The sequence below is a fragment of the Pectobacterium aroidearum genome, assembly GCF_041228105.1.
Lineage (GTDB): Bacteria > Pseudomonadota > Gammaproteobacteria > Enterobacterales > Enterobacteriaceae > Pectobacterium > Pectobacterium aroidearum.
In genome coordinates this window covers 1,499,160-1,556,830 of the sequence record NZ_CP166097.1, presented here as the reverse complement: position 1 = coordinate 1,556,830, position 57,671 = coordinate 1,499,160, and the positions used below count along the sequence as shown (strand labels likewise).

Below are 57,671 nucleotides of genomic sequence, written 5' to 3'. Positions count from 1 at the left end.
TGTTCGATATCCCCAAGCAGCAGTTTTTTTCCGAACAGCAGATCGTTGCCAGACAGCGGTTCGATAAGGATTTGGAAGATGCGCCACGGGGATAAGCTAAAACGCCCTATCCCCAGCGAGCACACAGCAATCAACAGCGTGAACACAACCACCGTCAGCAGCGTGATCCGATAGGTGCGATAACTCATTGCGCCGCGGCGGCTTCCGCACGGTAGTCCATACGATAGAAGCGTTGATAATACTCATCGGCGGCTTTTTGCATATCGACATCGGCAAAACGCTCAGGGTACAGCTTTTTCGCCATCCACAGTTCGCCAATCGCCAACGCTTCAGGCATCGGATAGCCCCAGGCTTTGGCGTATTCCGGCATCAGATATACACGATGCTGTTTCACCGCATCAATCGCCTGCCAGGCCGGATCGTTAACGATCTGCTTCACAACATCCGGGTAGCGATCCTGCACAAAAATCACCTGCGGGTTCCAGGCCAGTACGTTTTCAATCGACACCTGTTTGAAGCCTTTGATCGATGCCGCCGCGACATTCAATGCCCCTGCATGCGACATCATCAGGCCGGTATATTTCCCTGAACCGTAGGTTGTCAAATCGGGGTTAGCCATATAGACACGGATACGCTTCTCTTCTGGAATGGACGCCAAACGCGTACTCACGTTTTGCCGCTGCGTAAATGTATAGTCGATCAGTTCTTCCGCCTGTTTCTGGCGATCGACCACGTCACCAATCAACCGAATCCCTGCTTTTAGCCCTTCGTTATACGCCGTGTTTTCATCGCTCATCGTGGGATTGATTTTGTCAGCTTCTCCCGGCTGATCCTGACGCAGCGAGATCGCCACGACCGGAATGCCCGTCCGCTCAATCTGCGCAATCATTTCCGGTGGCGCATAGTTAGCGACAAAAACCACCTGCGGCGACAGCTTCAGCAGGCTTTCAATATTAACCTGAGTGAGATCGCCCGGCATCGGCAAATCCGCCAGACGCGGAGCCAGCCGCAAATAATGTGCACCTAGCTGTTTTTTCCAACTGGAAAGCACACCGACCACGCTCTCTTGTGCATCCAATTGCACCAGCAGGTTTAAGGTTTGATGCTGCAACACCACCACGCGATTAACATGGTCGGGAATCGTCACATTGCGTCCGAGTTGATCGGTCACCTGACGCGCCGCCCCTGCGTTGGAAAACACCAAAAACAGCCCGACAAACCACAGCGTGTAGCCAAATTTCTTTATCATGTTGGTATCCTGATTTTCGCTATATATCAAATGATACAGCGACGGCGAAAAAGAAAATACTGATCTCGCTCATAATAATATTTAGATACCAATTTTGAGGTAGATAAGCCGGGAGCATTATTTCTTAAATAACAAGCGCGCTATTTACGTGAACACAGCCAGAAATCCTTGGCTAAAGAGATTATTTATTCTGCTAACGTTTGGTCAGATAAACTGAATTATTACGTTAAAAAAATGATATTTATTCTCACTATTAATCGCGTAGAGTGATCCCATCATTGAATGTGCATACCTAAATAATTCGAGTTGCAGGACAAAACGTTAGCGTTTTGAACAACGCAAAGCGTTGGCCCGCAGGGTGAGGCCCACGACGTGCCGAGTGTTTGAACGTAGCCAACGCACATGCAACTTGAAGTATGACGGGTATAGAACCTTGCTGTGCAGAGCGAGCCTGAATATAAGGATAAATACCCTATGAAGAAGATCGGCTTTTTATCATTCGGCCACTGGGCACCATCGCAGCAGTCTGGCACGCGTTCCGCGGCTGACGCCTTGCTGCAATCTATCGATCTTGCCGTCGCAGCTGAAGAACTGGGCGCTGACGGCGCCTATTTCAGAGTGCACCACTTTGCCCGCCAGCTGGGTTCGCCTTTCCCATTACTGGCCGCCATTGGAGCAAAAACCAAAAACATTGAAATTGGCACCGGCGTCATCGACATGCGTTACGAAAACCCGCTGTACATGGCTGAAAACGCCAGTGCCGCCGATCTGATCTCTGGCGGACGTTTGCAGCTCGGCATCAGTCGCGGCTCGCCTGAACAGGTAATCGATGGCTGGCGCTATTTTGGCTATCAGCCTACGGAAGGGGAATCTGACGCAGAGATGGCACGACATCATACCGAAGTGCTGTTGGATGTGTTGCGTGGCGAAGGGTTTGCAAAACCGAACCCACAGCCCATGTTCCCGAATCCACCAGGCCTGTTGCGTTTGGAGCCCTATTCTGAGGGATTACGTGAACGTATCTGGTGGGGAGCTGGCTCGAATGCCACGGCGGTATGGGCAGCGAAACTGGGCATGAATCTGCAAAGCTCCACGTTAAAAGATGATGAAACCGGTGAACCTTTTCATATCCAGCAGGCACAGCAAATTCGTGCCTATCGGGCAGCCTGGGCTGAAGCTGGGCATACGCGTACGCCACGCGTGTCCGTCAGCCGCAGTATTTTTACACTGATAGATCATCGCGATCGCGCCTATTTTGGCGGGAGCAGTAACGATAGCGACAAGGTGGGTTTCCTGGATGAAAAAACGCGCGCGATTTTCGGGCGTAGCTATGCCGCCGAGCCGGAAGCCCTTATCCAGCAGTTAAAACAGGACGAAGCTATTGCCGAAGCGGATACGCTATTGCTAACGGTGCCGAATCAACTGGGCGTCGATTACAATGCGCATGTTATCGAATCAATTCTGAAGCATGTCGCACCCGCGATGGGGTGGAGAGAGTAAGCCTGTAGCCTAAGGCATTCAAGCCTGTCCAACAGGCGTCAAACCAAAGATAGCCGTATCAAGAATCGGGGGAATTGAGGGCCATTTTCACTCTTATTCCCCCGTTTTTTTCCGCCTGTGAAGCGACCCAACGCTTTTTAATGCTATTTTGAAAATATAGTTTCTGGACCTCTTGAATTCCCCCCCTCACTCGGCGTAGATTTAGCGCCGATCCCGTCATAACTGGTGTGATTCTGGTGATGACAACGGGAAAGATTACCCTTCGGTGACATCGCCGGCAGCGTAATAATTTCCTTCCATAATAAAACGCACAATCGGGATCGTTGCTGGCGTGGTTTCTGCTGGAGAATAAATCGGTGAAGTATTTTTTTATGGGTATCTCATTCTGTTTAGTCGTTTGGGTGAGTACCTTTATGCTGATGGTAGAATAACCTGTCATTTGCCCGACAACGATTTATACATTGAAGGGCACACACAGAGATAAAAAAGGCTGATGGTATTTATACCCTCAGCCTATTTTTATGCCTGCCAATAGCCATTCAATTAATAATTCGGCATTCGCTTTGTTATTTTTTACAGATAGAGTCCGTTTATTATCACACCGAACACGCCGCCAATCGCCAGCCAGGGGCCAAAGGCCAACGGTTTAGCCGTATCTTCTTTACGCACCCCGCGCCAGATGAGAGTAACGACCAGCCCGCTCAGCGCCGCCACCAAGACCAGATTCGGCAATGCCTGCCAGCCCAGCCAGGCACCCAGCGCGGCGAGTAACTTAAAATCACCATACCCTAGCGCTTCTTTGCCTGTGGCATATTTAAATACCCAATAAAGTAGCCACAGGGACAAATAGCCCGCCATCGCGCCTACTACGGCATCGCGTAATGGGACAAAGGTCTCCGACAGATTAAACAGCAGTCCCATCCACAAGAGCGAAAGCGTAAGCACATCTGGCAGCAGTAACGTTTTTATATCAATGACGGTCAAAACCACCAGAAAGGACAGCAGAATCAGCGCCCCGCATAACGCCATGCCGGGCAGCCACAGTAACCCTGCGATCAGAAAAGCCAGCATCGTGATGACTTCCACCAGCGGATACTGCACAGACACTGGCTGATGACAGCAGCGGGAGCGGCCGCGCAGCCACAGCCAGCTGAATAACGGGATGTTATCTTTCACCGCAATCGCCTGCTGACAGTGCGGGCAAGACGAAGGCGGCCAACATAGGTTGTAACTCGTCACATGCTCGACATCGGTCACACCCGTTTGCAGCTCTATGTCCTGCCGCCAGCGGCGTTCTAACATAATCGGCAGGCGGTAAATCACGACGTTCAGAAAACTGCCAACAATCAAGCCCAATACGCCCAGCGCACCATACCACCATGCCGGAAATACCAGTGCGAATTCCCTTAAATCGTCCACGTTAGTCCCTGATTGTTGATAAAGAAAAGAGATAAGTTAGCGGCTCCTTGTTGCAAACCACTACACAGCAATGACAACGGTCATCCCTAGTAAAACGGCCATCGTTGTTACAACAGACGCCCCTGAAAATTCAGCGTCCTGGCACCTTGTTCGTCTGCTTTGCCAGTGGTCGCCAGTAACTTTTTCATGGTAGCGGGTAAGTCGTTTCCGCTGCTAAGTTGCCCCGTAAAACGATATTCACCTTTTGGGGTGACGCTGCCTTTGCCGGACAATTGCAGATGCGAAGAAGTCTGCCGCAGGTTTGCCTCAAGTGCCCCTTGCTGGCAGCGTAATGTAGCCTGAGGTGTTGCGAGCATTAGCCCACCCAGCGGGGTGTTCACCCGAGCGCCCGGCCAACTGATGTTGGCATCGAGCGACTGGCAGCCAGAACGGTCAACCGTCGCTTCTTGCAGGTTCAGTTGCACGTTTCCTTCTGCCCCGATTGGCACGATAAAACGCATGCGGCTGAATAAATAGCCCGCGGGTACCGAAAGCTGCCATTGATAAAACTGCGGCTGCTGCCAACCACGAATGATCCCACGGCCTTCAATGCCCTCCGGATTGTGGAAGGCAATTTCTAGTGCAGGCATAAAACCCGAGAAGGTGATATTCCACCGCACATCATCCAACATTAACGTGCGCCAGCTAAACCGTTGCAGGTTCCCCTGCCATAGCGTTCCGGCGGCTTCTGCAACCACCATTCCGGTCGGCAGCGGCACCGCCGTGAGCAAGCGGGCAGGCGCATAGCACGCCAGGAACACCCCATAGGCCAGAACCATAGCGACGCCTGCGCCAATGCCGGATTTAAGCTTCATCCGCCCGTTCCAGCATCAGTCTGGTCACATCCACCATTCCCGGGCTTTGCTCAACGGCATTCACATCCAGCGACATCACTTTCACGCCGTTTTTCTGTTCCAGTTCGCTAAGCCAGCGCAGCAAACTGGTAAAGTCGCTCTGAGCCAGCGTCACCGACGCCTGATTGCCCTGCGGCTGCAAGCGTACGACCGTCAGCCCGTAACGTTTGGTACTTTGCGAAATCAAAATCGGCAGGCTGACGTCTCGCTGACTATTGTCTCCCTGTGCCTGATTGCCCTGCGGAATCAATGGAGCTTGCTTCTGCATCCAGTTGACGGTCTGTTGCTCGCGGGAAATCGTACGTTCCCACTGCTCTTCCCGCAGCAGCCAGGGCTGAAAAATGGCGTAATACACCAGACAGAGCAGGAGCACCGCCGCACACACGACCATCAGTTGGCGCTCGCGCTGGCTCATCGCTTGCCAGCGTTGCCGTAATTCATTCATTGCTGGCTCCTTAACGTTAAGCGGCCTTCAACCCTATCGTTTTCCTGCCGCATCTCTCCCGCTTGTACCTGATAATAAGCGGCAGCCTGCTGCTGAAACTGCTCTAATTCCTGATACGACGTGGCCTGCAACGCCAGCCGGAATTCGCCAGCGGAACCGTCGTAAGACAGCGACTGAATTTTGATCGCACTATTTTGCGTCATCAATTGCTGTAAGGGGTTCAATTGCTCCAGTAGTCCTTTCCCCGCGCCCCCGGCAGCCGTACGTTGCAGGTGCTGCTGCATCTGCGCACGTGGGTTAACGACATTCGTCTCGGAAGGAAAAATCTGCCGATAGACGCGCACGCTTTCCTGTCGCCAATGCTCAGCTTGCTGATAAAGCTGATAGTGCGCCCAGCTAGCATCGGCCACGACCAGCAAAAGATAACAGGCAAAAGCGATTCCCACGCCGCGCCACGGCAGCAGCGTGTTTTGCCAGGCTTTCTCTGGCGCGTAATCGCCTTGCCGCAGATCGACCGAGGCAGGTAGCTGCGCCGTTGCAGCCAGCGTGAAGAGATCCGTTGCGGGCTGAGCTTTCCACTCGCCCTCCTCCTGCCATTCGTACTGCGACAGCTCACCGCCAACCGATGCAGCACTGTAGCTGTATATCGCAGGCAGCGGCATAGACGCTTTCAGCAGGTCGCCGCACCAGGAGGACTCTGCCGCCATAGCATGGCCCGTCGGCTGACGAAATAGCCACATGTCATCATGTTGCAACGCGCTCCAGCCATCCTGATGTTTCGGCAATACCCGGGCATCAGGTAATAAGGTATTGACGCTGAGCCCCAATGCATCACACTGCGCCAGCCAACGCTGCATCCGTTTTTTTTCCACCACGGCAACCGTGCCATCATCGCCATGAATTTCCAGCACAGCAAAATGCAGCTTTTCGATTTCTGTCGCCAGCTGATCTTCCAGCATAAACGGCACAACTTGCGTTAGCTGACGCCGGGCCTGCCGGGGGAGCGTCAGAGCATAAAACGTCACGTCCGTTGCCGGAACCAGAACTCGGGTAAATGCCACAGACGGATACGCCGCCAGCGCCTGACGAACCTGCTCGACGTTACCACGCCCTTGGCTCAGTAAGTTTTCCCCATTGGGTGAACGAACCTGCCATTCAATCTCGCCCTGTTCCTCTACCGGAAGACGCACAATGAGGCACGGATGACGAACAACCGGACCTCGATTTAATGGGGTTTTCGCGGCTTTTTGCTTCCATTTTCCCGCTAATTTCATGGATTCACCGTCCTATATCCTCCATATTGCCGCTGCACGACCTGTACCTTTTGTCCACTCAGATGAAGCAGGCTGCGCTGATGAAAATCACTGTCGCCGACACGCACCTGAAGTTTGACAAAGAACCATTCACTTTTTACTGACAGCACTCGCTGCGCGGTATTTTTACTATTCGGAGGCAATAACCCGGTTTGTTGCAGAACCTCAAGGCTTGCCCATCCCGTACGAGGTCGCTGCTGCACCAGCGCCTTCGCCTGCGACATCGTCATTTCATTCAAGAATATGGCGGATAACAGAGGGGCATCAAACTCGGTTAACGTGTTGATATTAATTGACATCGTATCCACCGGCAGCGCGCAAACATAAGGTAACAAACGACGATAAAGATCGCTGTCTACTCCATAGACTGCCCGCAATTCGCTGATTTCACTCATTCTCTGATTGGCCGTACGATAAGGCACTGGCAGTGTGGCGTAGACATCATCCTCTGCACCGTTCGCCGACGGATAGTTATCCGCATCAATCCAGTCACGCACCGCCGCAGTGATCTTTTCTGCACGATCCGCATCTTCGCCTAGATTTTTCAATAGCAAACGGAAAACCTGCGCCGGATAAGGCGTCTTCACCAGCGTGCTGTCGTTATCCACGCCTTGATTGATCGCATTCAGATTAAAGCAGGTACGCGCATCGCTAATCTGGCCGATGATTTCCCCGCCGTCCACCGGGAAACGATGCCCCGGTTGTGACCAGTTCTGTCCGGCAAACGTACGTCCCGGCATATTCCGCGCATCGCGCAGCAATATCTGCCCGCTTAGCGTTTCTGCCCCCAAGGCGTACCACTTCGCCTGCTGACGGCTCAAATGGCTTTCGGTGCGCAAAAACGCTTTACCTGTGCGTTCCGTAATCACCGCGGCAATCGTCACCATTAATGCCAGAATCAGGAGCACCACCAGCAGCGCCGCACCGCGCTGACGCGGCCTCATTTAGCCGGCCCGGTGGTAATCAAAAACATACGCGACATTTCGCCATAATCCCTTAAGGTCAACACCACTTCGATCCCTTGTGGCAATTGCGTCGTGTTATCCCAGCGATCGCGCCAGGTTTTATTGCTGAAAAAGCGCAGGCGAAAACCATCGACCTGCGTGAGAAGCGGTTTTACACCGGGATCGAGCCCCTCAATCGGGTCAGGCACCGCGTGGGTTAACCGTTCCAGAGTGTGTTCCCGTAGCCGATAGGCTACAGGCTGAAGTTCAGAGCGCGGTAATATGCCAAACGGGTTCTGCCAGCCATTACGCATAAAGCTGACGCCCCAGTCATCGCTTTTTAACTGATCGCGGCCAGCATAAAATATAGAGGTACTTCCTCTGCTGCCACGTGCGATCATCTGGGAGAAATCGCTGTCCATTTGTGAAAAGGCACGCTGTATTTCAGCCAGACGTTCGGCCTTGCGCTGCGAAATTTCATCGTTACGCATCACGCCGTTCAGCACCTGAAACGCACTGAGGCTCAGCGCGGCAAAGATAGCAATCGCCAGAATCATCTCCAGCAGAGTAAACCCCTGTTGGCGTTTCTGCCGTGCGATCTCTCGCTCCCTTCTTGTTTGACTACACGTCCCTGTTTTATTAAACATTATTGCTTCACCACATAGGTACGCAGCGAAGCATCGGCGGCAAAGGCGTCTTTATTACGCCGCACCTCTACATCCAGCGCTTTGGTCTGAGGGTCACCCGTCTCTACCCCCTGCCAGCGCCAATACCAGCGCATTCCCGCGAACTGTGTTTCGCCCCTCACCCACGATGCTTCCGGCCAGCGCTGTTCCAGCCGCAGTTGAACCTGCTGGTTTTCTGCTACCCAGCCTGCAAACGTCTTCTCTTCCAGTCTGCTAAGGCTGCTTGCCTGTCTGGCTGTCGTTTGCAAAACGGCAATCCCCGCCAGCGCAAAAACGCTCAGCGCGACCAGCACCTCCACCAACGTCATCCCTTTCTGTCGTTTCATCGTTTCTTACCTTGACTCATCGACGTCACAAATTTTCCGTTGCTATCGACCTGAAGCCAATTCGAGAGCGCTTTGTCTTTAGACTTAACGAGCAGACGGAAAGGCGTGATTTCACCGCCGGGCAAAATCAGGATATCGGGATCGTCGCCACTCTGCGTTTTATCCACTTTTTTCCCATCGGCCTGCAAGAGCTCAAGCAGTAATGCCTCAGGCAGCGTCGCCGAGGCGCTCACCCGATGCGGTTGCCACGGCTGCCACTTGTAGCCCTGCCAGCGATCGCCGCTCGGGATCGGTGTCCCTTCCGATGCAGCGGGTCGCTGAAGTTGATAAAACTGCCAGCGGTCGGGATAGATGCGAACACCCAGCATGTATTCGTTAACCTGACTGCTTTCAGCGGCAAACTCTAACTGCGCCTGAAAGCGAGCCAACTGCCACGCGCTGTCGTTCTGGCGTTCGCGAGGAAACGCCATGACCACCATGCTAGCTGCAATGCCCGCCAGTAACACGACCAGCATCATTTCCAGCAGGGTAAACCCCTGTTGTTTCCTCGTTGACCGCTTCATTGCGCCTTGCCATCCTTTTCCCGCACGCTATCGACAGCAACTATCCACAGATCCATCTGCAACAGTCACTTATAAAGACGGGCATATCGCCCCATGCCTTTATTTTTTATCCAGATTCCAGTTGCCGATATCATCTTCCGTTCCCGGCATGCCATCTGGCCCCAGAGAGAAGATATCCAGCTTACCGTGCTGACCAGGGTTCAACAGTTGATACTCCGAGCCCCACGGATCCTGTGGTAAGCGGCGGATATAGCCATCGGCTGGGTAGTTACGCGGTTCCGGCTGAACGGTTGGTTTCGTCACCAGCGCTTTCAGTCCCTGCTCCGTGGACGGGTAACGGTTGTTATCCAGTTTGTACATGTCGAGTGCGCTTTCGAGAGACACAATATCGCTGACGGCTTTTTGCCGATCCGCTTTTTCCTTATTCCCCATCAGATTGGGTACCACCAGACTCGCCAGTACGCCGAGAATGACGATCACCACCATAATTTCCAACAGGGTAAAACCACGTTGGCCATAACCATGCTGACCATAACTATTTTGTCCACAACTACGCTGAGACTGTTGCATCCTTACTTTTCCTCGTTCAATTGTTGGTTCGCTTACGAACTCATTAACGTATTCAGTTGCAGAATCGGCTGTAAAATCGCCAGTACGATAAACAGCACCACCGCCGCCATGCTGACCACCAGCAGAGGTTCAAATAACCCCAGCGCCAGCGTCATCTGCGAACTGAATTCCCGATCCTGATTATCCGCCGCCCGTTCCAGCATGCTGTCCAATTCGCCACTGCGTTCACCGCTGGCGATCATATGACGCATCATTGGGGGAAAGAGCGCCGTCTGTTCCAGCGCTTTATGCAGACTGACGCCTTCTCGTACCGCATCCGTCGCCAGAGAGAGCCGATGGCGGGCATAGTCATTACTCATCACATCGCCGCTAATGCGCATCGCCTGCAACAGCGGCACGGCACTGGCGTTGAGAATACTGAGCGTCCGCGCGTAACGTGCCGTATTCAGACCGCGAGCAATACGGCCAAGCAGTGGCAAATACAGCAAACGCCGATGGAAATTGATACGCCGTTTTTCCTGTCGCAGCATCACGCGTAGCGCCATGAACGCGGCCAACAGCGCCAGCACCACCCACGGCCCGAATGTGCGCACGGCATCGCTTATTCCCATCAACACGCGGGTTGAAAGCGGCAGCGCCTGCTTCATATGAATAAATTGCTCGACGACTTTTGGTACCACAACGGATAGCAAAATGCTGACCACGGCAATCGCGACAACGGTAAGCACGCACGGATAGATCATCGCCTGCTGGATGCGGCTGCGCATCTGCTGGCGCTGCTCGGTATAGTCCGCCAGTCGGTTAAGCACTTCATCAAGGTGTCCGGAGGTCTCGCCTGCGGCCACCATCGCGCAATACAGTCGCTCAAAGCTGCTGGGAAAACATTTCATCGCATCGGCCAGCGAATGCCCTTCCATAACCTTGCTGCGCACTGCCGCCATCAACTGGCTCAGATGCGGCTTTTCGCTCTGTTTCGCCACCGCATCCAGCGCTTCTTCCAGCGGCAATGACGCCGCCACCAGCGTCGCCAACTGGCGAGTCAACAGCGCCAAATCTGAGGTACTGATACGAATTTTGCGGCGTAGGGAAAACCCCGTAGAACCGGATTTCTGCTGGTCACCGCGACCTTCATCAACCGACAGCGGCACCAGTCCGCGCTCCCGCAATAGCTGACGCGCCTGTCTGGCAGAGTCCGCTTCCTGAGTGCCACGGCATTTTTTCCCTTGCGCATCCAGCGCCTGATAGTGGTACTGTGCCATATCATTCCTCTTTGGTTACGCGGATCACTTCTTCCCAGGTCGTGAACCCCGCCAGTACCTTTTCCAGCCCGTCCTGACGAATTGTCGTTCGACTTGTGCCCAGAATCTGCGCAATCGCCATTTCACCGTCGCTGCGGTGGATCGCGGCGCGAACGTCGTCATTGATCAGTACCAGTTCATGAATGCCGATACGTCCCCGATAGCCGGTATAGCTACACTGCGGGCAACCCACCGGGTTATGCAGCAGCGTACCCGGTGCGATCCCCATTTGTTCGGCCTGAACCGGATCAACCGGATGCGGCTGGCTACACTCAGAACACAGCGTTCTGACCAGACGCTGTGCAAGCACGCCCAGCAAAGAGGTTGACAGCAGGAAAGGCTCGACGCCCATATCCTGTAAACGAGACAGCGCGCCCAGCGCGCTATTGGTATGCAGTGTGGATAACACAAGGTGACCGGTCAGCGATGCCTGCACGGCAATCTGCGCCGTTTCACCATCACGAATTTCCCCTACCAGCACAACGTCCGGGTCCTGACGCAGAATGGCACGCAGTCCGCGGGCAAACGTCATATCCACCTTGGTATTGACCTGGGTTTGCCCAATGCCTTCCAGCTCATACTCGATGGGATCTTCCACCGTCATGATGTTACGTTCCGAGGCATTCAGGCGGCTGAGCGCAGCGTACAGCGTGGTACTTTTCCCCGACCCTGTCGGACCGGTGACAAGAATAATGCCATGTGGACGATGGATCAGGCTGTCCAGTTGCTGCCGGTTGCGCTCCGACATGCCCAGCAGTTCAAGATCGAGCTTCACGCTGTTTTTATCCAGCAAACGCAGCACAACGCGTTCACCATAGTTCGATGGCAGCGTGGAGACACGAACGTCAATCGCTCGTCCTCCCACCCGCAGCGCCATGCGCCCATCCTGCGGGATACGTTTTTCCGCAATATCCAGCTTGGCCATGACCTTGATACGCGATACCAGCAGCGACGCCAGCTTACGCTGTGGACGCAGGATTTCACGCAGCACACCGTCGACACGGAAACGGATCAACAAATAGCGCTCATACGTTTCGATATGAATATCCGACGCCTTATCCTTAATCGCTTCAGTCAGCATCGCATTGATCAGGCGGATAATCGGCGCATCATCATCGGCATCAAGCAAATCATCGCTGTCCGGTAGCTCTTCCACCAGCGTATAGAAATCCATCTCATTGCCGATGTCTTCCATCAGACGACGGGCTTCTTCCGAATCACGCTGATAGCTGATAACTAATTGCCGCTCAAATTCGTCTTCAGTAACGCGTTCAATCTTAAGCGAACAGCCTGCAATCCGACGTGCTTCCAGCAAGGCGGCTGGCGGCGTTTGCGCGACACAGATCGTCCGCAGACCGGTATCATTTTCCCGCTGCAACAGCAAAATTTGCTGCGACCGAGCATAGGCAAAAGGCAGTATGGGGCGTAATTCTATAATCTGGGAGGCAACGTCACTCATTTCCCGCCCGCCGGATAAAACGCCACAATGGAGGACTGAACCTGACGAAACGTATAGGCGTTCCCGCCTTCCGGCAAGCGCAGTAAATCGTTATCCAGCAGATTAGCCTTCCCGCCATTCGCCTCTCGCTGCTTCTCTTCTTCAGCATTGAACGAATGATACTTACTGGCAGAAGCACTCTGGTACTGACTGCGATCGCGAATAATGGAAGGACGGATAAACAGCATCAGGTTACGCTTTTTCGTTTCCTGACTGTTGGAACGGAACAAGTATCCCAGAACGGGAATATCGCCCAATAGGGGCACTTTGCTTGCAGACTCATTCGTACTTTTATCCAGCAAGCCGCCCACCACCACGGTTTCGCCGCTGCTGACCAGCACCGCGTTATTAACGGTACGCGTATTGAATGTTGCGCCAAGGTTGGTGCTGCTGCTGGAGGCGGCATCAGCCACGCTGGAGACTTCCTGTTCGATTTCCAGCAGAACGGAGTCGCCTTCGTTGATTTGGGGTTTCACCTTCAGTTTGATACCGACCGTTTTACGTTCCACCGTTTGGAAAACGTTGTCGCCGGATGTCGTCTGCGAACCTGCCAATACAGGTACTTCCTGCCCAACGTTAAACGTCGCTTCCATATTATCCAGCGTCACAATACTGGGCGTTGCCAGAATATCGTTCTTGCTGTTGCTGGACAGCGCCGTCATCAGCATGCCCCAGTTACCCTGATAAAAACCGGCGGCAATCCCGTTGAAACCGCCAAGTGCCGTTGTCGCTGCCGTGCCAAGCGTTCCATCACGTCGAAATTGGTCCGCTCCTGCCATCATTGTCGTAATCGGCAATCCCGTATTGGTGAATTGCGTTACCCCGGCATTTTTATTCGCCCATTGAACGCCCAGATTCATTCCATCGGCATCCTGTACTTCCGCGATAATCGCTTCGACCAGTACCTGCGGACGGCGGATATCCAACTGTGCAATCACCTGTTCCAGATCGCGCATGATGTCAGGTGCCGCATTCACAATCAGTGAGTTAGTTTGTTCGTGGGCCTTAATCGAAATGTCTTTGCGCAGCGCAGGCAGCGCATTTTGCTGGTCGGTTTGAATACTGTCGCCGACGCCAGTGAGCACTTCGACCAGATCGGCCGCTTTCGCGTACTTAAGGTAGATAACTTTGGTGTTGCCCTGTACCGCCTGCTGGCGATCGAGCTGTTTGATCATGTCGATAACGCGCTGGCGTGAGTTTGGTTCTCCGCGCACCAGCACCGAGTTGGTTCGTTCGTCAGCCACCACGTTGGCGGTCAACATGCCGGGCAAGGCGGATTTCTCATCCATCTTGTTCAGCTCATTCACCATTTTCACCACTTCCGTCGAGGAAGCGTAAGACAGCGGTATGCTGGTCACATTCCGATCGCCCGTCTGATCAACCCGTTCAACAATCGTCATCAACCTTTTGATCACCCCCGCGCGGCCGGTCATCAGCAGCACGTTCGACGGTTCGTAATGCACCACGCTCCCGGCGCCAGCGTTATCGTTCAACTGGCGTAGCAGCGGCGCCAAATCGCGGGCAGCGACATTGTTCACCGGCACGACGCGCGTCACCACTTCATCGCCAATGCCTGGCTGATCGTCAGTCGCCAGCGGCATAGACGTCGATTTCGCATCCTTCGAGCGAATGATTTTCAGGACGTTGTTATCCATCGGAATAACGGTAAATCCATAGACATCCAGCACGCTCAGGAAGAACTGATAATACTGTTCTTCGTTCATCATGTCATAGCTGCGTACGGTGATCGTTCCGCTGACCGACGGATCGATAATGACCGTCTTATTCAAATTCTTACTGACGGTGTTGATAAACTCCTGAATATCCGTGCCCTTAAAACTGGCGGAGAATTCGGCGCTCCACGCCAATGATGACGCCATCAGCAAAACGCTCCCGCTGAGTAATAACATGCTCTTACGGCGTACATGACCAAGCCATTGGTTTTTATGTTTTGAAAAAACCTGAGGCTTAAAAAATCCCTGTCCCTTGCTAAACAAATTAGTGGTCTCCATCCAATGCCAGATATATATCCTGCTGTTGACCATCACGCTCAACGGTCAAATTAAATTTGCTCATCCCTGCCAGTTGCGCCATCGCCTGCTGTGCCTGACCTGCATCGCGTAAATCCATGCCGTTTAATGACACTGCGAGATCGTTGTCCTGCAAGCCTGCGCGGTAGAAAAGATCGGGTTTTTTGCCGGGGTTTAACTGATATCCTTTCAGTACTTCTTCTTCCGTGACGGGAGAAATGGTGAGGTAATCCTGCGCCGAGAGGGGATTTTTTTGTATTTCCTCTTTCACCTGACTAAATGCGCCAGAAGACGACGGTGCATCGGCGGTGTTTTCTTCCTGATACAAATGCAGCGCTTCATAGCGCCCCTGATACTGGATCACAACACGATCGGCAGAGATAGTCACAATTTTGGCTTCATAGCCCGGAATGGCATCGCCGACGTTGCGGCTGTATTGCTGACTATCTTTAGCGATGATGGCAATCGAACGCTTAGCATCTTCACTCGCCAGAACCCCTGTCAGACTGATATTTAACGATGTCAGCGGTATATCACCAGATAGCGCGGCATCGTTAGCCGCGGCAGCATCCGCATCAGGAGCATGGCCAAACAGGGTAAAGTCGCCGGGCGTCACGGGTTTTTCTTTCGCCTGGGCAGGCGTCACCGACACGCCAACAATGCGTGAATCTTCAGGAAGGAGAAAGCGCCAGGTCAAGACGGCCAACTGCTGGCAAATCAGCAGTAAAATCAGCCCCAACACGATACGTCGGATCAGCGGCGCGGGCAGTGACCGAAAAGTCGCAACCAACGAATTAAAAGACGGTTCTTTGAAAGCTTGCAATCGTGCCATAGATAATCATCCATAATACTCCCCACGCCGATGGGCGTGGGGAAAATGCCTTATTCCGTTGCGGCTTCCCGGGTGATGGTTTCATCACCGCTGGTCGTCAGCGCGGCATCATTATTTACACGGTCTTCGAGCCTGATATTTTCAATATGACCGAAATTCCAGGCTCCCGGTACATTCTCAAAAATGACATTTTTAAAGTCACTGTTCTTCAGGAACGTAATGTCCGTGGCTTTTACACTTCTGAATTTTACATTCTCAAAATGCAAGCCTTGATGATAGGCATCACGTTCAAAAGAGAACTTATACGCATCAGCCATCTCAGCGATGGTCATCCCATCGACCAGAATGCTGTTTTTCTTCGCTGAGCCATCAATCGTGACGTTGGATACAGTCACATCACGGAATTGTGCAGGTTCAGCCGCAGGCTGGGTATCGTTCACGTCCGCTTTATATTTGATAGTGAAAACGAACGGCTCGTTGACAATATCACGCATCGCGTTATTACGGAATACCACGTCACGCGAGCCGCCACCATAATAGGGTCGACTCTTCATGCGCAAGCCAACATCCGTCTTATTCATGACGTTATCTTCAGCAACAATTTTTTCAATCCAGGCACCGGTATGGCTACCCGTGACCACCGCGCCGTGTCCGCGGCGGAAGTAGTTATTGAAGATCCAGGCCCCGCTCTGCGCTTTTTGCCCCAGCGTCGCCACCTCGGCACCGTACCCTGCCGCAAAGTTTACGCTGTCATCACCTGTATCAAAAAAGTTATTGAATACCATGACGTTTTGGCTGTTGCCGAATTCAATGCCATCCGCATTATTCGCATCATACGTCGTGTGCACCAGCGCATTCATCGCCACATTTTCGGATTCCAGCACCATCACACCGTGGTAAGCCGGGTTCAGAATCGTCAGCCCTTCCAGATACATGTTGCTCACGCCGCGCAGCGTCATCAGGCTGGAGCGTCGGTTTTTGTACGCTTCCTCCAGTGACATGCCTTCAGTAACGGCTTTGGCCGTTTGGTCTTTTGCCAGAATACCGTCACTGCCAACATTGGTCGCTTTGCTCGCACGATAGAGTGGCAATTCGTTCTTTAATTCATCAATTTCAGTAATGTTTGTATCACTGGCTTTAATGCCGCGCATCCAACCGTTGCCATCAATCGTGCCCTGTCCGACGATACGAATATTTTTAAAGGTACCGGCATGGCTATTGCCCCGATCGTCCGCTTCCAACACGTTGATCAGCGAAGGCGGACGCTTAGGCAATTGAGGAGAAGTGTAAGGATAGAGATAGTAGCCGCGGGCAAGTGGATAGTCGTCGCCATTTGCCGACCCCAGCAGCGTAGCGCCTTTTGCAACCTCAAACGTCATGTCGCTATGCAGGAACAGCGCGCCAGTTTTAAACGTTCCCCCTTCAACCACGACTTTACACCCTTTCGGATACGCCGTTGGCGTACAATCGTCAATTGCCTTCTGAATAGCCAGCGTGTCATTGGCTATGCCATCCCCTTTTGCACCGTAGTTGGTTACATTCAATGAGGCTGGCGTCGCCGTCGTTTTCTGCACGATGGTTTCACTATCCACCGATTCTTTGCCGTCGTCATAAAGCGCGCGCACCGTGAAGCGATATTCCGTTTCCGGCGACAGATTTGTCACCTTGAAATTATGGAAGCTAACGCGAACATGCCAGTTATCGGTATCGATCGCGTTGTAGAAGTTATCGATATAAGGCTTGGCGGGCGAATGGGTGTTCAGGTTGTCAATCGTACCGCCCAGCAAGGTTCCATTCATGTAGACACGGTAATCCTTAATACCCGCGGCAGGTTTGGTCGGTTTTTCCCAGGCCAGTACCACACTGTTGTCATCATAGGCCAATGTCGGCACTTTAAGATTCTGTGGCGCGGCAGAACGGTCAACATCCACATTCGGCGTTGAGTCGCTATCGCTGCATCCGGCAATCAGGCCGCTCAGAACGAGTGTTGCGCAGAGCGTAAGGCGAGTACGAGGTAAAAAATCAGTCATAACATTTCCTGTATTTTTATATCGCCCGACATCTTTCTCCCTGCAGCAGAATCATTACCACAGGGAGACACACATCAGGCGGAGGGTTTACAGATGAAAATTTAAATAACGAGTAAGATCAGATGGCTACGGCAGGGCAATCTCCAGTTTTCCCGCACCGGCATTTTCCAGAACATATTTCTCAACGACGGCGAGGGATTTCCCTGCGCTGTACGCATAAGGCGGGCTCCATTCCAATTCATTGGTGCAGGTCTCCAGCGCCCATGCGGGTACTGCTTTCCCTGAGTTTGCGGCAGCGGCCTTCTCGGTCTCTTGCAATGCGCTGCATTTGTCTAATGCGATTTGATTCAAATTGCTTGCCGGATTGCCATTGAACCAGGAGCCGTTGTCTTTAAATTTGCTTCCCTTGTAGGCGCCGATAATCAACTTTTCATCCGCCCCCCCGCCCTGGAAATTAAACACGTTACTTTCGGAAAGAATGGAGGAGTCGAATCCCATCCCAACGGCATACAGAATGGGGTAATTCGTGTCCGTTGCCCCGCGATGGTAATTATTGAGCAAATGCACCTGACCAAAGCGCACTCGCGGCGAACGCTGCACGCTGTTGTCCCATAAATTCCCTTCAAAAGTGATTCGATATTCCCCTTTATCACCGTCACCGGAGCCAATTAATACCGTTTTGTCATGCTGAGCGAAAATGTTGTAGGAAATCGTCAGATAATCGGCAGCGTCTTCTATATCCAGCAGGCCATCATGGCGTTGGATATGTTTGCCAAATAACACCGGTTCCTGATAGTCAGGATGTTCACCATCCGTAAAGGTGCAGTGATCAACCCAAACATTTTTGCTGGCATTAATCGAGACGGCATCATAACGGGCATTCCAGTTCCCTTTATCGCCGTCGCTGGCATCCCATGCAGGGGCAAAGTCGCGCGGCGCCTGAAAGGTAATATTACGGATAATGATGTTGCTGTTATCAGTTTTGCCAAACGTATGACTTAGGGTGTTGAGGGATAAATAACCTTCCACCAGTTTCGCTTCGCTACCTACGCCTAAAATCGTGGTATTCGGCGGTACCTGAAATTGAATCTGCGCCTTCTGGTTGTTGGCATACTGTGAGCGTTGACCATTTTGTTTCTTAAGCAGGCTCAGTTCCGCGCTAGCCGCCGCCGCATCGCTGCCACCCGCATCCGCCGTCGCTTTCAACTGCGCCATATAATCCTGATCGAACGCTTTGACATATAAATCAAAATCAAACGTTGTTTTATTCGGCTTGGTTTTATAATACTCAGCATCCGCATAGCGCCCATTACCTAAATCGTCGCCGCGGATAGTGCCTTGCCAATAGATAATTTTAGGCTCTAACTTTGCCTTCAACTCCGCATCGGCATCGCCTGCGATATAAAGGGGACTGCGTATATTATTTAACGCATCTTTTAATTCCTGGCGGCTGGTCACGACATAAATGCTATTTTCATGTGCACCTTCGCCCCCCGTCGTTGCATAAAACTTACCATCCGTATTCTGATATTGCGCAGCCCAGCCAAACGGTGCCGTTTTCACCTGCAAATCTGGCGGAGCTGCTGCTTCCACTGGTTTCTGACTATTATCACACCCGGAAAGCACGAGCCCAGAAAAGGCAATAGCTACCGCACAGGTGCGTAAACGACCAGTCCCAATAACCGCTCTAAACATTTTATCCCTCAGTATTTTTTAATTATCAAAATAGAAAAATAAATCCGCACAAAACCCTGCGATATTAATCGCATACTTTAAAATTGCTTTTATTCATAAATTAACGGCAGATTTTTACATCCCTGATTGATAAAAAAGCAGCGCAATACCTGTAGTAAAAACCACATAATGAGACTGCTGATTTAACACTCGGAAATGTTAATTAAATGATTATGACCTCCACATTATTGACTATTCAAACCCTGAAAAGAAACGCCATACCTACAAGGGTAAAACACGGTTTCATTAAAGCAAATTCACACGTTTTTTTTGCGACCCGCTTCAAGATTCCATATGTGATTATTATGATTGCAATAGTTTTTAATCAAAATGGAGGAACTGTCACATAACCGAGAGATTCAGTTTTCTGGCTCTTCCTATTTTTTGCAAAATAAGGCAGACAGCACCATCCTACTCACCCTACTTTCGTTTATGATGTGAGGCTACACGGCCTAAGTAGATAATTAAGGATTAGCGCGTGGATAACGCACCGGACGCACAGACACACTCACAGCCAGCGCTGCTTGCCAAATACCCCATGCCCGGGTATTTGATGGTTATTTATGCTCTGCTTTTTATCGCACTTGGCTGGTTCAGCCATCAGCGCTGGGGGAGTTCTACTTCTCCTGCCGTCGCTTTGGCTGCTCAAGCCGCTACCTTGCCTGCGGCAGAGGGACAAGCACCAGCCGCACCCGCGGCGACACCACCTCAGCAAGAAGAAGCTCATGTCGATGCGCCTGCGCTGCCAGAGAAAAGAACCACATTGCCGTTACCTGCCATCAGCAATGGTGAGGTTCCACCGCTGACCTACAGCGCACACGTTTACACGTCGGATGAAGCCAAGCGCAGTATCACGCTCAACGGCCTGCAATTCCGTGAAGGCGATTCGCCAATAGAAGGGTTAACCATCGAACAAATCCAACAGGACATGACCATTTTCAGCGTCGAGGGTGAAGTGTTTATTTTGGAGGCGTTGGAGGATTGGCCAGGCGGAAAATTCAATGAGAATGAACGTTCCGCCGCCGATGAAAGTGGAAGCGCCGCGCCCTAGCCGCGACTGCGAATAGCATCAATAAACGGCGTCAGCGTACGGTTAAACTCCGAACACTGCGTCTCTTTTGGCGTGCTATCTTTTAATAATCCTTGATACAGGCTTTCACTGCGCTGCGGTAAAGCCTGGTAGCTCGCGACATTCCAGCCTCTTTGTTTCGCTACCGTCAGCGCAACATTCATAACCGTCGCATCATCGGGAAGATCGCTGCGATTACATTTTGATTTGAGATAGCGAGTAGCTGCAACCAGCGACGACAGCTGGTTCAGTTGATCGTTAGGAGAGACCGTTACCGCAGAAGACTGGCCTGCCACCGTTCCTTTGTGGGCAGACGTTCCTGTTTGTTGGCACCCGGCCAGCGTGACGCAAAGCAGCGTTAACGCGGAAAATTTAGACAGAGATAACGACATGAAGAACTCATCCTGATTGAGATTAACGGTAGGCATTCTAGCAAATGATAAGCCGCTGTCACGGCATGTTTATATTGCTCCCAGTCAGCCGACTGGGAGCCGTGATGATTAAGCTGCGGAGCCCTTGCCTGATACCGGTTTGGTCGTCGGTAAGATGCCATCGGCGCGGAACATGGTCTTAATACCGCGCACGGCCTGCCGAATACGATCCTGATTTTCAATTAAGGCAAACCGAACATGCGTATCGCCATAATCGCCAAAACCAATACCAGGGGAGACGCAAACCTTCGCTTCCGACAGCAGTCGCTTGGCGAATTCCAGCGACCCCAGATGCGCATAGGCGTCAGGAATTTTGGCCCAGACATACATAGACGCTTTGGGTTCATCAACCATCCAACCCGCTTCATGCAGACCACGAACCAAAACGTTACGGCGCTGGCGATACTGCTCGGCAATATCCAGCACACATTGCTGATCGCCTTCCAGTGCCGCGATCGCCGCAACCTGCAACGGCGTAAACGTGCCGTAATCGTGGTAACTCTTAATCCGCGCCAGTGCACTGACCAGCTCTGGGTTCCCGACCATAAAGCCAATACGCCAGCCCGCCATATTGTAGCTTTTTGACAGCGTGAAGAACTCCACCGCGATGTCCTTCGCTCCGGGAACCTGCATGATCGATGGCGCCTTCCAGCCGTCATACACGATATCGGCATAGGCCAAATCATGGATCACCAACACGCCGTACTGTTTCGCCAGCTCAACCACGCGTTCAAAGAAATCCAGCTCGACGCACTGTGCTGTCGGATTCGACGGGAAACCGAGAATCATCATTTTCGGCTTCGGGATACTCTCGCGGATAGCGCGTTCTAATTCATTGAAGAAATCGACGCCTTCCACCAGCGGTACAGAGCGAACCTGCGCCCCGGCAATCACCGCACCATAAATGTGAATCGGGTAACTGGGGTTCGGCACCAGCACCGTATCACCATGATCCAACGTTGCCAGCATCAGGTGCGCCAGCCCCTCTTTGGAACCAATCGTGACGATCGCTTCACTTTCAGGATCGATATCAACCTCATAACGATCGGCGTACCAGCGGGAGATTGCACGACGTAAGCGCGGAATGCCTCGGGATGTCGAATATCCGTGAGTATCTTCGCGTTGTGCAACCGTACAGAGTTTTTCCACGATATGAGGAGGTGTCGGGCCATCAGGGTTACCCATGCTGAAATCAATAATGTCTTCGCCGCGACGACGCGCAGCCATTTTTAATTCAGCAGTGATATTAAATACATACGGGGGAAGACGATCGATGCGCGTAAAACGGCGCGGAGAAGTAGAATCAGCCATAACATCCTCAAATTAACGTGAGCGCCCGGACCGTCCGAGCGACGCAGTGCCTGTAAAAAGGCACTCTACTCAATATCACTTAAAACGCAGGCAGCCAGTTTTGTTGATGACGGCGGCACGTACGACCTGAAGTGCAGTGAGCTTATCCAAGCTATCTCAGATAATTCACCCTGTCGATACCACGCTTAATAAATTTTTTCTTCCCGACATGAAGCCTCATCGATTTCCGACTAAAAGTGCGAAAAATGAGGAATACATGCAGGAAGAAGCATTACACTTGGTGACCCGCTCAGGCCGTGTAGACAAGGCGCTTATCCCCTGATGCACAGGATGGTTAACCCGAGAATCAGCTTATGACCGAGATGCAATGTTTCACCGAGAGTTGGCCAATAGAGGGCGCATTTACCATCTCACGCGGCAGCAAACGCCAGGCGGATGTCGTTGTGGTTGCGCTTCAGTCCGGCAAGGTAGCAGGCTACGGAGAATGTGTCCCTTATTCACGCTACGGCGAATCCCTCGACAGCGTAATGGCGCAAATTGCCTCATTGCACAGCGATTTTCGTAACGGTTTAGATCGGGAGACGCTGCAAACCATTCTGCCCGCAGGCGCGGCGCGCAATGCGCTTGATTGCGCATTCTGGGATCTGGAATGCAAACAGCACCAGCAGCGCATTTGGCAACGTTTGAATCTCCCTTCGCCTATGCCGCTGGAGACCGCCTATACGCTATCGCTAGATACACCCGATCGTATGCGGCACGCCGCAATACACAATGCCCATCGTCCCCTTCTCAAATTAAAACTGGCGGATGCAAACGATCTGGCCAGAGTCACCGCGGTTCGAGAGGGCGCCCCCCTGGCTCGCCTGATTGTCGACGCCAATGAAGGATGGGACGCCGAACGCTACCTGACGCTGGTGCCTGAACTCGCTGCACTGGGTGTAACGATGATCGAGCAACCTTTCCCAGCGGGCAAAGATGATGTGCTGGCAGATCTGCCCCGCCCGATTCCCGTCTGTGCCGATGAATCCTGTCATGACAGCCAATCGCTGGCCGCTCTGACCGGGCGCTATGACATGATCAACATCAAGCTGGATAAAACTGGCGGTCTAACGGAAGCCCTGCGTCTACGCCACTCCGCGCAGGAGGAAGGCTTAAAAATTATGGTCGGCTGCATGGTAAGCACATCTCTCTCGATGGCACCCGCATTTGTCGTCGCACAAGGTGCCGCCGTGGTTGATTTGGACGGTCCGCTGCTCTTGCAGCGCGATCGCAATAACGGGTTGCACTATAACGGTAGCGAAATATTACCACCCAACGCATTATTGTGGGGATAACGCGCGTTAACCTGCATTGAGCAACTATTAAGGAGTGTTGTGATGCAACGTCTTGTTTATGTTGATGGACAGTATCTGGAAGAAAATGAAGCAAAAATTTCTGTATTTGACCGTGGCTTTCTATTTGCTGATGCCGTTTATGAAGTGACTGCGGTCATCGATGGCAAGCTGGTTGATTTCCCCGATCATATCACTCGCCTGCAACGCTCCTGCCGCGAGCTATCGCTCACGTTGCCCGTCACTCCTGAGGCACTCAAAGATATTCACGATGAGCTGATCAGTAAAAACGATCTGAAAGAAGGCGCGATCTACTTACAGCTTAGCCGCGGCAATGCTGGTGATCGCGATTTCTACTTCCCTTCTGTTGACGTCAAATCCACGCTGGTTCTATTCACTCAGGCACGTTCGCTGGTCGGCAACCCGAAGGCCACGACAGGCCTGCACGTTGTCACCACCGAGGATATTCGCTGGCATCGTCGGGATATCAAAACCGTCAGCCTGCTGGCTGCCAGCCTGGCAAAAGAGTACGCCCATGCGAATCAGGCCGATGATGCCTTCTTTGTCGAAGAAGGTTTCATTACCGAAGGCAGTTCCTGCAACTGTTACATTGTCCTACATGACGACACGGTTGTGACACGTCCACTCAGCAACGATATTCTGCACGGCATTACGCGTCAGTCTCTGCTCAAGCTGGCAGAAAAAGAGGGTATTACGCTGGAAGAACGGTGTTTTACGCCGGAAGAGGCTTATCACGCCAAAGAAATTTTTGTCAGTTCAGCCACCATGCTCGTCCTTCCTGTCGTGATGCTGGATGGAAAAACGATTGGCGACGGCAAGCCTGGAAAAATTACCCAGCAGTTACGTGAAATCTATCTCGATATGATTAAACAGCAGGGAAAATAGCCGCGCGTCACACTCAGCCAGCACGGCTTTGATGCTCATCCGTTACCCGTCCAATGTCGGATAACGGATGACAAAGCAACTTATTTATCCTCACCCGAAGTGCCGTCAGTCAGCGCAAGCCCTGAGTTTTCCAACACCATCTTCTGCGGTACGGCCAGCGGAATATTAGATGCCCGTAATCGCTTGATGATCTCAAACAACAGATCGCTCTTTGCTTCCGATACCATTCTCGGGCTGCTGACATAGCCTGTTACGCTCAGCACCATGCCCGTCGGGGTGAGTTGACTGAACTTCACTGACGGTGCCGGTGATTCCAGAATCGAATCGTGGTTGATATACGCATCCAGTAGCAGAGCCCGGACTTCTTCAGGGTCGATATCTAAGGGGAACGTCAGCGCCAGCGTAGCAACCCCAAACGGGTTACCCATCGTAATATTGCGCACATTCTGTGAGATAAATTGAGAGTTCGGCACGATCACCGTCGAACGGTCACCCAACTGAATTTCCGTCGCACGCACATTAATCCGCCGGATATCCCCTTCAACCCCACTGATGCTGACCGAGTCCCCTACTTTCACCGGACGCTCCGTCAACAAAATCAGGCCGGAGATAAAGTTCTTCACTATCTCCTGTAAACCAAAACCAATACCTACCGACAACGCACTGACAATCCACGCCAGCTTGTTCCATTGAATCCCTAGCGTCGCCAGCGTCAACAGGATAATCAGGATATAGCCGATGTTGCTGAACAGCGTTACCAGTGACGCACGGATTCCGCGCTCTAACGTCGTTTTAGGAAGGAACTCGTCTTCCAGCCAGCGTTTTGAGGAGCGTAGAACATAGACCCCCACGACAAGAAAGAGCACGGCATTGACCAGATGAGCAGGCACAATGCTTAAGGTTTCCAGCCCTTTCCCGCCCCAGATCTCAACGGCTTTTTGCACGAGTTCCAAAGGCGTCGTGGTGCCAAACGTACCGTTAAGTAAGGCGACCGCCGCCATTAAAATTAAAATGACTTTACCGCTGGCTGACAAGATCAAGGCGGCCTGAGCCAGATGGCGATCGTCCAGATTGAGCGAATTTTTCATCCGCTTGCCGCTAGCATTGTTGGGGGAAAAGAGGCTTTCGCAGATATCAGTAATGAATGTTGAGAACAGATACAGGCAGGAGAACACCATGCCAATCCACACCAGCTCGAACGCCAAAAAACGAGCCAGTGAGATATAGCCGATGACCAGCGACACCAGAATCGAGAACGCCGTCGCCAATACCGCAAGATGAATAACACCGGATAACGTCGAACGCGCTTCTGGCTGTTCGCCTGAATGCACCATCTGCCGACGAATCTGATCGCTTTTCAGCGTTATCGTTCCGGCGGTGAGCGCAAGGAACAGCGCAGATAAGCCGTTCACCATAATGGTTGCCGCGACCGATGTCCCCACCGTCGCCGTCACTTGTTCAATAAAACCGAAGATCAGAATAATGCCAGCCGCCACCACGGGGAACGGCTTCATCGCTTTAGCGACGGGGTTAGCAATCGCAGGCAAACGCCACGAAGGGCGCTGATTTGAAAGGAACGCACGTCCTAATCCGGCCACCATCGAACAGAAAATGGCCTGCCTCACCAACGCATCAAGGAACGACACGACGCGCTCTGAAGCCTCGCCGTGGCGCGTAAACGTAAAGTCGATCAGATTCACTGCGATGCCGATCGTGACCACGGTCGAGATAACCGATGCCGTAGCTAAAAAACTCCGCCGCAGACGCCCTTCTGGCAGCCAGTGAATTCCTGCCCAGGCCAGATATTTCTCCAGATACCGACGCCCTGTCGAACTCATCACCATGGCGATCACAATCAGGAAGGCAGAACCGTAACGCCAGTCAGGCTCCCAGGCTACAGTAAAGGCATCGCTTAACTGCTCCTGAAAGGCACTCAGGCGACGTACGTCTTCGGCCTGCGGAGTCACAACCGGTGCCCAGAAACGCCCGCCCAGAATGCTACCGGAATTCAATGCCAGCTGCGTTTTCAGCGCATTACGACGCAGAGTGACAATTTGCGCTGATAGGTTGGCCGCGCTGGTGCGTAACGCCTGAATCTGCTCGCTCTGCGCATCCATTTTTGCTTTTTGCGCATTCAAACTGTTTCGCTTACGCGTCACCTCACTGGTTTCAGTAATGCTGGAGCCGGGTTCTGGTGCTGGCCCCAAAACATCCAACTGAGCCTGAATTTGAGCGCGCTGCGGCGCTACGGTATTGGCAAGCTCGCTGGCGTTATTCGCCAGTTCCTGCGTGGTGTCATTCAACGCGCCAAATTTGCTGTCGTTATTGGTGCCTGATACCTGCTGCTTGATGTTATCTAACTGTTTTTGCAGCTTGACCAACTCGGCATCAACATTAATTTTTACTGGCGCATCGGTCTGCGCAGGTTGTGGATCAGGATCCGCACTCGCCGCCAATGCATATCCAACAGGCAGCATCAACATCGCCAGCAGGCAAACGCGCAAGAATGCGGATGAAAGAATGTTCATAAATCAAAAGGTTCCAAAGTTCGACAGAATAGCGGATCCACAAATAACCGAGCGATAAACCCGATACGTGAAAGCAGCCCACACTCATCCAAAACCCAACGAATGCGGGCATAGTGTACCAACAGCGCAAGGTACAGAATACGTCCGATCATAACTTGAAAAGAATTACTGAACGCATCCAGCAGATAAAACTGAAACTTTCATTGCTATGTGTAGTACGTGTGGACAGAGCTCGCAATTGTGCAAAAAAGTCACACCCGAAAAAGCGACATTCGCCAAAGTTGTACAGGGATTCACCGTATAGCGTAAATCCAGCGCCAACCCGTTGACTCACTGGGACGTGTGGGTATAATCCAGCCCACTGTTGTGACAAGCAGCAGCCATTTCTTTGCGCAATGCGCCCTTAGCTCAGCTGGATAGAGCAACGGCCTTCTAAGCCGTAGGTCACAGGTTCGAATCCTGTAGGGCGTACCATTTTACGTTCCCCCAGACTCTACCGAATTCAACAAAACCCCGTTATATTCATTGATACCATTAGGATTTTCTGTCGCTGAGCTCCACCGAGGTCAACCCAGCATACCGGAAATCAAGTCGATGTTGGGGGCCTCTATGGGGGCTCTTCTTGTTCAATGACTATTAGGAGCCCCCACGATGCCACTTACATGCTCGACAGATAGAAACCGCCAAGCCACAAAACAAAGAATACAAACTCACTGACGGCGCAGGTCTTTATCTTCTGATAAAGCCGAATGGAGCCAAATATTGGCGTTTGAAGTACCGCGTTGCAGGGAAAGAGAAAAAATTATCTATCGGTGTCTATCCTGATATCTCGCTGGCAGAAGCGAGATTAAAACGGGAAGAGGCTCGAAAAATCGTCGCTTCTGGTGGCGATCCTAGTGAACGGTAAACCCATCCCTGACAACCGTGGCAATATCTCTACGCGATTGATGGAACATATCCGGGAGAATCCAGCGAAGGAAACTTACGAAGATGAATTCTTCAGTATTCGTTACTTTCAGAAGGGAACCCCGCATTTGACCTTCAAACGCCTGGAATTGGTTGAGCGTATGAACGACATCATAACTAAACACTATCCAAAAATACTATCGAGTAAGAAAACCAAGGTACGTATACTTAGTAAGAACATGACAATAACGTAAACATCAGATGAATGGATTTCGATGAATAATATTAATAATGCTAAACGGATTTTAGATGAGAATACCAAAGTGCTTTATGGCATCTTTGGTGTCATTAGTTCTTCTGGCTATTTCCCACCTTTGCCCTTTCTGAATGAATTCTTCCTGGTTGGCAGTGATCCATGTGATCAAGATGGAAGAATGGGTTGTTGGCGTCCATTCACCCTTATACTCTCGGAATATGAAGTGGTAAAGGAATGGTGGTTTGCATCTAATCCGGGTACAGTTGAGTCACGACTTGGTTGTGAATGTTGGGGGGATTGGGTTCAAGAGATCCTCGAAATGTAAGTGTAAGCCCCCCGATAAACCGAACCATTCACTTTTAGACGTCTTCTGAGATACTCATTTCTTGTCTGTCGGGAAAAATCATCATTTGAGCATTACAATTCGGCGTTCCAATTTCCGAAATAGCGCTTTAATTTCTCGACAGTATGCCGCCATTTCTGGGTTGTAGGCTTGCAGACCGTATTTTGGTTGCCGAAGAACCCCACTTCGTTAACTGCCTCTTGCTCACTGCGAGTTTCCAACCATTTCACGGGAACAAAATACTCAGACTTCTCAGGGTCATCCGCGTTCAAGCGATAGAGATCGCCGTGCTTCAGTACATCCATTGCCAGCTTTTCCCCCTCTTCGGTGTTGATAGTGAAGCTGCTGGCAGGTTCAACCGCGCTCTGCACAATACCAACACCGACGTAGCCTTTCGCCGGGATTTTTACCCATACACGGTTGCCCGGTTGAAGCTGTTTTAACGTCTGGCTGTACCAGCTTCCGCCGCCCGCACTGATAAAGTTGTAGTGTTGCGCCTCTTCCCAAACACGGCTTTGCGGATCGCCAAACGAGACGTAAAACTCCCCGTTCCACGGCTCCTTCGCGTTGGCGCTTGCTACGGCGGTGGCCTGTGCGGCATTGGTTTGCGTTTCGCTCGGGTCGATAAGCCAGGTGCGGCTTAAGAACTGCTCGTCGCCGTGTTGGAATACCTTAAAGAACAACACATTAATTGAGATACCATTTTTGCTTAGATAGTCTACGATGCGTTCGGTGGAGGGATCCAGCTCTGCCGCCACAATGATGATTTGGTGCGACTGGTTGAGTGACTCCTCTTCCAGTTCAGTATTGAAGCGTTGCTTGAATGCGTCGCCCAGATTGCCGCCGCCGGAGAATTTTTCATAAATCTGCGACAGACGATCGGCGGTTAAATCATCCACCCACGAGGCGTAATCCAGCGCCTGCGCCACCACTTCACGCGGCGTGCGGTCGCGCTTAAGCTCAATCAGGATCAGCGAGGCATCCGGCGCAATAGCCAACAGGTCGATACGCCCTTTATCGAGCGTCGGTTCCTGATGCCCGATAATCATCCACTGGTCAGAGAGGATGGTGGGATCGTTTAAGATCATCTTCTCCAGCAGTTGTTCGCTGGCGAGTTTGCTGATGGTCAGCGGCTGAGGGTTTTCCCCTACTCGCCAGATAGCATGATGAACCGGCATCGTCTGTTCCTTAGTTTAGTGCTGCGTCGGTAAGTGCGCCCGCTAGGTGGAGCTGGGTTTGCTGGGCGGATTGCAGGCGAGACTTGAGGGTTTCACACAAAGCAAATAACTTATTAACCCTTGAAACTATTTTGTATTGCTCCTCCTTTGAGGGAAGCGGGATGAGGTATTTTTTTACAGTAGATACGTTTACTCTTGGTGCCGCCCCTCCTGTAGTCATCTGCTGCGCTAAAATTGTAATCAATGGACTGTTTAGGACAATCTCAAGATATTCAGATAAAACCTTATCACTAGGCCTAATTAACATCATCCTTTGCCCAAGACATATTTTATTACCTTCTGGAATACGACATGCCACACCCAATACACCGCCTTCACGACTGTAAAGAATGTCATTATAAATCGGCTCAAGGCGCTGAATTCTTTCTTTATATGTTTGTTCGCTTACATAGCGAGAGTCTTTTAATTCTAGATAGCCTGGCTTTATTTGGCTGGTCCGGACACAAATAAAACCTTCATTGGCCCACTTTGGAGTAGAATGAGGGCAATCTATGATTGCGGAGGATATGTTATCTAATGTCCTTAGAGTCCAAGATTTTGGGATTCTTTCATTAATATCATTATAAATAGAAAGACCATCAATGTGAGAAGTCTTGTACTCTACAGAATCTGCTTTAACCTGCTTTGTTAATTTACCCATCACCGCCAGTTGCAGAATAGTTTGCTTAAGCGCGTCAATACTCGCTTCGGTAGTAAACAGCGTGTCGAAATGCTGGCTAATTCGCGCCCAGTTGTCGGCGAGTTCTTCGGTATTTTGGCTGTCGGTCAGCGTTGCTAACAGGGTTTCTACCAATTGCTGATGTGCGTCCAAACTGGCCAAGGATTGCTGTTCCAGTTGGTCACAGAGGGACATTAGTTCGTCAACTTTTTCAACGATCTGGTGCTGTTCATTACCCGATGGAAGGCCAATAACATAATTAAGAAGTTGTTCTTGTTTTATACCTTCAACCGTAGTTCCTGTCCCTTTTATTTTTACCGTTGAATATGTATTAAAGAAAAAATCAAGAGAAACACCACTAGTCAGTTTTACCGACTTAAGATCTTGATTGAACGCTACAGGGCATGATGCGATTCCAATTTTACCCAACCCCATTCGAGTACAGATTAAAATATCACCTTCATCAGCTAATTTACTTCCCGTATTCAAACCTTGATGGGAAATGTAATCCTGAGTTTTTGCAATATATTTCTCTTTGCCCAAGTCCTTTACACTGGCCCAAGGAATATCTCCATTCCAAAAATCAGGATTAGACTTACTGGGAGTTCCTCCACTCGCTATCGAGTTAAATAACTCCCCTAGTCTTACCCATTCCCACCCCTCCGGCAACTCAAACGGCTTCTCATCCTCGCTAATTTCCGGCAGCGGCTTCTGCTTTTTAATCTTACCCTGCTTCACCAGTTCCGTTTTCTCGGCGGCAATACGCTTTAACAAGTCAGACGCGGGTTCGTCATTCGGGTCCTGAGGCACGAGTTTGCCACGCACCGCCAGCTCCAGAATCAGCTCACGCAGTTTCTTAATGCCATAGAGGTCGATTTTGCCATTACTGCCGCGTCCCGCTGTCGAGCGGGTTTGCAGCGCAGAAGACCAGATATCGATATGGTCGGTGATCAGCGTCTCAACGGTCATCAGTTCGCCTCCTTGTTGCCCGCTAGCGCAGCGCCGAGGATATCGCGTAACTGGTTACGCAGCCCACTGATTTCTGCCTGTTGCGTCTGGTACTCGGCCAGCAGCTCATCTGGATCGTGGCTGATGGTTTCGCCCTGATAGGGGTTCTTGATATCGAGGTCAAAGTTACGGGCGATGATCTCGTCGATGCTGACTTTCCACGCCTGATGGTTCTCTTCACGGCTGGCAAAACCGTCCGCTTCATTGCCCCACCAGTCGATTTCAGTCTGGAACTCCTCAAACTTCATCGGTTTGGTTTTGCTGTAGTTCTTCACGCCGTCCGGGTATGGGTGTTCGTAGAACCACACCTGTTTAGTCGGCTGACCTTTGGTGAAGAACAGAATATTGGTTTTAATGCCGGTGTACGGGTTAAACACGCCGTTCGGCAAACGCACGATGGTATGCAGGTTGCACTCTTCGGTGAGCAGCTTTTTGATTTTGGTTTTTACACCTTCGCCAAACAGCGTACCGTCCGGCAACACCACCGCCGCGCGGCCTTTGTCTGACAGCACTTCGATAATCAGTTGCAGGAACAGGTCCGCCGTTTCACGGGTCTGCATCTCTGCCGGGAAGTTCTTCTCAATGCCGTCTTCTTCGGTGCCGCCAAACGGTGGGTTGGTCACAATCACATCAACCTGCTCATCCCACGAAGAAAGCGGCTTATTGAGAGTATTGTCATGGCGAATTTGCACCGGCACCTCAATGCCGTGCAACAGCATATTGGTGGTACACAGCAGGTGCGGAAGCTGCTTTTTCTCCACGCCATAGATCTGCTTTTGCAGCGTTTTGTGGTCTTCGGTGGTGTTGACGTAATGTTCTTTCACATGGTCGAACGCACAGGCAAGGAAGCCGCCAGTACCGCACGCCGGGTCCATAATCGACTCGCCGAGTTTTGGATCGATGCGGTTGACCATAAAGCGCGTCACCGAGCGCGGGGTATAGAACTCGCCCGCATTACCGGCGCTTTGCAGGTCGCGCAGGATCTGTTCGTAGATATCGCCAAACAGATGACGCTCCTGACTGCTGCTGAAGTCGATTTCATTTAGCTTGTTGATCACCTGACGCAGCAGCGTGCCATTTTTCATGTAGTTGTAGGCATCGCTGAACGCCTGTTTTACCACAAAGCCACGCGGGTTCTTATCAATCGGCGCAGTGAGGTTTTTCAGGGTTGGGAACAGATCGTCGTTCACAAATTCCAGCAACGCCTCACCGGTGATGCCCTCGCTGTTCGCCGCCCAGCTACGCCATAAATAGCGTTGTGGGATCGGGAACTGGTAGTCATCCTGCTCCAGTTCCAACTCTTCTTCCTGGGTATCAAAAATTTTCAGAAACAGCAGCCATGAAAGTTGCCCCAGACGCTGGGCATCACCGTCTACCCCGGCGTCTTTACGCATAATGTCCTGAAGGGATTTAATGACTGAGCTAATCGACATGTATTCTTTCCATACTTAAAAAAGGATGCCACCGGACGCAGGTGCGACCAGTGGCACGATGTTTATTCGTTATCAGGCTGAGCGCGGTGGTAGCTGGTAGATTTCGTTCTCCAGTTCGTTGACGGCTTGCTCATACGCCTTTTTGTCACCAAAGCGGGTTTTAATGATTTCTATCGGACGCCCCAACGCATCGAACGGTTTCAATTTAAGAACCTGAACGTCCTCGATTTCCTGCACGCCTTCATCGGCGTATTTATCCAGCAGCGTGCTGAGAACCTGCTGCGCCGGTTGTGCATATTTCGTAAAATAGTTACGTTTACGCACATTGGCCGCGCGTTCCTGACGCGTTAACGGCGGCTGACCGTACACCACATGACAGAGTAAATCAAACGGGTCGAGATCTTTACCCACCTCTTCCGCCAGCACATCCCACAGAATTCCCAATTGCGCTAGTTCTTCAATAATGATCTGTTTGCGTGGTGCATCCTGCCATTTACGCACGAAGCGATCCAGTGATGCGTACTCGCTATCTTTGAGCATCGTTTTACGGGTGTAATCCTGAAAGGATTCGGTCACCAATTTGCCATCAGAATCGTAATACTGAACGCGCTTAGCCAGCACCTTTACATCCACGCCGTTCACATAGAATTTGCGGACTTTGTTGTCGTCATCGTCATGGAATTCACCATTGCCCCAATGTTTGTCATGATTAATCTGATAGTCAGCGGGGTCTTCTCGCGCTTTATTGGCGGCAGTATCGCCGTCATCTTCCTCATCCAGCTTTTCATTGAAATCGGAATCTTGGTCGGAAATGTCGCTGGGTTTTACCACCAGCACTTTTTCTGGCAAGCCGTCAAAGCGAGGATCGGCAAACAGCTCTGTCGCTTTTTTGAAGTCAAGAATGGTGAACCACAGCTTACCGTGCTTTTCGTTGATTCTCGTGCCACGCCCGATGATCTGTTTAAATTTGGTCATCGACTGGATGTTTTGATCCAGCACCACCAGCTTGCAGGTCTGTGCATCGACGCCAGTGGTCATCAACTCTGATGTCGTTGCGATAACCGGGTAGGCTTTTTTGGGATCGATAAAGTTCTCCAGTTGGGCCTTGCCGATCTCGTCATCACCGGTGATTTTCATCACGTATTTTTCGTTCTTCAACACCTGTTCCGCATTGAGTATCACCAGTGCATGACGCATACGATCGGCGTGATCGATGTCGTTGCAGAAAACAATGGTTTTATCCATCGGGTTAGTACGTTTCAGGTAATCGGTGATGGTCTGCGCCACCAGCATGGTGCGTTCATCAATGACCAGCGTGCGGTCAAAATCTTTCAGATTGTAGATACGGTCTTCAATTTCTTTGCCGTATTTATCCAGTTGACCTTTTATTGGTCGCCAACCCTGCACATCCACGTCGATATCAACGCGTACCACTTTGTAAGGGGCGAGGAAACCGTCTTCAATGCCCTCTTTCAACGAATAGGTGTAAACCGGTTCACCGAAATAATCGATATTGGAGACTTCTTCGGTTTCTTTCGGCGTTGCCGTCAGACCGACCTGCGTGGCGCTGCCGAAATATTCCAGAATCTCGCGCCAGGCAGAGTCTTCAGACGCACTGCCACGGTGACATTCATCAATCACTATCAAGTCAAAGAAATCCGGTGAAACTTGTTTGTACGCTTTCTGGTACTCTTCCGGGCCAGTTATCGCTTGGTACAGCGCCAGATGTATCTCATAAGCCGGATCGATGGTACGCCCGGTGACTTTAGTCATCGCGTTGCCAAACGGTTGAAAATCATTACGCTTAGCCTGATTGACCAGAATATTGCGGTCCGCAAGAAACAAGATACGTTTTTTGTTTTTGGCTTTCCATAACCGCCAGATTATCTGGAACGCGGTATAGGTTTTGCCCGTGCCAGTCGCCATGACCAGCAGAATACGGTTCTTACCTGCCGATACGGCATCTACCGTGCGGTTGATCGCCTGCATCTGATAGTAACGGGGAGATTTCCCACTGCCATCGTCGTAATAATCCTGACTGATAACCGGCAACTGCTGCTGGGTGAACCCTTTCCAGACACAGTATTTTTGCCAGAGCTGTTCAGGTGTTGGGAAATCGCTAAGGGCAATTTCGGATTCGAGTTGTTGCGGGTTGGTTTTATCGTGGAAGATGAATCCATCACCGTTGGAGGCAAAGACAAAGGGCACATCAAGCAGGCTAGCGTAGTCCAATCCTTGCTGCATCCCTTTGCTGATGGCGTGCTTATTGGCTTTGGCCTCGATAACCGCCAACGGCAAGTTCGGCTTGTGGTAGAGCACAATATCAGCAGATTTGACTTTGACACGTGAAGCCAGTTTTCCGCGAACCACAATCTTGCCATCACGCAATTTCACTTCCTGACGAATCTGCGCCAAATCATCCCAGCCAGCCTCCTTAAGCGCAGGCAGAATAAATTTGGTGATGATATCCGTTTCAGTCAGGTGCGTTTTGTTGACGCCAGCCATAGCAGGTCACTCCACGATATTGGGTTAGCTCTGATTTTACACAGATTAGTGAGTTAGGTAATGACCCGAAACGACATTTTGGACAGCTACTGGCAAAATCATTATTCGCCAGAACAAATTCTACGGCTTCCCAGAACATGTAACTGGATAACACTGTAAGCAGAGTGAAGTCGGCTCAGTACAATCCCACTGAGCCAGCAACGTTTATTCTATTGAACTCGCCAGCCACTGAAGTAATGACTGATGACTGAAGGTTGGTCGAGAGGAGCGGTGGCGGCGATATAGCCATCTGGCCGAACTAACAGATATTGATCGGAATAGGGGCTACTTCCCGCTTCAATGTGCAGAATATTGACGATATCAGGCAGTGATGCTGGTACCGTCGCTGTGCCGATGATGAGCAAACTGTAATGACAATAATTTAAATGTGAGTAAATTCTGCCAGGCTGACCAGATTGAGGATCACGCCACATAAAATCATGCAGCCTTTCACCAACACGCCCGTCGGTTCCATAGCGAACGCCCATCCCCGTGATGTAACCCGCACGTTTTTCGACAATCTTGACGTAATCATCGGCATGGTTGCCTGTCTCTGAGGTTTTGGTCGAACGCACGAGTTCCGCTGACGTTTTTACCACTTCCAGCGCGACCGCTTTTCGCTCTGTTTCGTAAGTCTGTAATAGCGTTTGGGGCGCATGATGATGGGTAATCATCGCGATTTTCCAGATGAGGTTAAATGCATCGGCCAACCCAGTATTTAACCCTTGCCCACCATTTACCGAGTGAATATGGCTCGCATCGCCAGCGATAAATAATTTATTTTCAAGGATATAGTGTTCTGCTACAGACTCTTTAACCGAGAATTGTGAGTACCACTCAATCGACTTGAATTGCAGACGGTGTGGTTGCAGAGCATGGTTAATTTTATCTATCGCCTGCTGTTGCGTGAAGTCCTCGCTCTCCATCTGGATATAGAAACGATCAATCTTACCTTCACGTGGTATCCAGGCGACATCCGCGGTTTCTGCCTGGAAAACAATAATTTCTGGTACTTTTGGGAAATCAGTTTCTATTTCGCCATCAATCACTGCCCAGGTAATTTGTGGTCGAGTGATCTCAAACGGGATAGCAAAGTGTTGGCGCACAAACGATCGTGAACCATCTGCACCAATCAAATACCGGGAACGCACGGTCTCACCGCTGGTGAGCGTGGTGAGACAGCCGTCGTCCTCCAGCACAATATCTTCCACAGAAGTATTACGGCGCACGGCACTATTTATTAGCTCGGTGAGCTTATTATCGAGAGCTTGTTCCACATAAGCCTGACCAATCATTAAAAAATGCTTGTGAAAACAGCCTTCTAAAGCATCCCACCAGGTAGATTGGCGTGAAATAAATTTACCTTTTGACCAGACTGAGCTGGTATTGCAGGTTTTGCCTAAGGGATAAAGCTCGTCGAATAAACCGATAATTTCAAACAGCTGCAAACTACGGGCGTTTAGTGCATCAGCACGGCCTACCGTTAACGGCCCCGATGATTTATCGATGATGACGGTGCTTAAACCTGATAGCTGAGCAAGATAGGCACAGGCCAGGCCGACAGGCCCAGCGCCGATAATCATAAGATCAACATGCTGTGGTTTCATGACGGCTGCACCAAATGTGGGTTAGTCAGCGGCTGTTTAGCATGGATATGCACCCGACGTAGATGACGGCCACTCTGGCTGGCATAAGATTCACGACCGTGTAATAACGAGTAGTTATCTGCAATGACAATATCGCCGCTTTGCCACTGATGCGCATATTGAACCCGTGGATCATATAAGGCTTGTTGCAAACTGCTGAGTAATAGCTCTTGCTCTTCAGGTTCAATGCCTGAGAAATGATAAGTGGATGGGTTCAAGAATTCTTTATCGCCAGCAATCGGCGGCTCACAAAAGCGAATGACGGGATATGTGCGGTAGGGGTGCTGCTCTATAATAGGGGCCAGTGCAGTACTGCTGTATAGCTCGACGGCACGCTGATACTGACCAGTTGCACGCTGCCACAGCGCTTTGGTTTCGGGTGATGCCAGACGTAACGCCGTGGTGGTACTAGAAAACGTGGTTCGCCCACCCTGCCCTTCGCCAATCGCTGAGACGCATTGAAAGACCTGGAGCTCAGGCACGGTCTTAAGGTACATGCCATCCCAGTGCAAGGGGACATAGTTGTTAGCAAAGATATGATCGGTAGCATCGGGCTGTTCAACCAGTTCCAACACGGCGCCAAACGGCCATTGCATAATGTCACCCATGGCGGCGCAGTATGTTGTTAAATTTTCTGCACTCGTAAAGCTATCAAAGCCCCGCAGTATCACTAATTGTTGGTTCTCTACGAGTGTACGCAGCCAGTTAGGCGATAATTCGCCAATATGCACACCTGACTGTTTAGGTTCAATACGCACGCCAAAAGGGTAGATTTCACCTTGAGAATTGGTTAAAGGTTGATAATTAAATCGATCTTCTAAAGTGAATGAGTCCATTTTACGTCTCCGTGTATTATCCATTGTTGAAAGATCTTTTCAGATAATATCGGCAACAAATTTTCAACACCACGGATACAATTATAATAATTAGGGTGGTTGGAATAGAGAATCACTCCCCCCTCTTGTTCACCACTATCTGATGATGTAATGGCCCTGAATAAAATCCCATAAAAAAACCCCAGATAAATATCCAGGGTTTTTAAATCATGAAAAGCCGTTGCCGTTTCAGGCTTAGCCGCGGTTCTCTTCAATATAGCGAGCCAAGTCCGCCGGCGTTTTCAGAACGGTAGCGACTTCGGTTGGCGGGATCACGCAGCCGTAAACGTCCTGCACTTCCAGTACCAAGTCGACCGCCAGAATAGAGTCGAGAATATCGGACTCTATCAGCTCATCGTTGAAACCCACTTTGCGGGATAAGATCTTTTCAAACAGCGCGAGTATTTCTTGTTCCATCATTTTTCCTGAGTCATTAGATCGTGCGGGCATGGGTGTCCAGCAGTTTACGGTCGATTTTGCCGTTAGGATTCAGCGGCAACGCATCTTTGATAATAATTTGGGAAGGCACCATGTAAGGCGGGATGACTTTCGAGAGTGACGTTTTAATCGCTTCAGGCGCTAAGTTCGTGACGCAGAACGCCGCGATGCGCAGAACGCCGCCGCCCGATTTCATCAGCGGCAGAACCACCGCTTCACTGATGTCGGACATCGCCAGCAGGCGGTTTTCAATCTCGTTGATTTCAATACGGTAGCCATTCAGTTTGATTTGGCTGTCATTGCGCCCCTGACAGTATAGCAACCCATTCTCGTAGCCCAGATCGCCCGTTCTGTAGCCCCGGAACGCTTCGCTTTTCCGACGCAGCAATTTTTCGGCATTCTCTTTCGCTAGCCCAAGGTATCCGCGCATCACGTTTTTGCCCCAAATAATCAATTCACCTTCAGCGGTAATTTCCATTCTGGAATCCGGCATCATCGCGCCGACCGGCAGCAGGTCGTTATCGCTGTGCAGAATGTCATCTGTGATTTCGATGACGGTGGTCGCGATAGTCGCTTCTGTTGGCCCATAAGAGTTGAGAATTTTGGCGTGTGGGAAACGGCGGCGTAGCTGTTTGACCAGTGCTTTGTTTAGCACTTCGCCAATGAACACGAAGACGTTGAGTTCAGGTAAATATTCACTATTGAACTGAGGCGAGAGCAGCTTCTGGTAAGCGAAAGAGGGCGTTGACACCCAGACGGAAACGCCGTTGTCTTTCAGGCGATCGAGCCAGTTTTCTGCCGCGATATCCTCTTTCGCATTCAAAACGATATGCCCTCCGGTTGCCAGATTCGCCAGCAACGGGATCAACGAGAGATCGAAGCTGAACACCGCATGGTTCATCAGCACCGGCACGTCCGGCAGCGAAAAGTCCTGACGTACCCACTTCATGAAGTGCCACAGACTTTCACGCCCGATCTGCACCCCTTTAGGTTTTCCGGTGCTGCCAGAGGTAAACATAATATAGGCGAGCTCCTCCTCGACCAGCGCCTGTCCGGCCTCCCCGGTCGCAATGAACTGTCGGGTCGCGACATCATAATAGTAAGGCGCGCTCGCCAGATGGCAAATCTCTTTAAGCCGCTCTTGCGGATAGATGCAATCCACTGGGATATACGGAATGTTATGCAGCAAACAGCTATAGATCGCTACGGCAAACTCCGCCTGCTGGTGACCATATAACACGACCGGCAATCCCGCAGGCTGCTGGCATTGCTGATAGCGATGCCACCAGTCTGTCACGGCGACGGAGAGCTGTTGCCAGGTCATCGCGTCATCGCTGCCGCTAATCGCCAACCAATCTGGGTTGGCGGGTTGGAGTAAGGCCGCACGGAGGAAATCTTGCAGTTCCTGAAGCTCAGAGTGAAGGTTCATAGAGGAGACATTCCGCTAAAGATGTAGAGGGAGGCCGCGGCGCTTGCCAGCGTCAGAATTCGACCGATGAACACAATAACCGGATGATGTAGACAATTGCTCAGCGTTGGGCTGCGTTTGGCTGACCACTGCAGCATGTTGTGAGCAACGGAAATGGCGCCAAACAGCGCGCCGCTGATGACATAATGTCGTTCAAGCCCGTTCCATGCTCCCATACAAAACAGGGTGCAGAAGATACCAATATTCTGCGCTAGCGTTTTGTTCTGTCGGAAAAAGTCGAGCTTCATCAGATTCATATAAATCGGCATAAAGACCACATCCCGCAGCCATTCAGACAGGCTGATATGGAAGCGCCGCCAGAAATCCTGCGGGTTTTTGGCCAGAATAGGCAGATTAAAGTTTGCCGGGATATTCAGGCCAAATAAGCGACCAGCCCCGATAGCCATATTGCTGTAGCCGGCAAAATCAAAGTAGAGATAGGCGCTGTAGGCCAGCGACATCACGACACCAACGCTTAACGTAAACGGGCGATGGCTCCACGATTCAATAACCAGGTTATTGATCAGCATGGCAAATAAGAACTTCTGAATAATGCCGGTAAAAATTTGCTCCATGGCCACCAAAAACTGCTCACGGGTGAGCGTGAAGACAGGCTTAGTGATGTCATTAACCCATGTCCGCCAGCGATACATCGGGCCAGCCAGAATAATAAAAGGCATAAAGAGGTAGCAGAAGTAATGTAGGAAATGCTGACCATCTTTTTTGCTGCGATAAAGCAGCACATCAATGGCGCGAAAGGTCATAAAGGACAGGCCGATCATGCCCCAGTGGTTATTGAGGTGTAATTTCACCAAAAACAGCGGCAACAGCGTCAGGCTGACTGCCTGCCAGGTTTTTAACCACCCTTTCTCTTTTAAGGTGACCAGAAGATAAAAGCTCAGGAAAACCGCCGCGGGAACAAGGTAATCCCCCTGGAAAATATATCCCCAGCCTAGCACCACCAATACGGAAAAGGCGGATAAATACGTCAGCCGATAACTGAATACGCGATTAACCAGCGCGAACAGTAACGCCGATGAAAACAGAAGGAAAAAAAACATTCCGGAGCTGTACATCATTCATCCTTCAGAATTTTTGATATTCAAAATGCACTTTTAAACTCATGCTTTCATCAACAGAAGTCCATGCAACGATGGTGACTGCCAGAAAGAGATAAAGGAAAAAAAGGCGAATGGCAGTTTTCATCATTTAAAACTCTCTGCAATAAATTGATCCATCGCGACCCATGCTGGATCGGTTGGGTGCAGGCGATCCCAATTCCAGCCGTTCTGATAAGGCTGCGCATACATATCAAAATAGCGAACCTGATTTGCCTCCAGCATCGATCTGATCTGGCTATCGACTGGCTGGAATTTCTCGGAATTTTTAATCGCCCACGGATTAATCGGATCGACAATCACCACAAACTGGACGTTACGCGCTTTCAGCAGTTTGATCGTCGCCGATAACGCTTCCATCTGCGCCGGAACAATCGGCGCATCGTCCCACTCTTCCGGTGTTTTATCGTCTGCAAAAACGGACTTATCCATCCACAATGTGTCTGCACTTTGCTCGCGGGACTGATTCAACACCTGAGCCTGCGCCAACTCGCGATTCCAGTCAGGAATCGTATTGACGGTTGGCTGATGTGGCCACGGTTGTGTCGGCTGGGGAATAATACCTAGCATCGACAGCCAGTCGTTTTTTATTAGCTCGCAGAAATTAGCAAATTGATAACTCACTTCCTGCCAGATAATTTGTGGATCCCAGCCATAGACTTGCATTTGGCCAAACGTTAAGTGGCTTATCTCTTCTTTATCGATATGTTGTAAGTAATTGACCAAAAAGGGGCGCGTCTGATCATCCTGCATCAGGGGATTAAAAATAGATGCCGGGAAATTATTGGCAAAAATTGCCGGGGGAATACCGTCTGAATAAAAGCTATCGGGTGCCAGCAGCAAAACAACTTTACTGTTAGCGTTAAGCTCATTTTTAAAACGTGAAAGCAGTAAAAAGTGCGTGACGCTATCTACATAGCTATCGCCATAGGCCACAACCGGACGATGTAACTGGTTATTAAAGTAATTATAGACAGCGTAATGTTCATCTTCCGATGTAGATACCTCGGAAGCCCCGAGAAAGAAAATCGCATTTCCCTGTAATGCATGGGAAATGGTGGCTATCTTTTCCTTTTGTTCTTTTGCCGTCCCTTCCATCGTGTTAATCATCGGCTGGAATGTCAGCGCCGGATCAACGCTCTTCACCAGCGGGGGAACGCTAAGAAACAGGATGGCAAGGGTAGCCATCAGGATATGTAGGCAGAGAGTATTTTTGATTTTCATTATAAAGTAAGGCTACATGATATTTATTGTTTGAAAGTTGTGAATTTTTATCTTCACAGTAAATCGATCCCTGTATTTTTGGATTATATACCAGGCTTATCGCCGATGATGAGCGTTGCTGTGTAACGGTATGTACAGTGTTTATGTCCGTCACAATAATCAGGCTGATAACCAGACAGGAGAAGGGTTTTCAGGCCGTCATTATCATCTACGCTGCCTGAATATGAGGTAGTAAAGGGTTGTTGACAGCTCCGAGTTCTCAGATTTGTGAGTGATTTCAGTGATGATGGCGTTCAAGAATCTTTGGTGTGATGAATAAGTACGAATAGCGTCATCCTGACCTTCCTTTTTATTTCATCTGACAAACCATTCTCTTAATGTTAACTTAATATATTCGAATATTACGGATTCGCTCGGTATTCCTCCTCATGCTTTATAGGGTTACTATTGTGCGATTAAATTTAATATAAAAACTATGTGTAATTGCAAACAACTTCCCACCAGCGTGGCTGAACTCGACTATTGGGGGCACGGTTTCCATTTTTCAAATGCATTAACTCATAATCGGCATTTTGAAACACCAGATAGTGAGTATTTTGAACCACAGTGGAACTATGAGGAATCCATGTATTACTGTGCGGAATGTGGACAAGCATGGTACATCGAGTGTACCCCAGAACACTCCCCTTCCCCCCTCTTCGCATTAAAGACGAAGGATGTGAATTCATTACCTTCAGATAAAGAAATAAAGGCAGCTAAGGTGCATCTTTGTCTTCTTGCCCACGGCGGACTTGATTCAGAGATATGTAGAATGGCAGAGTGCAAAAACAACAAGCTATTGGGCCGTGAACTATGCTATTTACATATACCTTTCCCATAACGGGTGGAAGTGAATAGTGTTGAAAGATAATGTATAAAAAGCAAACAGGAGAATCGATGAAAAATTATCAGGCCACAATCCCTCGGCTATTAATCGTCTCAATAACCCTATTTGTTATCGCCTGCTCATCCAGTACGAAGAGATCCCCTACGGATGAAACGCCAGCGTGTATGAAGTATCGTTCTATGATGACAGCTCCTTTGCCACCAGCGGAAATGATGAGGCTAAAAAATCAGTGCGAGCAATCAAGGCATTAATGCGGGGGTATGTTCATCAGATCCAGCGAAGATCCGGTGTATTTTACAGAACATACGATTGCCTTCGAATAAATCCACTCCCTCTCAAAATAACGCTGTTCAAATAGCGGTCATTATTGAAAATGACCGCTATTCGCTTCAATGACCTACTCGTTCTAAATCGCCATAAAAGGCATACGGGTAGCCATTTTCCAGCCATTCGGCCTCGTCAATAACGCAAACATCGTCTTCTAGATAAATATCTGATGCCATTATTTTTATTGAGAAACCATTAGTTTTATATTCGGAGCGGTAATTATCATAGGTAATTTCGCCTCTGCCGAAATAGTCGTTGAGTTCTTCCCGCCATAATAACTCTATCTCTGCATTAAACGGGCCGCTCCCCATTTTCCCTTTCAGGCTGGCGATAATCTTTTTCTTCTCAACGACCCCCCACCGCACGGCATCCAGCGTCCAGGCATCGTCGCTAACGCTAAACTCACCGGAAAAAACCGCTAAATGCGCGTCATTATTATCAGAGTGCATTTCATTTCCTTAAATATTAACAAGAAAACTCAAAATCCCAATCGCTAACGCGGGTAGCGCAGCGCTTCCACAAACAGTGAAAAGGCAGTAGTGTGCTGTTTGCGGCTGGGATAATACAGATAGTAGCCAGGGAACGGTGGGCACCATTCCGTCAGCACTCGAATCAGGCGTCCGCTGGCAATATCCTCACGCACCGCATCTTCCGGTACATAGGCTAGGCCGAGCCCGATTTGTGCAGCATCGATCCGCTGACGCAGGCTATTCATCGTCAATTGTCCTTCGACGCGCACCTTGATTTCCCGACCGTTTTTCTCAAATTCCCACGCGTAGATGCCCCCCATCGTCGGCAGGCGCATGTTAATACAGCGGTGATGCTGTAAATCCTGCGGTGTTGCGGGGGCAGGATGACGCGCGAAATAGTTCGGGGAACCAACCACCGCCATGCTCATTTCGGGTGCAACACGCACGGCGATCATATCTTTCGCCACCTGCTCACCCAAGCGAATCCCCGCATCAAAGCGGCCAAGAACAATATCGGTTAAGGCGTTATCTACCGTAATTTCGACGTTAATATCGGGGTAATTCGCCAAAAATGGCTTTAATACCGGCCATAAAGTTGAATCAACCGCATGCTCCCCCGACGTGATGCGAATATTCCCCGCAGGACGCTCGCGCATATCGCCCAACGCCACCAGTTCGCTTTCAATATCCGCAAAGCGCGGACCGAGGCTATGTGCCAGCTTTTCCCCTGCATCCGTTGGCGCGACGCTGCGCGTGGTTCGGGTCAGCAAACGCACGCCCAGTCGCTCTTCCAGGCCACGAATCGAATGGCTTAGCGCCGACTGAGAAAGCCCGAGCTTCGCCGCCGCTTTGGTAAAACTACGTTCTCTTGCCACCACAAGGAACGAAATGAGGTCATTAAAATTTTCTTTTAACATCAGCGTGTCCGAATAGTGGTGTCATCAATGTGTACCTATTATACAAATTCATGAATGATGTTCATGTGAAACCGGAAATAGCCGATTTGGCGGCACTGAAAAGCGGCAATCGGGAATAACCTCCTGCATTACTCGCACAATTAATGAATATAATTCATAGCCTCTTGCGGCTTTTGCCCTCTGGTGCTTCCCCATAAATCGCAGTAACGTTTTTCAACGTCGCTTGCGATGGCCCGCGCAGGGTGACGGACAAGGGTGTCCGTCATAAAAATGAAATTACTTGCCGCCTCTGCTGTGATGTTATCTATATTAGCTCCGGCTGCGATTGCCGGAATGGAGGAAAAATTGAAAATTACCCGCAGCGGTTCACTTCCGTCCCAGCCCGGCCCAGAAAGCTATTTTTCCGGCAACGTACGTATCGATGCCCCTTTCCAGAGCACCGCACCCGCCCGGGTTGGCGGCGCGACGGTCACGTTTGAACCGGGCGCCCGTACGGCATGGCACACCCATCCACTCGGCCAGACGCTAATCGTCACGCAGGGGCGAGGCTGGCTTCAGGAATGGGGTGGCGAAGTCCAGGAGATCAATCAGGGCGATATCGTCTGGATACCCGAAGGCATCAAACACTGGCACGGTGCCACGGCACAAACCGCCATGACGCACATTGCCATTGCCGAATCACTTAACGGCAGACCGGTTGAATGGCTGGAAAAAGTCAGCGACGAACAGTACGGAAAAGCGAAGTAGCACAAGAAAAAATTACTATAAGGAAGCCGTCGCTAAGAAAAAAGCGCGGCGGGCAGAAACAGCAAAGCCACTCAGCGTGATGCCGAATGGCTTTTCTATTTGCTCCGTGATGCGCTTAGCGCACGTGAAGATTGACGCCAGAGACCTCTTTTCTGAGTTCAATAATCTCTTCAGCCAGTTCACGGCACAGCATCGCATTCATCAGGTGATCCTGTGCGTGCACCACGATAAGTTCGAGATTCGTTTTTTCCTTACTCTGGTTGCCAATGAACCCGGTCTGAATCAATTGCGCCCGGTTCAACGCCACCGCTGCCATTTTTAATAGTTCATCGACATGATCCCACTCCCCTCGGCGAGCAGATCTCAAGGCTTCCATTGCGCAGGAACGTGTTTCGCCAGATTTAACGATAAGCTCAATCATCCGCGTTTCTACATCCATTTTTCCATCCCCCGAATATCAGTTGCTGTGTCACCTTTTGTCGGTCAATTAACCCAAAATTGCAGACAAGCGCACGTGACACCGAAGAAATACGGTGCATTTGTTGTATCGCTACTCACAGCCTGCACAGTAAATATAGATGATGAATCAGGATTTGTTTCTGTAAATCATGACGTTATATCTCATTTCTGGTGAAATAAATTTCACAACTGCCCCGGGCTATTTTTCAGGCAATGGATTAATACTATTCCACACCGTGACACGCCCTGAAATAAAGTGATAACCGACATATCACATTCACCAAAACCTTAATTTAACCTTAAGAAAGCGAAATAATAATAACTATCATTATTATTACCAATATGTAAAATCCATCCTCGACTGCCGCTACATATCGGCCTGTGTCGCTAAAATAACGTGGTTATCGTCAGCGACACGGGGGCTCTCATGTAGGCCAGCAATACGCAAACACGACAAGTATTGATAAGGGTAAATAATATGAAGCTTGGTTTTGGATTACTGAGTTCTGCCGTTTTATTCGCTTCCGGTTTGGCTCTCAGCGCGTCGGCAAATGCAGCAGAAAACGATGAAGGGATTGTGATTTACAATGCCCAGCATGAAAATCTCGTAAAATCCTGGGTCGACGGTTTTACCAAAGAAACCGGCATCAAGGTGACATTACGCAATGGCAGCGACACCGAGTTGGGCAACCAACTGGTGCAGGAAGGGAAATCGTCGCCTGCCGATGTGTTCCTGACCGAAAACTCACCGTCAATGGTGCTGGTCGATAACGCCGATCTCTTTGCTCCGCTGGATAAAGCCACCCTCGCACAGGTGTCGTCTGATTATCGTCCGTCCCACGGACGCTGGATCGGGATTGCTGCGCGTTCAACCGTCTTTGTCTATAACCCAACCAAATTTACCGACGCGCAGTTGCCGAAATCCTTAGCCGATCTGGCGAAGCCAGAATGGAAAGGCCGCTGGGCTGCCTCGCCGTCCGGTGCCGATTTTCAAGCCATCGTTAGCGCCTATCTGGAGCTGAAAGGTGAGAAAGCCACGCAAGAGTGGCTGAAAGGCATGAAAGAAAACTTCACCGCCTACAAAGGCAACAGTACAGTGATGAAAGCGGTGAACGCGGGTCAGATTGATAGCGGCGTGATCTATCACTATTACCGTTTTGTCGATCAGGCTAAAACCGGCGAAAACAGTAACAACACCAAGCTGTACTACTTCAAACATAAAGATCCGGGCGCGTTCGTCAGTATTTCCGGTGGCGGCGTACTGGCATCCAGCAAACATGCAAAAGACGCACAGGCCTTTATTAAATGGATTACGGGCAAGTCCGGTCAGGAAATCTTACGCACCAACGATGCCTTTGAGTATGCCGTTGGCGTTAACGCGGCCTCAAATGACAAACAGGTTCCACTGAAAGATCTGGACGCACCGAAAGTCGATGCTGCCAAGCTCAACAGCAAAAAAGTCGTGGATCTGATGACACAAGCTGGCTTGCTGTAACGCATAAATTGTCGCGCATGGGTTATAGCACATAGATGTCATAACCCCTTTCATCAGGGCGTTCGCACCCTGATGAATCCTTACCTGAATGCCCGCTCAGAGCGGCTTCACCGTCTTAAAATATCGTCCTGACGAGGCAGCTACAGGCCGTATGACAAACGTTAGCTACAGCGAAACGACTGCGTTCACCGCCCCCTCTTCGCCATTATGCAAGCCAGTCGCGCTGCTTACCCTCATCGCCCTGATATTATCCCTGCTGGGATTTGTTCCGCTGGGCTTTGTGATTGGCGTCAGCATTGATACCGGCTGGGAAACAGCCCGCGCCCTGCTGTTTCGCCCTCGCGTGGGCGAACTGCTGACGAACACCGTGCTGCTGGTTGCCCTGACGCTGCCGATTTGTACGGTTCTGGGCGTACTGCTGGCCTGGCTGACGGAACGTACCACCCTGCCCGCCCGACGCCTGTGGTCACTGCTGCTCACCGCGCCGCTGGCGATCCCCGCATTTGTACAAAGCTATGCCTGGATCAGCACCGCTCCCGGTTTGCACGGTCTACCGGCCGGCGTGTTTTTATCCGTCGTCGCCTATTTACCGTTTCTCTATTTACCCTGTGCCGCGACGCTGCGACGGCTTAACCCCGCGCTGGAAGATGTCGCGGCTACGCTGGGCGTGCCTCCCGTGACCGTATTTTTCCGCGTAGTGCTGCCGCAGCTAAAGCTGGCTATCGGCGGCGGGCTGCTGCTGATTGCGCTACATCTACTCGCGGAATATGGTCTGTTCGCCATGATCCGTTTCGATACGTTTACTACCGCGATTTTCGATCAATTTCAGTCAACGTTTAATGGCCCGGCGGCCAATATGCTGGCTGGCGTACTGGCGTTATTGTGCCTGTTTCTGTTGTGTGCGGATGCCCGCGTACGCGGCGTCACGCGCTATGCACATGTCGGTTCCGGCGCGCCGCAGGCTATCACACCAAAACATCTGTCGCCGTTTCCGCTGCTACTGGCACTGCTGTTACTGGTGACATTGGTGCTGCTCACGCTCGGCGTGCCTTTTATTACGCTGTCTCGCTGGCTGTGGTTTGGCGGCTGGGACGTCTGGCTGCGCCGCGAGCTGCTCGATGCCTTTCGTCAGACCATGACGCTGGCCCTGAGCGGTGCCGTACTGACGACGCTGGCGGCCATTCCAATGGCCTGGCTGACGATTCGCCACCCCAACCGCCTGTATCGGTTTCTGGAAGGGTGCAATTACATCACCAGTTCTCTGCCGGGTATCGTCGTCGCGCTGGCGCTGGTGACCACCACCATTCACCTCATCAGACCGCTGTACCAGACGGAATTCACCGTGTTACTGGCTTACCTGCTGATGTTTATGCCACGGGCGCTGGTTAATCTACGCGCGGGTATCGCACAGGCACCCGTGGAGCTGGAGCAGGTTGCGGCCAGTCTGGGGCGTTCGCCATTACAGACGCTGATGACCGTGACGATTCGGCTGGCCGCGCCCGGCGTTGCCACAGGTGCAACGCTCGTCTTTCTGGCGATCGTTAACGAACTGACCGCCACGCTGCTGCTGGCCCCCAACGGCACCCGCACGCTGGCAACCGGTTTTTGGGCGCTCACCAGTGAGATCGATTATCCCGCTGCGGCACCCTACGCGCTTATTCTGGTCCTACTGTCGCTACCGTGGACCTGGTTTCTCTACACGCAATCACAAAAAATGGCGGGTCTGTAATCATGTTGGAACTTCATCGCGTCAGTAAAAGCTTTAACGGGCGCACCGTGCTGTCTGACATTCATCTGACGTTAGAAAACAGCCGCCGCACGGCGATTGTCGGCCCGTCCGGTTCAGGGAAAACCACGCTGCTGCGCCTGATTGCTGGGTTTGAAAAACCAGATATCGGCGTCATCACGCTGAACGGGAAAACGCTCTGCGATAACGGGCTTTCCGTCCCCGCCCATCAGCGAGGGATCGGCTATGTCCCGCAGGATGGCGCGCTGTTCCCGCATCTGTGCATCGCGGACAACATCGCCTTTGGGCTGAAAGGCTCGAAGGCGGGAAAGCAAAAGCGCGTGGAAGAGTTGATGGCGCTGGTTTCCCTTCCCGCGCATTTACAGAAGCACTCGCCGCATGAGATTTCCGGCGGTCAGCAGCAGCGTGTCGCACTGGCTCGCGCGCTGGCACAACGCCCTGCATTAATGCTGCTGGATGAGCCCTTTTCCGCATTGGACACCGGCCTGCGTGCCGCCACGCGTAAAGCGGTGATGGACGTCTTGCAGCAGGCTAACGTGGCATCAATACTGGTAACCCACGATCAGGGGGAAGCGCTGTCTTTTGCCGATCGCGTCGTCGTGATGCGCGACGGTCAACTGTCACAATCCGGCTCGCCGTGGACGCTGTACCATCAGCCCGCCAGCGAAGACATCGCGACCTTCCTCGGCGAAACGCTAATTCTCGATGCGCAGGTTAACGGCGGTCAGGCTGACTGCCTGCTTGGGCGCATCGCAGTGGATCGCCCAATCGCCAGCGGTAAAGCCCGGATCATGCTCAGACCCGAGCAGATCGCGATTCAGGATGTCGAGGTTGATAGCACAGAGATAGGCCGAGCGGGGGAAAAGCGTGCAGCGACGATTCGCGCAACCATCCGTAAAGTTGATTTTTCCGGCTTCGTCTCTACGCTCACGCTGCACGTCCACCACGCAGAAACCGAGATCATTGAACTGAAAACCGTCAGCCACGCTGCTTTCGCTGTCGGCCAACAGGTCAGCCTGAGCGTCACGGGTACCGCTCACGTCTTCAGTCAATAATCCCGCACTACCCGCGCGCTCAGGCGGTTTATCGCTCCGCCTGCGCGTTACGCGTCACCAGCCAAACGCCCAGCATAATAATCAGAACGCCGAGATTTTTACGCAGGCTCATCGGCTCATTCAGCCACGGCAGGAAAACCGCCGCCAAATACACTACCGCATAGCTCAGGCTAATCAGTGGATAGGCGCGGCTTAACGGCAGATAACGCAGCACCATGAACCAGCACACCATCGACAGTCCGTAGCAGACCATCCCGCAGAACACCGCAACCGCAGGCCAACCGCCCATCAATGTGCTGAGTGACGGCCAGTGCGTCATGGAGATACTCGGCAGTGCCAGCATCCCGCTTTTCATTAATACCTGCGCAATACTGGCTAACACAATGCTGCCCAGCGCCCAGACATAGCCTCGTCTCGCCATCATCCCCCCTGCATCAGATAGATACCGGTGACAATCAGCGCAATGCCCCACCAGTGGTGTCTGTCCACACGCTCACCAAACCAATAGTGCGCCAGCAGCGTAACCAGAACAAAATTGATGCTCAGCAGCGGGTACGCCACGCCAAGCGGAATATGCTGCAACACCACAAGCCACAGCAGCAGCCCGACACCCAGCAACACAGCCGCCAGCATCAGCCATCCCAGCGTCACGCGCTGGCGTCGATCTGGCGGCAAACGCCGCCAGCACTCCGCTGCCTGTTTCTGGCACAGTTGTCCCAGGCTGGTCAGCAGGCAGACGATAGCAACCAGCAGATAACTCATGGCGCTATCTGCTTATAAAACAACAGCACGTAGCGGTGCGATTTTTTCAACTGATCGGGTGCAGGCAGGTTGCGGTATTCTTCATCGGTATCTCTATCGATCTTCAGCACCAGCGCAACATTTCCGCTACGCCGTTTCTCAGCAAGCCAGGCAGGGAAAGCCCCCTCATCCACAAAGCGATCGGCGGCATCCGCATAGTTCAGCCCGTAGTTCAGCTCACCCCGTGCCTTAAATAAGGTGATATCGCTACGTTTAAGCTCCCACGCCAGCCCGGCAGCCAGCCCAACTTCATCGCTCAGCACATAGCGGCTGTCCTCAAGCAATGGCTGATGACTACGAATAAAAGTTTGAGGATTCTTTGAATCGACCACGCTCGCCGGAATACTCCCGCCGACGAGCAGCGCCAAAAATAACGGACAGCCTGCCACCAGATAGCCCCACGATCGCGACTTTTTCAGGCTGACTGCGGCAAAAGCCACCCAGCCGATAAAACAGACGACACCCGATACGATGGTCAACCCTTCCCCTGACTGATAGAGATGCGGCATGATGATACCGAGGCCCAGCGCCGCAACGGCGAGCGCCAGCACACTGCCGAACGCAAGATTGAGCCAGCTATTGATGCGCAAGAGACGGTCGTGTACCGCAGGGGCCAGCCCGGAAATCCACGCCGCCATCAGCAGCGCCAGCGGCGCAAAGCACGGCAGGATGTAGGTTAACAGCTTGCCTTTGGCGATGCTGAAAAACAGCAGCGGCATCACCATCCAGCACAGCAGAAGGAACCGTTCCGGGGAGGACTTTCGTTCCGTCCAACCGCTGCGCAATGCACCCGGCAGCAGCGCCAGCCAGGGGAATGTGCCGACAATCAGCACTGGCAGGTAATACCAGAACGGCGCGTTATGCTGCGCGTCGTCTTCTGCAAAGCGCTGAATATGCTCAATCCAAAAGAAGTAATGCCAGTAATCGGCTTCTCGCGCATGCACCGCCAGCGCCCACGGCGCACTCAGCAATACCGCGACAACAATTGCCAGCGGCCCGAACAGCAGCAATTCCTTAATCCGCTTTTGCGCCAGCGCTACCGGTAGCACGCTGATAACCGGTAAGGCCAGCGCCAGAAAGCCTTTGGTCATAAACCCCATGCCGCAGGCCAGCCCCATCAGTCCCCAGGCCATCAGCCGTTCACGCGTCAGCGTAGCGCGCTGAATCAGCACGTGGCTGAACAGCGCCGCCGTCATCCAGAGCGTCACCATGGGATCAAGTACGCTGTACGTGCCGATACCATACACAAGCAGTGACGTCAGATAGATCGTCGCCGCCAGCAGCGCAGTACGCCGGTTTTTCCACAGCAGCAGCGCCAGCCAAAACACCAGCAGCGCGCTCAAGCCAGTAGAAAATACCGAGGCAAAGCGCACGGAAAAATTGGTATGACCCAGTAACCACTGACTGATGTTATTCAGCCAGTAGCCTGCAACAGGCTTCTCAAAGTAGCGAACGTCCAGCAAATGCGGCACGATCCAATCACCGCGCTGAAGCATCTCGCGGCTGATTTCCGCATAGCGCGTTTCATCCGGTGACCACAGCCAGCGGCCGTTAAGCGGCAACAGGTAGAGCAAAGCGAATAGCACCAGTATTACGGTACTTTTCAGCTTTATCATGCCTTTTTCCATGCTATCTCCTGCTTTATTTATTCTTCCGTTTGCACGCCAAGCCACCCTTCCCGTCCGGGAAACGGCGCGCGTACAATTCGCCCGACGGGTAACGTCGCTCGGTCATCAGGCAGTAATGAGGAAAGTGGACAAAATTCGATGTGCTGCTGACGGGCTCGAAGCAGCAACTGGCGAAACAGCGCCAGCTTCACGCCCCCTTCCACTTCCGCATGGATGGTGTAGACCGGCACGCCACGATCCTGCTGGATCGCCTCAAGAATAAAGTCGTTGAATTCGTCGTCGCTCACGCGCTCACCAATGACTTCATCGTAGGTCGGCAGCGTAACCGGGATCTGCACAGTACCCAATTCACCGTTTTTCAGGCGAGGCCGAAAAGGTCGGGTGCCGCGACAGTCGCTGTTATAGTCCAGATCCCAGCGCTGTTTCATCTCAACGACGCGCGGATCGGCTCGCCAACCCGCCACCGCAGAACAGCGTACCGGCGCTGGCAGCATCGGCGTCAGCGCGTCCATGCCTTCACGGAACTGCGCGGCCAGTTGCGCATCCGACCAACGAGCGACATTCGCCTGCCAGCCGTGATGATCCCAGGCATGTAACCCCACTTCATGCCCGGCGTCGTGCGTCTGGCGGATTAACGAGCCAAACCGTGCGCCAATATGACGCCCCGGCCACGCCGTGCCCGCCAGCAAAATATCCCAGCCGTAGAGCGATGCCGCGCTGGAGCGCAGCATCTTCCATAAAAAGCGTGGGCGCAGCAGACGCCACAGGTGGCGCCCCATGTTGTCCGGACCGACGCTAAAAAAGAAACTCGCCTGAATATCGAACTCCGCCAGCACCTTCAGCAGCGCGGGCACGCCGTCCCGCGTACCGCGCCAGGTATCGACATCAATTCGCAGGCCAACGCGCGTCATCCCTGCGTATCCGTGACGTTATCGGCGTGCTGGGGATCAACGGTACGCAGGAAATAGTCCAGCGTTTCCGCGACGGTTTGCTCCATCTTCACCGTCGGTTCCCATTCCAGCAGCCGTTTGGCGTTACGAATGCTCGGCGTGCGATGCGCCACATCCTGATACCCTTTGCCGTAATAGCTGCTGCTTTCCACTTCAATGAATCCGGCGAACGGCGGGAAGCGATCGCGCAGCGGGTGGGCATTAAAGCTGGTCAGCAGCATATCGCCCAGTTCGCGGATACTGGCTTCATTGTGCGGATTGCCGATGTTGATAATCTGCCCGTCACACTGACCGTTGCGGTTTTCAATAATACGGAACAACGCCTCAATACCATCGTGAATGTCGGTAAAGCAGCGTTTCTGTGCTCCGCCGTCCACCAGCTTGATCGGCGATCCTTCCACCAGATTGAGAATCAGTTGAGTAATGGCGCGAGAACTGCCGATTCGCGCGGCGTCCAGCGTATCCAGACGCGGCCCCATCCAGTTAAACGGACGGAACAACGTGAAACGCAGGCCATTTTTCGCGCCGTACGCCCAAATCACCCGATCCAGCAGTTGCTTGGACACAGAGTAAATCCAGCGCTGCTTGTTGATCGGCCCGACAATCAGGCGTGAGGTGTCTTCATCAAACTCTTTGTCATCACACATGCCGTACACTTCTGAGGTGGACGGGAAGACAATACGTTTGTTGTAGCGCACGCAGTCGCGCACGATTTTCAGGTTTTCTTCAAAATCCAGCTCAAACACGCGCAGTGGATTACGGGTGTATTCGATAGGCGTTGCAATCGCCACCAGCGGCAAAATGACATCGCATTTCTTGATGTGATATTCGATCCATTCGTTATGAATGCTGATATCGCCTTCCACAAAATGGAAACGCGGATCGCCAAGAAAACGGGCGATGGCATCCGAACTGATATCAAGTCCGTAAATTTCATAGCGATCGTCGCGCAGCAGGCGTTCGGTCAGGTGATTACCGATAAAACCGTTCACGCCGAGGATCAGGACGCGCGTGCGGCGTCGTTGCACACGGCTGGCAAGGTTACCCAGTTTCGCCTGTGGCACCATGCCCATTTCCGCCGCCAGTCGGCTACCCGACATATACAACCCGGACTCGCTCTGTCCGCTGACGATCTCAAGTGCGCCTTCACCGCAGCATACGACCAGCGGCGATGTCGAGATAATCGAGCCTGGTTCCTGCTTCACGCCATTCGCTTTCACACTGTCGTTTTTCAGCACGCGGGCACGCCAGATAACCACTTTGCGCTCGCCGAGGAACGTAAACGCGCCCGGATACGGCTCCGTCACCGCGCGGATCAGATTGTTGATCTCACGAGCGCTTTTTTGCCAATCGATCAGCCCGTCTGCCGCGGTACGACGTCCGAAATAGCTAGCCTGACTCTCATCCTGCGGCGTCAGCATAATCTCACGCGAGCGGATCAGCGGGAGTTGTTGTGCCAGTAAAACCGCAGCGGCAGTTCGACATTTTCCATGCAGCGTCAGCGCGGTGTCTTCATCGTCAATCGCCACCACGGACTGGGCAACGATATCGCCAGCATCGGCGCGTGACACCATCTTGTGCAGCGTCACGCCCGTCTGCGTTTCACCGTTCACCAGTACCCAATTCACCGGTGCCCGCCCACGGTAGCGCGGCAGCAGCGACCCATGCAGATTGAATGCGCCAAACGACGGCAACTGAAGAATATCGTCGCTTAACAGCGTGCGGTAATAGAAGGAAAAAATCACATCCGGTGCCAGTTCCCGAATACGGTTCACCCAGAGCGGATGGTTAACGTCTTCCGGTGCGAACACTGGCACATCCATCTCGGCTGCCGCTTTCGCCACTGACGCATAGAAGTGGTTCTCACCCGGTGCATCGCTGTGCGTGAACACCGCCTGAATCTCATAACCGGCAAGCTTTAACGCCTCAAGGCCGACGCAGCCGATATCATGGTAGGCAAATACGATCGCTTTCATTCTTCTTCATCCCGTAAACTGGTGGTCAGTGGCGTTGCCGCGCTCACTGTTTTTTGCACAAAATAGCGTGGCCGGGCACGCACATCGGTATAGATACGACCAATGTATTCCCCCAATAGCCCCATCCCGACGAACTGCGCGCCGATAAACATGAACAGCACGGCAAACAGCGTGAACACGCCCTCTGCCGCCCACTCCGCCCCTAAGAACAAACGCAGGCCGATCAACAGCAGCGCCAACAGGAAACCCGACAGCGCAACGACGCTGCCAATCAGGCTGAGTATGCGCAGCGGCGTCGTCGTCAGGCAGGTCAGCAGGTCGTACATCAGGTTAATCAGCTTCAGAAAACTGTATTTGGACGTGCCGAATTCGCGTTCGGCGTGCATCACGTCGATCTCAATGGTTTTCCGCGCAAAGGTGTTGGCCAGAATAGGAATAAAGGTGCTGCGTTCATGGCAGTGCAGCATCGCGCTGACGATGTGGCGACGATAAGCACGCAGCATACAGCCGTAATCCGCCATAGATTTCCCAGTCGAACGCCGGATCATCATGTTGATGGTTTTCGAGGCCAGTTTGCGGAATAGCGAATCCTGCCGGTTGGCTCGCACAGTGCCGACCACGTCATAGCCTTGCGCGGCATACTCCACCAGCCGTGGAATTTCCTCCGGCGGGTTTTGCAAATCGGCATCCAGCGTAATGACCACATCGCCTACCGCTTGCTGGAATCCAGCCATGATGGCCGAGTGCTGACCATAGTTACGGTTCAGCAATACGGCAATAATGTGCTTTTCCGGGTCGCTCGCCGCCTCAGTCAGCAGTTCCGCCGAGCGATCGCTACTACCGTCATCAACCAGAATAATTTCCCAGGGTTTACCGATCTGCCGACAGGCCGCCAGCGTGCGTTCAATCAGCACCGGCAGGCTCTCTTCTTCGTTATAAACGGGAATTACAACAGACACATTTTTGATGTCATCAATCACGAACAGACTCCAGAATCGAGGTTAGCGCCGCGACAACGCGATCGACATCGTTGTCCTGCATATCGGGGAACAGCGGCAGCGTCATCAGCGACGCCGAATTCCACTCCGTTTCCGGCAGGTGCAAATGGGGATAACGCTCACGGTAATATTTCTGCGTGTGCACCGCTCTGAAATGCAGTCCGGTGCCAATGCCGTGCGTTTGCAGTGCCGCCATCAGGCCATCGCGCGAGATGCCGCACCGCGTTTCATCCACGCGCACCATAAAGAGATGCCAGGCGTGCAGATGGGGATAATCGGGAACAGCCAGCGGCTGGAGCGGCAGCGAACGCAGTTGGGTAAGATAACGAGCGGCAAGCTGCTGACGGCGGGCGTTGATCGCCGGGAGCTTATCCAGTTGCACCAGCGCAATCGCCGCATTGATATCCGCCAGATTGTATTTAAACCCCGGCGTTACCACTTCAGCCTGTGGCTTGCGCCCCTGTCGCTGCCTGTCGAACGCATCAACGCCCAGCCCGTGAAACTTCAGGCTACGTATGCGTTCAGCAAGAGCCTCGTCGTCCGTCACCACCATGCCACCTTCCGCACAGGTGATATTTTTAATCGCGTGAAACGAGAAAATGGCGGTTCCACGCGCGCCGATCCACTCATCGCGATACTGCGTACCCACGGCATGCGCCGCATCCTCAATCAGCGGAATGCCATAGCGTTCGCTCAGAGCACGCAGCGCCGTCAGATCGGCTGGCGCACCGGCATAGTGCACGGGAATAATCGCCTTGGTTTTCGGTGTGATAGCCGCCTCGATATCCTGCGGTCGCACCATCAGAGTATGCCGGTCCACGTCCACCATCACCGGTTCCGCCCCCAGGAGCGTAATCATATTGACGGTCGAAACCCAGGTCTGGGACGGCGTAATCACTTCGTCGCCGGGGCCAATGCCAAGCGCCATCAGCGTAACGTGCATCCCCCCCGTCGCAGAGCTAACCGCAATCGCCTGTCGGCAACCGACCTGCTGGCAAAACGCCTGTTCTAATTGCTGACATTTTGGCCCTGTAGTTATCCAGCCGGAACGTAATACCTCCGCCACGGCAGCAATTTCCTCTTCGCCCATACTTGGGCGGGAAAAAGGCAAAAAATCCGTCATAACGTATTCCCAAAATAAATAATGGCGACAA

The 57,671-nt window shown here is 51.8% G+C and carries 51 protein-coding genes, 1 tRNA gene and 2 pseudogenes (1 of these 54 only partly in view); 13 read left to right on the top strand and 41 right to left on the bottom strand.

Translation table 11 applies throughout. From position 1 onward, the window contains the following. Both AB8809_RS06985 and AB8809_RS06980 read right to left on the bottom strand, forming a co-directional pair. Window positions 1-188, bottom strand: the 5' end (the start) of a protein-coding gene (locus AB8809_RS06985) for an iron ABC transporter permease (RefSeq protein WP_349855812.1). The gene continues 850 nt to the left of window position 1, outside the view; 188 of the gene's 1,038 nt are visible here — the first part of the coding sequence; its start codon is at window positions 186-188; its stop codon lies off the left edge, out of view. Beyond that, entirely contained in the window at window positions 185-1,249 is a 1,065-nt protein-coding gene (locus AB8809_RS06980) for an ABC transporter substrate-binding protein (RefSeq protein ID WP_349855813.1), read from the bottom strand. Before AB8809_RS06980 ends, AB8809_RS06985 begins: the two co-directional genes overlap by 4 nt. A 474-nt stretch (window positions 1,250-1,723) precedes the next feature. On the opposite strand from AB8809_RS06980, the gene AB8809_RS06975 reads away from it, so the two are divergent. Beyond that, window positions 1,724-2,749 carry an LLM class flavin-dependent oxidoreductase gene (locus AB8809_RS06975; RefSeq protein ID WP_349855814.1) on the top strand — a complete coding sequence of 342 codons (1,026 nt, stop codon included), beginning with the start codon at window positions 1,724-1,726 and terminating at the stop codon, window positions 2,747-2,749. Between the two features lie 356 nt (window positions 2,750-3,105). Continuing rightward, window positions 3,106-3,180 (top strand): membrane protein YpdK, encoded by a 75-nt coding sequence (gene ypdK, locus AB8809_RS06970; RefSeq protein WP_099606229.1) that lies wholly within the window; start codon window positions 3,106-3,108, stop codon window positions 3,178-3,180. 142 nt (window positions 3,181-3,322) lie between these two features. Here ypdK and AB8809_RS06965 read toward each other — a convergent pair whose 3' ends face one another. The 15 genes from AB8809_RS06965 to AB8809_RS06895 form a co-directional block, all read right to left on the bottom strand. After that, entirely contained in the window at window positions 3,323-4,168 is an 846-nt protein-coding gene (locus tag AB8809_RS06965) for an A24 family peptidase (protein WP_300993708.1), read from the bottom strand. A 107-nt stretch (window positions 4,169-4,275) separates the two neighbouring features. After that, a complete protein-coding gene (locus AB8809_RS06960; RefSeq protein ID WP_015841039.1) occupies window positions 4,276-5,022 on the bottom strand; it encodes a type II secretion system protein N in 747 nt (248 codons plus the stop codon). Beyond that, window positions 5,012-5,506, bottom strand: coding sequence for a type II secretion system protein GspM (gene gspM, locus AB8809_RS06955; protein WP_182099854.1), 495 nt, complete (start codon window positions 5,504-5,506; stop codon window positions 5,012-5,014). The genes AB8809_RS06960 and gspM overlap by 11 nt, the downstream gene beginning before the upstream one ends. Continuing rightward, window positions 5,503-6,780, bottom strand: coding sequence for a type II secretion system protein GspL (gspL, locus tag AB8809_RS06950; RefSeq protein WP_349855815.1), 1,278 nt, complete (start codon window positions 6,778-6,780; stop codon window positions 5,503-5,505). Before gspL ends, gspM begins: the two co-directional genes overlap by 4 nt. Beyond that, on the bottom strand, window positions 6,777-7,763 hold the full coding sequence (gspK, locus tag AB8809_RS06945; protein WP_015841042.1) for a type II secretion system minor pseudopilin GspK: 987 nt from the start codon (window positions 7,761-7,763) through the stop codon (window positions 6,777-6,779). Before gspK ends, gspL begins: the two co-directional genes overlap by 4 nt. Then, window positions 7,760-8,410 (bottom strand): type II secretion system minor pseudopilin GspJ, encoded by a 651-nt coding sequence (gspJ, locus tag AB8809_RS06940; protein WP_181829033.1) that lies wholly within the window; start codon window positions 8,408-8,410, stop codon window positions 7,760-7,762. The genes gspK and gspJ overlap by 4 nt, the downstream gene beginning before the upstream one ends. Continuing rightward, window positions 8,410-8,775, bottom strand: coding sequence for a type II secretion system minor pseudopilin GspI (gene gspI / locus AB8809_RS06935; protein ID WP_349855816.1), 366 nt, complete (start codon window positions 8,773-8,775; stop codon window positions 8,410-8,412). Before gspI ends, gspJ begins: the two co-directional genes overlap by 1 nt. After that, window positions 8,772-9,338, bottom strand: coding sequence for a type II secretion system minor pseudopilin GspH (gene gspH / locus AB8809_RS06930; RefSeq protein WP_349855817.1), 567 nt, complete (start codon window positions 9,336-9,338; stop codon window positions 8,772-8,774). Before gspH ends, gspI begins: the two co-directional genes overlap by 4 nt. A 99-nt stretch (window positions 9,339-9,437) precedes the next feature. Further along, window positions 9,438-9,908, bottom strand: coding sequence for a type II secretion system major pseudopilin GspG (gspG, locus tag AB8809_RS06925; protein WP_180777601.1), 471 nt, complete (start codon window positions 9,906-9,908; stop codon window positions 9,438-9,440). 32 nt (window positions 9,909-9,940) lie between these two features. Then, the gene (gene gspF, locus AB8809_RS06920; protein ID WP_180777600.1) at window positions 9,941-11,167 is read right to left on the bottom strand and encodes a type II secretion system inner membrane protein GspF; all 1,227 of its coding nucleotides are present in this window, start codon (window positions 11,165-11,167) and stop codon (window positions 9,941-9,943) included. Window position 11,168: 1 nt separating this feature from the next. Next, complete coding sequence (gspE, locus tag AB8809_RS06915; RefSeq protein WP_300993717.1) at window positions 11,169-12,665, bottom strand: type II secretion system ATPase GspE; 1,497 nt, start codon at window positions 12,663-12,665, stop codon at window positions 11,169-11,171. After that, window positions 12,662-14,614 (bottom strand): type II secretion system secretin GspD, encoded by a 1,953-nt coding sequence (gene gspD / locus AB8809_RS06910; RefSeq protein WP_180777599.1) that lies wholly within the window; start codon window positions 14,612-14,614, stop codon window positions 12,662-12,664. The genes gspE and gspD overlap by 4 nt, the downstream gene beginning before the upstream one ends. An 88-nt stretch (window positions 14,615-14,702) precedes the next feature. Next, window positions 14,703-15,566: a type II secretion system protein GspC gene (gspC, locus tag AB8809_RS06905; RefSeq protein ID WP_349855818.1), complete on the bottom strand. Its 864-nt coding sequence runs from the start codon at window positions 15,564-15,566 to the stop codon at window positions 14,703-14,705. Window positions 15,567-15,616: 50 nt separating this feature from the next. Beyond that, complete coding sequence (locus AB8809_RS06900; RefSeq protein ID WP_349855819.1) at window positions 15,617-17,596, bottom strand: glycoside hydrolase family 28 protein; 1,980 nt, start codon at window positions 17,594-17,596, stop codon at window positions 15,617-15,619. A 126-nt stretch (window positions 17,597-17,722) separates the two neighbouring features. Further along, a complete protein-coding gene (locus AB8809_RS06895; RefSeq protein ID WP_349855820.1) occupies window positions 17,723-19,291 on the bottom strand; it encodes a polysaccharide lyase family 1 protein in 1,569 nt (522 codons plus the stop codon). 517 nt (window positions 19,292-19,808) lie between these two features. Between AB8809_RS06895 and gspB the strand changes: the two genes are divergently transcribed. After that, on the top strand, window positions 19,809-20,381 hold the full coding sequence (gspB, locus tag AB8809_RS06890) for a type II secretion system assembly factor GspB (RefSeq protein ID WP_181848783.1): 573 nt from the start codon (window positions 19,809-19,811) through the stop codon (window positions 20,379-20,381). Here gspB and gspS read toward each other — a convergent pair. Both gspS and alaC read right to left on the bottom strand, forming a co-directional pair. Further along, on the bottom strand, window positions 20,378-20,791 hold the full coding sequence (gspS, locus tag AB8809_RS06885; protein ID WP_015841054.1) for a type II secretion system pilot lipoprotein GspS: 414 nt from the start codon (window positions 20,789-20,791) through the stop codon (window positions 20,378-20,380). The two genes, gspB and gspS, sit on opposite strands and share 4 nt — an antisense overlap. A 108-nt stretch (window positions 20,792-20,899) precedes the next feature. After that, entirely contained in the window at window positions 20,900-22,141 is a 1,242-nt protein-coding gene (gene alaC / locus AB8809_RS06880) for an alanine transaminase (RefSeq protein WP_015841055.1), read from the bottom strand. A 353-nt stretch (window positions 22,142-22,494) separates the two neighbouring features. Here alaC and dgcA point away from each other — a divergent pair, with 353 nt between their 5' ends. Both dgcA and AB8809_RS06870 read left to right on the top strand, forming a co-directional pair. Continuing rightward, window positions 22,495-23,475 (top strand): N-acetyl-D-Glu racemase DgcA, encoded by a 981-nt coding sequence (dgcA, locus tag AB8809_RS06875; RefSeq protein ID WP_194430548.1) that lies wholly within the window; start codon window positions 22,495-22,497, stop codon window positions 23,473-23,475. Between the two features lie 42 nt (window positions 23,476-23,517). Continuing rightward, window positions 23,518-24,378 (top strand): D-amino-acid transaminase, encoded by an 861-nt coding sequence (locus AB8809_RS06870; RefSeq protein ID WP_349855821.1) that lies wholly within the window; start codon window positions 23,518-23,520, stop codon window positions 24,376-24,378. Between the two features lie 80 nt (window positions 24,379-24,458). On the opposite strand, the gene AB8809_RS06865 is transcribed toward AB8809_RS06870, so the two are convergent. After that, a complete protein-coding gene (locus AB8809_RS06865) occupies window positions 24,459-26,906 on the bottom strand; it encodes a DUF3772 domain-containing protein (RefSeq protein ID WP_256543050.1) in 2,448 nt (815 codons plus the stop codon). Window positions 26,907-27,303: 397 nt separating this feature from the next. Between AB8809_RS06865 and AB8809_RS06860 the strand changes: the two genes are divergently transcribed. From AB8809_RS06860 to AB8809_RS06845, 4 genes and pseudogenes are all read left to right on the top strand, one after another. Then, window positions 27,304-27,380: transfer RNA gene (locus AB8809_RS06860), tRNA-Arg, on the top strand. A gap of 199 nt (window positions 27,381-27,579) precedes the next feature. After that, window positions 27,580-27,807 (top strand): annotated as a pseudogene (locus AB8809_RS06855) (Arm DNA-binding domain-containing protein); the annotation flags it as partial. Then, window positions 27,800-28,066: pseudogene (locus AB8809_RS06850) on the top strand (DUF4942 domain-containing protein); the annotation flags it as partial. The pseudogenes AB8809_RS06855 and AB8809_RS06850, both read left to right, overlap by 8 nt. A 21-nt stretch (window positions 28,067-28,087) precedes the next feature. Next, window positions 28,088-28,393, top strand: coding sequence for a hypothetical protein (locus AB8809_RS06845; protein WP_349855822.1), 306 nt, complete (start codon window positions 28,088-28,090; stop codon window positions 28,391-28,393). Window positions 28,394-28,485: 92 nt separating this feature from the next. Here the strand turns inward: AB8809_RS06845 and AB8809_RS06840 are convergent, their stop codons facing one another. The 13 genes from AB8809_RS06840 to AB8809_RS06780 all read right to left on the bottom strand — a co-directional run bounded on the left by AB8809_RS06840 (window position 28,486) and on the right by AB8809_RS06780 (window position 44,661). Further along, a complete protein-coding gene (locus AB8809_RS06840; RefSeq protein WP_349855823.1) occupies window positions 28,486-29,589 on the bottom strand; it encodes a nuclease in 1,104 nt (367 codons plus the stop codon). Between the two features lie 10 nt (window positions 29,590-29,599). Then, complete coding sequence (locus AB8809_RS06835) at window positions 29,600-31,276, bottom strand: restriction endonuclease subunit S (RefSeq protein WP_349855824.1); 1,677 nt, start codon at window positions 31,274-31,276, stop codon at window positions 29,600-29,602. Next, window positions 31,276-32,748 carry an N-6 DNA methylase gene (locus AB8809_RS06830; protein WP_349855825.1) on the bottom strand — a complete coding sequence of 491 codons (1,473 nt, stop codon included), beginning with the start codon at window positions 32,746-32,748 and terminating at the stop codon, window positions 31,276-31,278. Before AB8809_RS06830 ends, AB8809_RS06835 begins: the two co-directional genes overlap by 1 nt. A gap of 72 nt (window positions 32,749-32,820) precedes the next feature. Further along, window positions 32,821-35,253 carry an EcoAI/FtnUII family type I restriction enzme subunit R gene (gene hsdR, locus AB8809_RS06825; RefSeq protein WP_349855826.1) on the bottom strand — a complete coding sequence of 811 codons (2,433 nt, stop codon included), beginning with the start codon at window positions 35,251-35,253 and terminating at the stop codon, window positions 32,821-32,823. A gap of 209 nt (window positions 35,254-35,462) precedes the next feature. Further along, window positions 35,463-36,899: an FAD-binding protein gene (locus AB8809_RS06820; RefSeq protein ID WP_349855827.1), complete on the bottom strand. Its 1,437-nt coding sequence runs from the start codon at window positions 36,897-36,899 to the stop codon at window positions 35,463-35,465. After that, complete coding sequence (locus AB8809_RS06815; protein WP_015841089.1) at window positions 36,896-37,774, bottom strand: TauD/TfdA family dioxygenase; 879 nt, start codon at window positions 37,772-37,774, stop codon at window positions 36,896-36,898. The genes AB8809_RS06820 and AB8809_RS06815 overlap by 4 nt, the downstream gene beginning before the upstream one ends. A gap of 234 nt (window positions 37,775-38,008) precedes the next feature. Beyond that, entirely contained in the window at window positions 38,009-38,230 is a 222-nt protein-coding gene (locus AB8809_RS06810) for an acyl carrier protein (protein WP_010300175.1), read from the bottom strand. Between the two features lie 16 nt (window positions 38,231-38,246). Beyond that, on the bottom strand, window positions 38,247-39,680 hold the full coding sequence (locus tag AB8809_RS06805) for an AMP-binding protein (protein WP_349855828.1): 1,434 nt from the start codon (window positions 39,678-39,680) through the stop codon (window positions 38,247-38,249). Then, window positions 39,677-40,795: a membrane-bound O-acyltransferase gene (locus AB8809_RS06800; protein WP_349855891.1), complete on the bottom strand. Its 1,119-nt coding sequence runs from the start codon at window positions 40,793-40,795 to the stop codon at window positions 39,677-39,679. Before AB8809_RS06800 ends, AB8809_RS06805 begins: the two co-directional genes overlap by 4 nt. 10 nt (window positions 40,796-40,805) lie before the next feature. Beyond that, entirely contained in the window at window positions 40,806-40,928 is a 123-nt protein-coding gene (locus AB8809_RS06795; protein ID WP_005970020.1) for a hypothetical protein, read from the bottom strand. Beyond that, on the bottom strand, window positions 40,925-42,061 hold the full coding sequence (locus AB8809_RS06790; RefSeq protein WP_182099822.1) for a D-alanyl-lipoteichoic acid biosynthesis protein DltD: 1,137 nt from the start codon (window positions 42,059-42,061) through the stop codon (window positions 40,925-40,927). The genes AB8809_RS06795 and AB8809_RS06790 overlap by 4 nt, the downstream gene beginning before the upstream one ends. Before the next feature lie 1,275 nt (window positions 42,062-43,336). Next, a complete protein-coding gene (locus tag AB8809_RS06785) occupies window positions 43,337-43,723 on the bottom strand; it encodes a hypothetical protein (protein WP_349855829.1) in 387 nt (128 codons plus the stop codon). Between the two features lie 44 nt (window positions 43,724-43,767). Beyond that, window positions 43,768-44,661, bottom strand: coding sequence for a LysR family transcriptional regulator (locus AB8809_RS06780; RefSeq protein ID WP_349855830.1), 894 nt, complete (start codon window positions 44,659-44,661; stop codon window positions 43,768-43,770). Window positions 44,662-44,931: 270 nt separating this feature from the next. Between AB8809_RS06780 and AB8809_RS06775 the strand changes: the two genes are divergently transcribed. Continuing rightward, entirely contained in the window at window positions 44,932-45,408 is a 477-nt protein-coding gene (locus AB8809_RS06775; RefSeq protein ID WP_349855831.1) for a cupin domain-containing protein, read from the top strand. Window positions 45,409-45,523: 115 nt separating this feature from the next. On the opposite strand, the gene AB8809_RS06770 is transcribed toward AB8809_RS06775, so the two are convergent. Beyond that, window positions 45,524-45,847 carry a PTS lactose/cellobiose transporter subunit IIA gene (locus AB8809_RS06770; RefSeq protein WP_015841097.1) on the bottom strand — a complete coding sequence of 108 codons (324 nt, stop codon included), beginning with the start codon at window positions 45,845-45,847 and terminating at the stop codon, window positions 45,524-45,526. Between the two features lie 498 nt (window positions 45,848-46,345). On the opposite strand from AB8809_RS06770, the gene AB8809_RS06765 reads away from it, so the two are divergent. The 3 genes from AB8809_RS06765 to AB8809_RS06755 all read left to right on the top strand — a co-directional run bounded on the left by AB8809_RS06765 (window position 46,346) and on the right by AB8809_RS06755 (window position 50,164). After that, on the top strand, window positions 46,346-47,362 hold the full coding sequence (locus tag AB8809_RS06765; protein ID WP_349855832.1) for an iron ABC transporter substrate-binding protein: 1,017 nt from the start codon (window positions 46,346-46,348) through the stop codon (window positions 47,360-47,362). Between the two features lie 151 nt (window positions 47,363-47,513). Beyond that, the gene (locus AB8809_RS06760) at window positions 47,514-49,091 is read left to right on the top strand and encodes an iron ABC transporter permease (protein ID WP_182099818.1); all 1,578 of its coding nucleotides are present in this window, start codon (window positions 47,514-47,516) and stop codon (window positions 49,089-49,091) included. A gap of 2 nt (window positions 49,092-49,093) precedes the next feature. After that, window positions 49,094-50,164, top strand: a complete 1,071-nt coding sequence (locus tag AB8809_RS06755) for an ABC transporter ATP-binding protein (protein WP_349855833.1) — start codon at window positions 49,094-49,096, stop codon at window positions 50,162-50,164. Window positions 50,165-50,192: 28 nt separating this feature from the next. Here the strand turns inward: AB8809_RS06755 and arnF are convergent, their stop codons facing one another. Genes arnF through arnB form a run of 7 tightly spaced genes read right to left on the bottom strand, consistent with a single transcriptional unit; the run spans window position 50,193 to window position 57,640 of the window. Next, window positions 50,193-50,585 (bottom strand): 4-amino-4-deoxy-L-arabinose-phosphoundecaprenol flippase subunit ArnF, encoded by a 393-nt coding sequence (arnF, locus tag AB8809_RS06750; RefSeq protein ID WP_180779770.1) that lies wholly within the window; start codon window positions 50,583-50,585, stop codon window positions 50,193-50,195. Beyond that, complete coding sequence (gene arnE, locus AB8809_RS06745; protein ID WP_349855834.1) at window positions 50,585-50,926, bottom strand: 4-amino-4-deoxy-L-arabinose-phosphoundecaprenol flippase subunit ArnE; 342 nt, start codon at window positions 50,924-50,926, stop codon at window positions 50,585-50,587. Before arnE ends, arnF begins: the two co-directional genes overlap by 1 nt. Further along, a complete protein-coding gene (gene arnT / locus AB8809_RS06740; protein ID WP_349855835.1) occupies window positions 50,923-52,593 on the bottom strand; it encodes a lipid IV(A) 4-amino-4-deoxy-L-arabinosyltransferase in 1,671 nt (556 codons plus the stop codon). The genes arnE and arnT overlap by 4 nt, the downstream gene beginning before the upstream one ends. A 17-nt stretch (window positions 52,594-52,610) precedes the next feature. Then, window positions 52,611-53,504: a 4-deoxy-4-formamido-L-arabinose-phosphoundecaprenol deformylase gene (arnD, locus tag AB8809_RS06735; protein WP_181845390.1), complete on the bottom strand. Its 894-nt coding sequence runs from the start codon at window positions 53,502-53,504 to the stop codon at window positions 52,611-52,613. Continuing rightward, window positions 53,501-55,519, bottom strand: a complete 2,019-nt coding sequence (gene arnA, locus AB8809_RS06730) for a bifunctional UDP-4-amino-4-deoxy-L-arabinose formyltransferase/UDP-glucuronic acid oxidase ArnA (RefSeq protein ID WP_349855836.1) — start codon at window positions 55,517-55,519, stop codon at window positions 53,501-53,503. The genes arnD and arnA overlap by 4 nt, the downstream gene beginning before the upstream one ends. Next, window positions 55,516-56,499: an undecaprenyl-phosphate 4-deoxy-4-formamido-L-arabinose transferase gene (gene arnC, locus AB8809_RS06725; RefSeq protein WP_015841106.1), complete on the bottom strand. Its 984-nt coding sequence runs from the start codon at window positions 56,497-56,499 to the stop codon at window positions 55,516-55,518. The genes arnA and arnC overlap by 4 nt, the downstream gene beginning before the upstream one ends. After that, on the bottom strand, window positions 56,492-57,640 hold the full coding sequence (arnB, locus tag AB8809_RS06720; protein WP_349855837.1) for a UDP-4-amino-4-deoxy-L-arabinose aminotransferase: 1,149 nt from the start codon (window positions 57,638-57,640) through the stop codon (window positions 56,492-56,494). Before arnB ends, arnC begins: the two co-directional genes overlap by 8 nt. Window positions 57,641-57,671: the final 31 nt, after the last annotated feature.

What these genes read in the sequence shown, in the direction of transcription:
- AB8809_RS06980 (WP_349855813.1), bottom strand. Translation starts at nt 1,249, where the DNA reads ATGATAAAGAAATTTGGCTACACGCTGTGGTTTGTCGGGCTGTTTTTG.
- AB8809_RS06975 (WP_349855814.1), top strand. Translation starts at nt 1,724, where the DNA reads ATGAAGAAGATCGGCTTTTTATCATTCGGCCACTGGGCACCATCGCAG.
- AB8809_RS06960 (WP_015841039.1), bottom strand. Translation starts at nt 5,022, where the DNA reads ATGAAGCTTAAATCCGGCATTGGCGCAGGCGTCGCTATGGTTCTGGCC.
- gspM (WP_182099854.1), bottom strand. Translation starts at nt 5,506, where the DNA reads ATGAATGAATTACGGCAACGCTGGCAAGCGATGAGCCAGCGCGAGCGC.
- gspL (WP_349855815.1), bottom strand. Translation starts at nt 6,780, where the DNA reads ATGAAATTAGCGGGAAAATGGAAGCAAAAAGCCGCGAAAACCCCATTA.
- gspK (WP_015841042.1), bottom strand. Translation starts at nt 7,763, where the DNA reads ATGAGGCCGCGTCAGCGCGGTGCGGCGCTGCTGGTGGTGCTCCTGATT.
- gspJ (WP_181829033.1), bottom strand. Translation starts at nt 8,410, where the DNA reads ATGTTTAATAAAACAGGGACGTGTAGTCAAACAAGAAGGGAGCGAGAG.
- gspI (WP_349855816.1), bottom strand. Translation starts at nt 8,775, where the DNA reads ATGAAACGACAGAAAGGGATGACGTTGGTGGAGGTGCTGGTCGCGCTG.
- gspH (WP_349855817.1), bottom strand. Translation starts at nt 9,338, where the DNA reads ATGAAGCGGTCAACGAGGAAACAACAGGGGTTTACCCTGCTGGAAATG.
- gspG (WP_180777601.1), bottom strand. Translation starts at nt 9,908, where the DNA reads ATGCAACAGTCTCAGCGTAGTTGTGGACAAAATAGTTATGGTCAGCAT.
- gspF (WP_180777600.1), bottom strand. Translation starts at nt 11,167, where the DNA reads ATGGCACAGTACCACTATCAGGCGCTGGATGCGCAAGGGAAAAAATGC.
- gspE (WP_300993717.1), bottom strand. Translation starts at nt 12,665, where the DNA reads ATGAGTGACGTTGCCTCCCAGATTATAGAATTACGCCCCATACTGCCT.
- gspD (WP_180777599.1), bottom strand. Translation starts at nt 14,614, where the DNA reads ATGTTATTACTCAGCGGGAGCGTTTTGCTGATGGCGTCATCATTGGCG.
- gspC (WP_349855818.1), bottom strand. Translation starts at nt 15,566, where the DNA reads ATGGCACGATTGCAAGCTTTCAAAGAACCGTCTTTTAATTCGTTGGTT.
- AB8809_RS06900 (WP_349855819.1), bottom strand. Translation starts at nt 17,596, where the DNA reads ATGACTGATTTTTTACCTCGTACTCGCCTTACGCTCTGCGCAACACTC.
- AB8809_RS06895 (WP_349855820.1), bottom strand. Translation starts at nt 19,291, where the DNA reads ATGTTTAGAGCGGTTATTGGGACTGGTCGTTTACGCACCTGTGCGGTA.
- gspS (WP_015841054.1), bottom strand. Translation starts at nt 20,791, where the DNA reads ATGTCGTTATCTCTGTCTAAATTTTCCGCGTTAACGCTGCTTTGCGTC.
- alaC (WP_015841055.1), bottom strand. Translation starts at nt 22,141, where the DNA reads ATGGCTGATTCTACTTCTCCGCGCCGTTTTACGCGCATCGATCGTCTT.
- dgcA (WP_194430548.1), top strand. Translation starts at nt 22,495, where the DNA reads ATGACCGAGATGCAATGTTTCACCGAGAGTTGGCCAATAGAGGGCGCA.
- AB8809_RS06870 (WP_349855821.1), top strand. Translation starts at nt 23,518, where the DNA reads ATGCAACGTCTTGTTTATGTTGATGGACAGTATCTGGAAGAAAATGAA.
- AB8809_RS06865 (WP_256543050.1), bottom strand. Translation starts at nt 26,906, where the DNA reads ATGAACATTCTTTCATCCGCATTCTTGCGCGTTTGCCTGCTGGCGATG.
- AB8809_RS06845 (WP_349855822.1), top strand. Translation starts at nt 28,088, where the DNA reads ATGAATAATATTAATAATGCTAAACGGATTTTAGATGAGAATACCAAA.
- AB8809_RS06840 (WP_349855823.1), bottom strand. Translation starts at nt 29,589, where the DNA reads ATGCCGGTTCATCATGCTATCTGGCGAGTAGGGGAAAACCCTCAGCCG.
- AB8809_RS06835 (WP_349855824.1), bottom strand. Translation starts at nt 31,276, where the DNA reads ATGACCGTTGAGACGCTGATCACCGACCATATCGATATCTGGTCTTCT.
- AB8809_RS06830 (WP_349855825.1), bottom strand. Translation starts at nt 32,748, where the DNA reads ATGTCGATTAGCTCAGTCATTAAATCCCTTCAGGACATTATGCGTAAA.
- hsdR (WP_349855826.1), bottom strand. Translation starts at nt 35,253, where the DNA reads ATGGCTGGCGTCAACAAAACGCACCTGACTGAAACGGATATCATCACC.
- AB8809_RS06820 (WP_349855827.1), bottom strand. Translation starts at nt 36,899, where the DNA reads ATGAAACCACAGCATGTTGATCTTATGATTATCGGCGCTGGGCCTGTC.
- AB8809_RS06815 (WP_015841089.1), bottom strand. Translation starts at nt 37,774, where the DNA reads ATGGACTCATTCACTTTAGAAGATCGATTTAATTATCAACCTTTAACC.
- AB8809_RS06810 (WP_010300175.1), bottom strand. Translation starts at nt 38,230, where the DNA reads ATGGAACAAGAAATACTCGCGCTGTTTGAAAAGATCTTATCCCGCAAA.
- AB8809_RS06805 (WP_349855828.1), bottom strand. Translation starts at nt 39,680, where the DNA reads ATGAACCTTCACTCTGAGCTTCAGGAACTGCAAGATTTCCTCCGTGCG.
- AB8809_RS06800 (WP_349855891.1), bottom strand. Translation starts at nt 40,795, where the DNA reads ATGTACAGCTCCGGAATGTTTTTTTTCCTTCTGTTTTCATCGGCGTTA.
- AB8809_RS06795 (WP_005970020.1), bottom strand. Translation starts at nt 40,928, where the DNA reads ATGATGAAAACTGCCATTCGCCTTTTTTTCCTTTATCTCTTTCTGGCA.
- AB8809_RS06790 (WP_182099822.1), bottom strand. Translation starts at nt 42,061, where the DNA reads ATGAAAATCAAAAATACTCTCTGCCTACATATCCTGATGGCTACCCTT.
- AB8809_RS06785 (WP_349855829.1), bottom strand. Translation starts at nt 43,723, where the DNA reads ATGCACTCTGATAATAATGACGCGCATTTAGCGGTTTTTTCCGGTGAG.
- AB8809_RS06780 (WP_349855830.1), bottom strand. Translation starts at nt 44,661, where the DNA reads ATGTTAAAAGAAAATTTTAATGACCTCATTTCGTTCCTTGTGGTGGCA.
- AB8809_RS06775 (WP_349855831.1), top strand. Translation starts at nt 44,932, where the DNA reads ATGAAATTACTTGCCGCCTCTGCTGTGATGTTATCTATATTAGCTCCG.
- AB8809_RS06770 (WP_015841097.1), bottom strand. Translation starts at nt 45,847, where the DNA reads ATGGATGTAGAAACGCGGATGATTGAGCTTATCGTTAAATCTGGCGAA.
- AB8809_RS06765 (WP_349855832.1), top strand. Translation starts at nt 46,346, where the DNA reads ATGAAGCTTGGTTTTGGATTACTGAGTTCTGCCGTTTTATTCGCTTCC.
- AB8809_RS06760 (WP_182099818.1), top strand. Translation starts at nt 47,514, where the DNA reads ATGACAAACGTTAGCTACAGCGAAACGACTGCGTTCACCGCCCCCTCT.
- AB8809_RS06755 (WP_349855833.1), top strand. Translation starts at nt 49,094, where the DNA reads ATGTTGGAACTTCATCGCGTCAGTAAAAGCTTTAACGGGCGCACCGTG.
- arnF (WP_180779770.1), bottom strand. Translation starts at nt 50,585, where the DNA reads ATGGCGAGACGAGGCTATGTCTGGGCGCTGGGCAGCATTGTGTTAGCC.
- arnE (WP_349855834.1), bottom strand. Translation starts at nt 50,926, where the DNA reads ATGAGTTATCTGCTGGTTGCTATCGTCTGCCTGCTGACCAGCCTGGGA.
- arnT (WP_349855835.1), bottom strand. Translation starts at nt 52,593, where the DNA reads ATGGAAAAAGGCATGATAAAGCTGAAAAGTACCGTAATACTGGTGCTA.
- arnD (WP_181845390.1), bottom strand. Translation starts at nt 53,504, where the DNA reads ATGACGCGCGTTGGCCTGCGAATTGATGTCGATACCTGGCGCGGTACG.
- arnA (WP_349855836.1), bottom strand. Translation starts at nt 55,519, where the DNA reads ATGAAAGCGATCGTATTTGCCTACCATGATATCGGCTGCGTCGGCCTT.
- arnB (WP_349855837.1), bottom strand. Translation starts at nt 57,640, where the DNA reads ATGACGGATTTTTTGCCTTTTTCCCGCCCAAGTATGGGCGAAGAGGAA.